We start from the raw sequence: 57,671 nt of genomic DNA on the forward strand, positions 1-57,671 counted from the left end.
CCTTCGGCTTGCCGTTAAACGACTTGGTAGCCAACTGCTGGGCACTGCTGACTTTATGGCAATTCAGCGTGAGAAAGTGGCGCTGTCCAGCTAGTCACTTGCGAGTTTCAGGGTTTGCTGGGGGCGAATCGCGGAAAAGTCCTCCGGAATCAGGCCGGGGACTGCTAAGCTGTGGGGCGAGCTCGCGCGTCAGCGAGCCGCTGATTTCTTCGTAATCATTGCGATTTCCATGTTTGTCGATCGGGTTAAAGTTGAGCTGCAGGCCGGCCGCGGGGGCGACGGGTGCATGAGTTTTCGCCGGGAAAAGTACGTGGCCCGCGGAGGTCCTGACGGGGGGGACGGGGGCGACGGGGGGAGCATCATCCTCCAGGCTCGCGAGGGGGTGAACAGCCTTGCGGACTTCGTCGGCCGCCAGTTCTGGCGAGCTCCCAAGGGAATGCCCGGGAGCGGGTCGGGCCGCCACGGCCGCAACGCAAAGGACATGGTCCTGTACGTTCCGCCAGGCACGACGGTGATCGATCCGGAAGGCAATTTCACGATTAAGGATCTGATCGAAGACGGCGATTCGGTGCTCCTGGCGCGCGGCGGCAAAGGGGGCTACGGCAACACCCACTTTAAATCGGCGACCAACCGGGCTCCGCGGCAACGCACGCTCGGCGGTGAAGGTGAAGTGCGGACGGTCGTTCTGGAGCTCAAATCGATCGCCGACGTGGGGCTGATCGGTAAACCGAACGCCGGCAAAAGTACCCTCCTCAGCCGGCTCAGCCGAGCCCATCCCGAGATCGCCGATTATCCGTTCACGACCAAGTACCCGAACCTTGGCCAAGTCCACATCAACGCCGACCAATCGTTCGTGCTCGCCGACATTCCGGGACTGATCGAGGGAGCCAGCGACGGCGTGGGGCTCGGCCACGAGTTCTTGCGCCACGTCGAGCGGGCCGGAATCCTGGTCCACTTGGTCGAGCCGTTCCCGGCGGACCAATCCGACGCCCTCGAGAACTACCGCACGATCCGCCACGAGCTGAAGACCTACGCCGAAGAGCTGGCCAATCGGCCGGAAATCGTGGTGATGACCAAGGCCGAGCTGCCCGATGCGGACGAAGTGCACCAGCGGCTCGCGGAGGAAGTCGGCGGGCCGGTGCACCGGATTAGCGCTGTCACCGGAGAAGGCGTCGATGGGCTGCTGCGGGCGATCTGGGAACGCTTGAGCGAAGTCCGCCGTGAAGCGGCTGCCAGCTCCGTCCAGCCAGTCGAGCTGAGCGAAGCGGCGACCGCCGAAGTCTCCCGCACGACGCCTCCGCCCAAAGCCAAAAAGCCAGCACGGCTGCCACCCCATTTGGCGGGCCCCACCGCGGCGCTCTCGGATGAGAACCCGCCGTCGCAGTACACTCCGGCCCCCGAGGAACCGTCGGCGTGAGGCAGCGGTGGACAATTTTGGTCGATGTCGGCAACTCGGCGGTCAAAGTGGCCGTCGTCCCCACGCAGAGCTCGCCCGGCGGACACGATTCGGCCGATGAATTTGCGCCGGCCAGCGGGCATGCCTCGGCCGGCGGGCTTGCCTCGGTCGGCGGGCATGCCTCGGTCGGCGGTGCGGCGGGGCGACCGCTGCGGTTTCTTCGCCACGATCTGCGAGACGCTTCTTGGCCAGCCGCTCTGGTTGAGCAGAGCTGGAAGTGGTTCGGGCTCGAGCCGTCCGCTGAGTCACTCGGCGAAGCTTTTACGGAGCCGCGGCAGTGGATCGTAGCCAGTGTCAATGGACCGGCTACCCGAGCGCTCCGCCAGTGCGTCGCCCGCGAGGCGGCCGGAGACGGGTGGTATGAACTGACGCACCGCGATCTGGCGATGCGAGCCGAGCTGCGAAATCCAGCCGCCGTGGGGATCGATCGCCTGCTCGGTGCTTCCGCAGCATGGCGGGCCGCAGGAACCGATGCGGAGAGCGATCGCGCGGTCATCTCGATCGACGCCGGGTCGGCCGTGACGATCGATCTGGTCCGCGGGGGCGTCTTCCTTGGAGGTGCGATTCTGCCGGGGCTGCGGTTGCAGCTGTCGAGCCTCACCCAGGGGACCGACTTGCTTCCGGCGGTCACCTGCGAGGGAGCCAAGTCGCTCGAAATTCCAGGACGAGATACTGTCTCCGCCATGCGAACTGGGGTTATGCTGGGACTCTCCGGAGGGATTGATCGATTGATCGACCAGTACAGCGAGGGCTGTGCGTCGCCCCCGCACGTCTACCTCACAGGCGGCGATGCGGCGACGCTCGAACCCTTGCTGCGGCATGCGGTGATCCGCCGAGATGACCTGGTTCTGTCGGCGATCGCGGACGCGGCGCGAGCACCCGAGATACTCAAGAATCCAGAGACGCTGAGGGGGGAGGTCTGCTGATGTCTCACGATCGGCTTGCCGGTTTGCTGCCCGCTGGCAACCCGCTGGCTCCCTTCGATGCGGCCGCACTGCTCGACGCGGCGCCGCAGTCGGCCGAGCTAGATACGATCCCCGAAGTTCCCGTCGGGACGCCGCTGGACGGCGACGCTGCGACTGGGCAAGCGGCTCTGGTGGACGAGCGCCCCGAGGAGGACCTGGAACTCCTTCCGGACGACGACGAACTGCAGCCGGTGGGCGAGCTACAGCCGGTGGGCGAGCTACAGCCGGCGGGCGCAGCGGGGGCCGTGGCAATGACCGCCCTGCCCGAATTCTCCGAATCGCAAGCCGGTCCACGAAGGCATGCTGCGGGCAGCGGTTCTGCAATGCGGGGGCGGCGGCGACGCTCCCGCAACGCGCCGCTGCTGTTGGGGATGGCTGCGGTCGTCTGTCTGGCGATCGGCGTCTGCGTCTACCTGCTCGTCTCGGGAGTGGGGATCTCGCAGCATGGCGAACTGGTGGCAACGCGGACCGAGCCCGATGGGTCGGCAGTGGCAACACCGGACGAGCCGGCCGAAAACAACCCGGCTCCGAATCGTCCAGCTCCCCCCAATCCCGCCCCGGCCGACAGTCCGGCACCGGCGGCACCGCAGCGCGATCCGGTGATGGGAGGCCTGCTGCCCCCGCCCGAATCCCGAGCCGCTGAGCCCGCAGCGAGTCAGCCCCCAGCCACTCAGCCAGCAGCCACTCAGCCCGCTCCAGCGGAGCCCGACGCTGCTGAGTCGCCCGAGCCACCCGCGCCCGAGCCAGCCGCGCCCGAGCCAGTCGCGGCGAGTGAACCGCCTGCTCCCGAGGAGCCCGCGATGGCCGCTGCCGCTCTCGAGCCGGCGCTCGAGGCGCTCCGCCGTGGTCGCTACGACGAGATGCTCGCCGCCGCCGAGCGGGCGCAGAGTGCGGCGATGACGCCTGATCAACGGAGGCTGGCGGCTGGTGTGCATCTGCTGGCGGAGCTGGCGGATTACTACGCCGAGGGGATTCGTCGCGGCGCAGCGGGTTTGGGAGCCGCCGAGACGTTTGAGATCGTCCCGGACGTGACGGTGATCGTGGTCGAATCGAGCCGCGACGAGCTGGTGCTGAAAATTAACGGGCGGGTCAAGAGTTATTCGTTCGAGTCGATGCCGCTGGTGTTGGCGCACCGCTTGACGCGCTTTTCCCTGCCGGCGGATGATCCGGTTGCGAAAGCCGCTGCGGGCGCGTACCAGGCGGTTTGGCCGCAAGCGACCCACGCCCACCGCCGGCAAGCGTTCGAGTGGTGGCGAGGTCTCGATGGAGAGGCAGCGGGTGCTGACTTCACGCAACTCGAGCCGACGGTCCGCCAGATTTTCGCGATGCCCGAGTCCTGATCTTTCCGTTGCCTTCCACGTCTATCCGAACGAACCGCTGTGATTGTGAATCCCGAGGATGTCGCCGAGGCGCTTGAAATAACCGAGCGACTGGTTCGCTTCGCCTCACCGAGCCATGTCTCCAACACGCCCGTGACCGATTGGCTCGAGCAGCAGCTCAAGCAGGCCGGCTTCCAGTGCGAGCGGATTGAACGAACCGATGCGGCAGGGGTCGCCAAGTCGAACCTCGTTGCCCGCCGGGGACCTGCGGGGAGCGACGCGGCGGTGGGAGGCGGGCTGGCGTACTTTGCCCATACCGACGTGGTTCCCGCGGATGTTTGGGAAGGGCCCGGCGGGGCTTTCGAGCCGGTCGTCCAGGACGGTCGTCTGTATGGCCGCGGGTCGTGTGACATGAAAGGCTCACTCGCCGCGATGGTGGCCGCCGCTCACAGCATCAACCCGGCATCCCAGACCCATCCGCTGTGGATCGTTTGCACGGCGGACGAGGAAGTCGGCTTCCATGGAGCCCGGCAGGTGGCGCGGGAGTCGAAGCTGTTTCGCCAGATGGTTGCCGAGCAACCGGTGGGAATCATCGGGGAACCGACCGAGCTGGACGTCGTGCACGCCCACAAAGGGATTGAAGGCTGCAAGCTGACCAGCCGCGGAAGGGCCGCCCACAGCAGTACCCGCGAGGGGCGGAACGCGAACCTCGCGATGGTTCCGCTGCTCGACGAACTGCTGGCGATTCATCGTGAGACGGAGCGGGACTCGAGGTGGCACGACGAGCGGTTCGACCCGCCCACGGTGACCTGGACGTTCGGCGTCTCCGACTTTACCCACGCGATCAATGTGACGCCGGCGGTCAGCCGCGCGTGGGTCAGCTTCCGGACGATGCCCGAGATCGACGGCCACGAGTTGCTCGAGCGGGTCCGCCGCAAAGCGGTCGAGCTGGGGATCGAGTTCGAGCCGCTCGACGGTGGCGGAACGTTGTGGGTGGACGCCGATCATCCGTGGGTGCAGTCGATGTGCGAGATGGCCGGCCGTCCCGCGGCGCGGACCGTCAGCTACTGTACCGATGGCGGATTGTTTACCGAGCTCGAAGCCTTGGTCGTCTGCGGCCCCGGCTCGATCGCCCAGGCCCATACCACCGACGAATTCATCGAGCTCGACCAATTGGCTGCCGGCGTGGAGCTGTACCGCAAGCTGATCAAAAGCCGCTGCTGCTGAGCCCGATCGTGTCTTGATTGTGACGACCCGCTGGTGGAGACTGGAGTCCGTGCTGCTCTCCACGGCGATCGAGCGACTATGTCCGCGAACCGAATTCCCCTGTTGCTCATTCCAATGCTGCTGGTCAGCCAGTGGTTGGGGTTCGCGTTCGCCCACCAGCACGACTCCGGCGACGGTTCCGGCCGCCGCCATATTCACCTTGGCCTGTCGCACCATCACCACCACCCTCACCCAGCGAGCCGTTGGGGGCACGAGCGCGACGATTCGCCTGAACATGGGCATCACGAGCCTGGGCATTCCCAGGATGGGCATTCCCACGAGGGCCCCCTTCCCCATGTAGAGACCCACTCTCACGGGCATTCTCACGGGCATTCTCACGGGCATTCTCACGGGCATTCTCACGGGCATTCTCATGGGCCGCACGGGGAGATTTTCTGGGACAGCGTTCCCTATCTCGCTTCGAACGCGACGAGCGTCCTGAGCGAGGGGCGTCACAGCCGGCAGTGCTTGGGGCTGTGGAAACTCGATGTGCTGCCGATGGGGCCGAGCCGTAGCGTGGCTGGACTCGGCGGTCGCGGAATCGCTGGAGCGAGCGATCGATCGAGCCAATTTCTTGACACAGCCGGTTGTCCGCTGTTTCTGCGGACCCTCTCGATCCGGATTTAGACCGCCGCGGATCGCGCATCTCTTGCGTCGACGGCATCGCCGCCGGCGGCACCCTTCTTCGCCACGCGGCGCTATGAGCCGACGGCGCTATGAGCCGACGGCGCTATGAGCCGACGGCGCTAGCCGCGGGTTCCGCGAGGAACGAGCGGGGAGAGTGATGCGCGACTTGGAACCTTTCGCGCGGGCATTCTTCGTTGGCCCTCCCCGGGCCTGAGAGCCCGACCCTCCCGGGGGGAGGGTGATGGCGAAAAGTGGCTTCCTGACAGAGCCGAGCATCCGCTTCTCCAGTCTCTTGTGGTTTAGGGCCAGGAATGTGACAAACCGCGTCAAATACGCCCTCGGTGGAGCGGTGCTTCTGCTCGCCCTCGTCGGAATTGCCGTATGGGCCACCGGCCAGGCCTCCGCAGTTCGCTTCGCTTGGTGGACGAAAGATCTTTCGGCGGTCAGTGGCGGCGGCGGAGCGGCCGACGAACCGACGGCAGGCGAGGTCGCAACGGAGCCGAAGACGCTCCGGCTCAGCAAACAGTCACGGCGAAATCTGGACTTAATTTCCAAGCCGGTGCGAGTCCAAGATTATTGGCGAACGCTTCAGATACCGGGGATGGTGGTCGACCGCCCCGGCCAGACCGATCGCGGCGTCACTGCGCCGCTCGAGGGAGTCGTCGAGAAGATTCACGCCACTGGCGGCGACACGGTCCATTCCGGCGAAGTCCTGTTCACGCTGCGGTTGTTCAGTGAGAGCCTTCAGGAAACGCAGGCGGCGCTTTTTCAGGCGACCCGCGAGGTTCAGCTGCTCAACGAGCAACTGTCGAGACTTGAGACCGCCGCCCGCGCGGGGGCGCTCGCCGAAGCGAGGATGATTGAGTTTCGCAGTCAGCTGCGTCGCCAGGAAACACAGATCCAAAGTTATCAGCATGCGCTGGAGGTGCGCGGCTTCACGGCGGCCCAGATCGCCAACGCGGCCGAAGGTCATTTTCTCTCGACCATCGAAGTCGTCGTGCCTTCCGCGGCCACGGCCAGTCCGGCCGGGCTGGAAGTTCAGGAGCTCAAGGTCGGGCTGGGGGAACAGGTCCAAGCGGGGCAGCAACTTGCAACGCTGGCCGACCATCACGCGTTGTATATCGAAGGGTACGCCTTCAAGAACGAAGCCTCGCTTCTCTCGCGTGCAGCGGCGGAAGGCTGGGAGGTCGAAGTGGAATTCACGGACGACGCCTTCGAAGGTTGGCCTCCGCTCGACCAGAAACTCTTGATTCGCCATCTCTCCAACTCGATCGACCCGGAGACACGGACGCTGGGGGTTTATATCCCGCTCGCCAATCAATCACGCAGTTATCAGAAAAACGGCCAAACCTTTTTGAGCTGGCGGTTTCGGCCTGGGCAGCGGGTTCGCATCTTTGTTCCTGTGGAAAAGTTTTCCCAGGTGTTGGTCGTTCCCTCCGAGGCGGTGGTCCGCGAAGGTCCCGAGGCATTTGTCTTTCGCCAGAACGGCGACCTGTTCGATCGGATCAGCGTTCATGTGTTGCACGAGGATCGTCGTCACGTCGTGCTCGCTCACGACGGCAGCGTGACCCCCGGCTTGTTTCTTGCCCAAAACGCGGCGGCTTCCCTGAACCGCGTGCTTCAGACGCAGTCGGCTAGCGGCATGCCTGCGAACGTGCATGTGCATGCCGACGGCACCGTTCACGCTGCTCACTGAACTCCCCAGCCTGACTTCTGAGACCGACCGGCGATGCTCAATCGAATCATCTATTTTTCGCTCCAGTACCGGATGCTAGTCGTCGTCCTCGCGGTCGGCATGTTGTTCTATGGATCGTATCTAGCAACCACCCTTCCGATCGACGTCTTTCCAGATCTCGATCGACCGCGGGTGATCATCATCACGGAAGCTCCAGGGCTTGCGACCGAAGAAGTCGAAACCCTGGTTACCCAGCCCATCGAAGTTTCGTTGCTCGGAGCCAGTGGCGTTCAGGATGTTCGCAGCCAGACGACGTCGGGTCTGAACGTAATCTATGTCGAATTCGATTGGACCACCGACATCCGCGCCGCGCGTCAAACAGTTCAGGAGCGACTCGCGACGCTCGGAGAAACTCTGCCGCCGGGAATTCGCCCTCAGATGACGCCTCAGTCGTCGATCATGGGACAGATCGTGATTGCCGGAATGTACCGCCGAGCTGGACCTTCCGGCGGTCGATTGGTTGCATTCGAGGGAACACCGTGGCTGCTGGAAATCCTCCCTTCGGACGCGGCGTCCCCAGAGCTGCGACTCTGGGATCCGGCCGCGGGCGATCAGCCAGCCTCATGGCAGGCGGTCGAGGTTGAGGACGTTCGCTGGGAACTGTCCGCTGCCGAACTGTCCGCTGCCGTGGAGTCCGAGGCGGCCGCCGAACCTAGTCAAGTAACCGTCGTGGTCGAGGGCCGAAGCTATCGGGCAACTGTTCCAACGGTCCTGCAGCAACAGATGGAACTGCGGACGATTGCCGACTGGGTTATTCGGCCTCGGCTATTGAAGATTCCCGGAATCGCTGAAGTGTTCGTCCAGGGAGGCGAACAAAAGCAGTATCAGGTGTTGGTCGATCCAGCGGCGCTCGTGGAGTACGACGTGAGCTTGCAGCAGGTCGAACGTGCGCTCGCCGAGAGCAATATCAACAGCAGTGGTGGGTTCGCGATCAGCGGCGAGTCTGAGCGGCCGATCCGGATTCTCGGACGCCTCGGTCCCGAGTCGCGGCTCGTTTTACAAGACCTCCAAAACGTCCCGATCAAAACCAATCTTCGCCGCTCCGTACTGCTCGGCCAGGTGGCAAACATCGTCGAAGGAGCGGAGGTCAAGCGGGGTGATGGCAGTGTGAATGGTCGACCCGGCGTGGTGTTCACTCTGGCAAAGCAGCCTCACGTGGACACGCGGGAAGTGAGCGACCGGATCGAACAGGCCTTCGAAGAAGCGGAGGCAGCGTTGCCGGCTGATATCGCGATCCAGTCCGATCTGTTTCGGCTGAAGAATTTCATCGACCGCGGCATCTTTAACGTGGGCGAGGCGCTGGTCATTGGCGCCGTGTTGGTGCTGATCATTCTGTTCTTGTTCTTGCTGAATCTTCGCACCACTTTCATCACACTCACGGCGATTCCTCTCTCGCTCGTCATCACCACGCTCGTGTTTCGGTGGATCGATTATCTGTCCGATTCCTCATTGTCGATCAATGTGATGACGCTCGGCGGAATCGCCGTGGCGATGGGGGAGTTGGTCGATGACGCGATCGTCGATGTGGAGAATATTTTCCGGCGGCTGAAAGAAAATCATGCCAGCGGAAACCCGAAGTCATCGCTGCAAGTCGTGTATGAGGCCAGCAAAGAGATTCGCAGCGCGATCGTGTTCGGGACCGCTGTCGTGATTCTTGTGTTCCTGCCACTGTTCGCGCTCTCTGGAGTCGAGGGGCGACTGTTCGCGCCCCTGGCGGTGGCCTACATCGTTTCGATTCTCGCCTCGCTGCTCGTCTCGCTGACCGTCACGCCAGTCCTCTCGTATTACCTGCTTCCTCAGTCCAGAGCTGCCCACCGAGAACGCGACGGATGGTTGCTGAGAGCGTCGAAAGCGTTGGCCAGTCCGTTGATTCGCTTCAGTATCAACCGCGCGGGGCTGTTGCTGCTGCTGACCTGGATCGTCGTGGGCGTGGCCGGTTGGCGATTGTCGCAATTGGGACGCAACTTTCTTCCCGAATTCGACGAGGGGAGCGTTTTGGTCAACGTAACTCTGCCGCCGGGGTCCTCACTGCAGGCGTCAAATCAAGTTTCCGCGGCGATCGACGCCAAGTTTCGTCAGTATCAGCAGTCGGCCGAAAACCCGAATGGACCGATCCTCCATTTCGTTCGCCGCACCGGACGCGCCGAAATGGATGAGCACGCCGCGCCCGTCAATGCGGGTGAATACATCCTAAGCATTGATCCAGAGGCTGAGCAGCGACGCGATGAGATTCTAAAATTGCTGCTCACGGAGCTTCGGGATGAAGTTCCAGGGGTCGATATCGAGGTCGAGCAACCGTTGGCGCACCTCATCAGTCATATGCTTTCCGGCGTCTATGCTCAAATCGCGATCAAGATCTTTGGCGACGATCTTTACACCCTGCAACAAATTGCCGGAGAGGTCCAGGCGACCATCGACGAGATTCCGGGACTCACGCCGCCAGTGATCGAGCCGATGCGGCAAACGCCTGAACTGCACATTCGCTTGCGTGCCGACGAACTCGCCTTCCACGGAGTCACCCGCGGGTATGTGGCCGATGTCCTGCAAACGGCGCTGCAGGGCGAAGTGGTCTCGCAAGTGCTCGAGGGACAGCGGCGGTTTGATTTATTGGTGCGGCTGGAAGATCGCTACCGGACCGATTACGCCAACCTGGGGCAATTGCGGATCGATCTGCCGGGAGACCGTGGGCAGATCGAGCTGAGCGAGTTGGCCGATATTGGCGAAGGGATGGGAGCGAATGCGCTCAACCGAGAAAACGCCCGCCGCCGAATGGTGATCCGCTGCAATACGCAGGATCGCGATTTAGCCAGCGCGGTCGGCGAGATCCGCCAACGGGTCGAACAGCAGGTGGAGTTACCGGCGGGCTACTTCATTGAGTACGGAGGCCAGTTTGAAAGCCAACAGCGAGCGACGCAAAAAATTCTCGTGCTGGCTGCCGTGTCGGTCGTTGGCGTTTTCTTAGTTCTGATGCTGCTGTATCCCTCGGTGCGGATCGTGTTGCAGATCCTCAACGCCCTCCCCACGGCGTTTATCGGTGGTGTGTTTGCACTCGTGCTCACTGGCCAGTCGCTGACGGTTGCCAGCCTGGTCGGGTTCATCGCCCTTGGAGGAATTGCAGTCCGCAACGGAATCCTGCTGGTCACCCACTATTTCCATCTGATGCGAGAAGAAGGTGAGCCGTTCTCTCGGGAGATGGTCTTGCGAGGGTCGCTCGAGCGGCTGGCCCCTGTCCTGATGACCGCATTGACTGCCGGGATCGGTCTGCTGCCGCTGGTCCTCGGAGGCGAACAGCCGGGACGCGAAATCTTATACCCGGTAGCAACCGTGATCGTCGGTGGATTGCTGACCTCAACCTTCTGCGAATTTCTTTTGCACCCGGGAATCTTTTGGAAGTTTAGCGGAGAGGATGCCGCCCGGATGGCTCTGCCGGACGACGCCGCTGCGGAAACGATTGAACGTTAGGGACGTTTCTCTGTCAGTCGCCGTTGACTGATACCTACTTGGTGAATTGGAGAGAAAGATGAGAACGATGAGATTTGTGGCCACGTTTTCAATCCTGTTGGCACCCCTGTTTGCCCTTGGCTGTTCTTCCGAGCCGGCGGTCGAAGAGGCGGCTCGCGACGGGGCGGGGATGGAGAGCGGCGAGCCGCACGATCATCCGCTCGAGGGCGACGATGCGCACTCGCATGGCGCGGCGCCGCACGGAGGGACAATCGCCGACTGGGGAGGCGGTGCCTATCACGTCGAATTCACCGTCGACCACGATCAGCAACAGGCCGTCGTCTACGTGCTCGGCGACGACGCGAAATCGCCCGCGCCCGTCGCTGCGACCGAGGGCACGCTGCTGCTGAGCATCTCTGAGCCCGCCTTCCAAGTCGAACTGCAGGCGGATCCGCAGTCGGGCGATCCGGAGGGAGCCTCGTCCCGGTTCGTGGGCCAGCACGAAAACCTGGGCAAGGTCCAGGAGTTTGGCGGCACGATCAGCGGCGAAATCGATGGCACGCCCTACGTCGCCGAGTTTGAGGAGCACGCGAATGAGGACCATGCCCAGTAACGGCTGAGAAAACGGCCTGGTCCGATATACCCCACGGGGGTATAATTCGGGCAGGTGAACGGGTCCGCGGGAGCGAGGGTGACGATGCGGTGTGAGAGCAAGGCTCAGGTTCAGCGGCGGCTCAAGCGGGTCGCTGGGCAAGTGGCCGGGCTGCAGAAAATGGTCGACGAGGACCGTTACTGCATCGATGTCTTGACGCAGTTGTCTGCTGCCCGTGCGGCGCTCGACGCGATCGGCATCGTGCTGCTGACTGATCACATCGAGGGTTGCGTGGTGGGCCACGGCACCGGATCGGAGCACCCGTGTGCCACGAAGATGGAACCCGAGGAACTGGTCGAAGAAGTTCGCGTTTCGCTCAAACGGTTTCTGGCTTGAAAACGAACGGTTGTCTACATGAACCGCTGCTGCTGAGGCGGCGGGCGAAGGAGAAACAAAAATGGCGACGACGACGGAGCTCCGCATCACCGGAATGGTCTGCGATGCTTGTGCGGGGCATGTGAAGAGAGCGTTGCAGGGTGTCGAGGGAGTTCAAGCGGTCGCGGTCGATCGCGAGGCGGGTCGCGCCTCGGCGGAACACGCCGGAGTGGACCACCGCCAGTTGATTGCCGCAGTAGCCGAAGCGGGCTACGAAGCCGAAGTGGCGAGTGACACCGCATGAGCGATCCCTCCACGCTCGAGACCGCGCGCGCCGACCTGCCGTTGCTCGGCATGCACTGCGCCGCGTGTGCGAACCGGATCGAGAAGGCGCTGCAGAAATCTCCAGGCGTCAGCTCGGCGAACGTCAACTTCGCCACGACGCAGGCCACCGTGCGGTACTCGCCGCAGGTGACCGATCCGCTGGCGCTTCGGGAGGTTGTTCGCAAAGCGGGATATGATGCGATTGTCCACGAGGCTTCTCCCGCGGCCGCCGAAGGTGAGGGTGGAGCGGTCAGCAGAGGAGTGGCCGCGGCGGCGGAATTGCGTGAGGCGGAGGATGCGGCTCGGGCCGCGGACTACGAGCGGCAGCGGCGGCGGTTTTTTGTTGCGGCTGCGCTGACCTTGCCGGTGGCGGTGCTGGCCATGGGAGGGCATTTGATTCCGCCCCTAGCGCCGCTGCTGAACTTTTCCGGACGGGCCTGGGTGGAGCTAGGGCTGACGACGCCGGTGCTGTTCTGGGCGGGCCGAGAGTTTTTCACCGGCGCCTGGAGTGCTGCCCGCCACCGCGCCGCCGACATGAACACGCTGGTCGCAATCGGGACCCTTGCCGCCTATCTCTACAGCCTCGTTGTTACGATCGCACCGCAAGCCGTGGCGGCCGCGGCTCCCGGGGTCGAAGCGTCCGGCGTCGATCCCGCGGCGGCCGACCCGCACGCCGCCCACACGATTGGTTCGCCCATGGGGGTCTACTACGAAGTTGCGGCGTTCGTCGTGACTTTGATCCTGATGGGACGGCTGCTTGAAGCGCGAGCGCGGAGCAAGACGAGCGGCGCGATTCGGGCGCTGGTCGGGCTGCAGCCGCGAACGGCGCGCGTCGAGCGCGAGGGTGTGGAGCAGGACTTGCCGATCGAGGAGGTACGGGTCGGAGATCTGCTGCGAGTGCGGCCGGGAGAGAAAGTTCCGGTCGACGGCGAAGTGGTCGACGGCTCGAGCACGATCGACGAGAGCATGTTGACCGGCGAGCCGCTGCCGGTGGCCAAGACCGCGGGTGATACGGTGATCGGTGCGACGATCAACAAGACGGGATCCTTGCGGGTCCGTGCGACGCAGGTCGGCAGCGACACGGTGCTCCAGCAGATCGTCCGCCTCGTGCAGGAGGCGCAAGGTTCGAAAGCGCCGATTCAGCGGTTGGCCGATACCATCTCGGGTTACTTTGTCCCGGCCGTGCTGTGCATTGCGGTGGCCACATTCGTGCTGTGGTTCAACTTTGCCCCGCTCGAAAACCGGCTCCCCTTTGCCCTGCTGACGTTCGTCTCGGTGCTGATCATCGCTTGCCCGTGCGCGCTCGGATTGGCCACGCCGACAGCGATCATGGTTGGCACGGGGCGAGGCGCGCAAAGCGGGATCTTGATCAAGGGAGGTGAAGCGCTCGAGCAGGCGCATCGGCTGACCACGGTCGTGCTCGACAAAACTGGGACGATCACCCGGGGACAGCCCGAAGTGACCGACGTTGTGGTCGATGGTTTTGATGAGAGTGAGTTGTTGCGGCTGGCTGCTTCGGCCGAGCGCGGTTCGGAGCATCCGCTTGGCGAAGCGATCGTCCGAAGCGCCGAACAGCGGGCTCTGGTGCTGGTCGAGCCCCAAGAATTCGCCGCGGTCGCCGGCCACGGGATCGAGGCGCGAGTCGAGGGGCGACGGGTGCTGATCGGCAACGCGCGGCTGCTCCGCGAGCGCGGGCTCGATGCCAATGAAGCCCTCACCCAGCGGTTGGCGGACGAGGCGAAGACGCCAGTGTTTGTCGCCATCGACGATTTCCCAGCCGGAGTGATCGCCGTGGCCGATCCCGTGAAGGAAAGCTCGCGCGGCGCGATCGAGCAATTGCACCGCTCGGGACTGAAGGTCGCGATGCTGACCGGGGACAACCGCCGCACGGCTGAAGCGATCGCCGCGCAAGTCGGAATCGATCGTGTGCTGGCGGAGGTTTTGCCCGATGGCAAGAGCGAAGAGATTCGCAAGCTGCAGGCCGCCGGTGAAACCGTTGCGATGGTTGGCGACGGGATCAATGACGCTCCCGCCCTGGCTCAGGCCGATGTAGGGATCGCGATTGGCAGCGGCACCGACGTCGCGATCGAGGCGGCCGACATCACACTCGTCCGCGGCGACTTGCGGGGCGTGGCCGCCGCGATCGCGCTTTCGCAGGCGACGGTCCGCAACATCCGCCAGAACTTGTTCTTCGCCTTCATCTACAACGTGCTGGGGATCCCGATCGCAGCCGGGGTTCTCTACCCGCTGACCGGTTGGCTGTTGAGCCCAATCCTCGCCTCCGCGGCGATGGCCCTGTCGTCGGTCAGCGTCGTGACCAACGCGCTCCGCCTGCGCGGTTTCGCCGTGGCTCCCAGTCATGCTCAGGAGAGTTAGCAACGCATGGATACCGCCGAGATCATCGTCACCGTGGGCGGAGCGCTGCTGATCGCGCTGATCCTGTGGTTCTTCTTCGGGGGCAGGAGGTAACGTACGTCAGGCTTTCCTCTTCGGTCACCCTCCCGGGGGGAGGGTGGCTTTCGAGTCGGCCGCTGACGTACTACTGCTCGCCGACGACGAAGCGTTCTCCGAGCAGTTCGACGACGTCGCCGCGGTCGAGTTGCTTTCGCCTTCGCGTTTCGACTTCGCCGTTGACTTGCACTTCGCCGGCTTGGATCAGCACTTTGGCTTGTCCGCCGGTGCCGACGACGCCGCAGAACTTGAGGAAGTCGTCGAGCCGAATCGCCTCGGCGGGATCGGGTTGAGCATCCATCACTTCACCGTAAACTTCGCGACCAAGGGCCAGTGATCGCTGAGGTCGCGTTGCGGCTCAGGGATCTGCCAGTAGCGTTCCCAGTGTTCCTCCGGCTCATCGACGCCATCGCCGCGGATGGCCAACTGTCGCAGTCGCTCGATCGAGTGAAAAACCAGGTCGGGCTTTCGCGGGGTATCTTCCAGAAGCGAGCGGCTGACGAGGATTCGATCGAGGTGAGCGTCTTCACGGAGGTGGGTGGGCCGCTCGCTCTCCGGCAGGTGTTCTCCAAGGTCGACCAGGTCGTCCGCGGCGGTGGGCGTGCCACGGCCCGAGAGAATCGCGATATCGGAGTCGGCTGGTGGCGGGTAGTCGGTCGAGAGGCTGTTGGTGTCGCCGAGCACGATCACGTTCTCCCCCGCGGCGATCCGCTCGGCGAGCCAGGCATGCACCGATCGAGTTTGGTCGGTGCGGATCGCTTCGGCATCGCGTCCGGCGCGGAAGTGGAGCGTCAGGATCGTGACTCGTTCGACGCCGTCGCCGACCGGAACCTCGAACGTCGCTTCGGCGTGTTTGGTGACGTTGCCAAAGTCGCCGCGAGCCTCCATCGCTCGCGAGGGCTGGTGTCGCGAGAGCCGCGTCAGGAAGTTGTGCGGCTGGTAGAGGAAACCGACATCCTGTTCGGTGAAGTAGTCGCCTCCTTCGATGAATCCGATCTGATAGTCGAGCTGATGATTCCGCTCGAGCGAGCCGGTGAGGTAATACAGAACTCGTTGGCCTTCGACTTCCTGGACGGCCAACACGTCGGGACGAGCCGCAGCGATGCTTTTGGCGAATGCGTCGCGCCGCCAGTTCCAATCCGCGCGGCTCGGGGCGCTCTGCTCTCGGGCAAGCTCCGAAAAGTTGTCGCCGGTGTGGTTGTCGTAGAACCATTCCAGGTTCCACGTCATCACCGTCCATTCCTCGGCCGAACCGTCGCTTGCCGCAGTGTCCGAGTCCGCGGCAACATCAGACGAGACGCCATTAGCGGGCTGCGAGGGTGGGTTGCAGGCGAGCCCGGAGAACGCGCAGAGGAGGAAGGCCGTGAACGCTAGGGCACGTAGGGAGTTCACCCTCCCCCCGGGAGGGTCGCGAGGAACGAGCGGGGAGGGCCTCTGCGACTGGCACTGCTCAGCAACCGTGGTCGTCGGATGCGGCTTCCCCTCCCTTCGCTGTCGCTCGGACCTCCCCCCGGGAGGGTGAGGTGAGGTCGAATCAGAGATTGATGAACCCGCCGGCTGCACGCGGCTTCGACAACTCATTTCGCGGTTTCCCCTGGGACGAGCGTGCTGGAGCCGACGACTCTCGGGCGAGCGATCACGCGGTGAAAGTGCAGCTGGACTTCGCGGGCCACGACGCGGCGGACACCTTCGACCAGGCACGCCGGTTCGTTCTCCTCCTGGCCGATCCGAATCACCTCGGCGAGCGGCGTGCCGGGAGGCACCGCAAACGTCCGCTGGTTGATGATTTGATTGCCGGCGTCGAGCTCGGGAATGATGAAGTGGCAAGTGGCTCCGAAGGTCAGCATCCGCGCGGCGTAGGCGTCGTGGTAGGGGCGGAAGCCGGGAAAACCGGGGAGCAGCCCGTGGTGCAGATTGATGATCCGACCGCCGGCGAATTGCCAGCAGGTGGCTGCTGGCAGCACGCGCATGTAGCGGGCCAAGATCACATAGTCGACATCGTACTGGTCGAGCAGCTCGATCATCTTCGCATCGTCGGCCACGCCGTTTTCATCCCCGATGCATTCGAACGGGATGCCGAACGATTGGGCCAGCGGTTGGCATTTCCTGCGGTTGCCGATGACCACGGCCGCTTCGGCTTGGATGTGGTTGTCGGCGATCGCTTGGAGGAGGGCCCGCGGAGTCGATTCGAGAAAGGTCGTGCAGATCGCCAGCCGCGGTCGCGCCGCCCGCAGCTCCGGACTCCAGATCCGAATCGCCAGTCCGGTATGGGCAGCGATCTGCGGCATCGCTTGCTGCAACCGCTGCAGCTGGGCGGAATCGATTTCGAACCGACAGAGCATTGCGAACAATTGCTCCTCGTCGTGGTCGTACATCTGGATCTCTTCGATCCGGGCTCCCTGGGCGGTCAGGTAATGAATGATCGGGTCGGCCAATCCGACGTTATCTGGCCCGAGGGCAGTGATCACGACATCCATGGTTTGCAGTCGAATAGGGGCGGCAGGCGAGGAACGGGTGGCGGCGGAAATCGGTCGCTGGTTAAAGTACTCTAACCCTTTGAACTCGACTCGTCCCCAGGGCTAGGCCCCATGCCACCACTGTTGTCCAGCAAGCCGCGACGCGATGAAGTTCCGGCCGGGAGCAACCTCTGCGAATACTGCACGGCCAAGTGCTGCCACTACTTCGCCCTGCCGATCGACCAGCCGACCGAACGTCGCGATTTCGACTTTATCCGCTGGTACTTGTTGCACGATCGAGCCAGCGTGTTCGTCGACGACGAGGTCTGGTACTTACTCGTCCACACGACCTGCAAGCATCTCCAAGACGATCACCGCTGTGGGATCTATGAGACGCGACCGCAGATCTGTCGCGAGTACACCACCGATGGCTGCGAATACGACGACGATTGGTGCTACGAGAAGTATTTTGAGACGCCCGAGCAGATCCACGAGTACGTCGAGGCAACGTTCGGTCCCGAAGACGGAGGCTCGCTCCGCTCCCGCAAGCCCACCGGTCTGCCGATCGCGTGAAGTTTCCCGGTCCCCTCTCCCTGACCCTGGGCTGATGAAAATGCCCAGTTCTGGGCGAAGTGGAGAGGGTACAGGGTCAGAAACTGCTACGGCTGGCGACAGCGAGGCATTCTGCTCAAGTCTTCCCGCCCCGCAGGGGCCTAAACAATCCAGCCCAGGGCACAGCGCCGCGGCAACGCCGCAGAGCGACGCCCTGGGTCACGCGTGTCCCTCACACCCACAACAGCCCTGAAAGGGCGAAACACACCTCCGCGCCACGCGTCCGAGCCTGTGTCGCCCCTTCAGGGCTTCACGCACTGGTGCGCTCCGATACCCAGGGCGGCGCTCTGCGGCTTCGCCGCGACGCTCTGCCCTGGGCTGTTCTGTTTGAGCCCTTCGGGCTGAGGGTAAAGTGCCGCGCAGAATCGTCTAGCTTCCGAAACATTTTCATCAGCCCACCCTAGCCTTCCTATCCCTCTCCCCCGCGGCTTGGCTGCGAACGAAAGTTCCGCAGCCAAGCCGCGGGGGAGAGGGGACCGGAAAACTGCACGACCTCCGGGGGGAGGGTGAGGGGGCGTTCCTGCGCAACTTTCGCGGAGCGAAAGGCGACTATCAATTTGAGTTGAGGAGATCGGCTCCCTCGTTGGTGACCGCGTTAAGCCGTTTGGAGACGGGGTGCATCTGCAGCATGCCCTCGTCGACCGCGGCGGTGGCTTGGTGAAGCAGCTCGGGGTCGCGAAAGCTCGGATCGAGCCAGCGGTCGATGAAGTCGTCGCGGAGGATGACCGGCATGCGGTCGTGAATCTGAGCCGCAAAGCGGTTGGCCGCGGTGGTCAAGATCGTACAGCTGTAGAGCGGCTGGCCCCCAGCGTCCGCCTTATCGTTCCGCTCCCAAAGACCGGCCAGTGCCAGCAGGCTTCCGTCGCTGGCATTGATCTCATACGGCTGCTTTCCCTCGGCCGTCTTTTGCCATTCGTAGTAGCCATCGGCCGGGATCAGGCAGCGGCGGCTCTTCCAGGCTGCTCGAAAGGAGGGTTTCTCAGCCGCTGTTTCGCTCCGCGCATTGATCATCCGGTTGCCGATCTTTACGTCGTCCGCCCACGAGGGAACCAGTCCCCAGCGGAACAAGGAGAGCTGCCGCGGCTGGCCTACCTCCGGCTGCAGGACGCACAGAATCGACTGCGTCGGAGCGATGTTGTACCGCGGTTGCCATGGGGGAAGGGATGTGCGGTCGATGCCTGGCAGAAACCGCTGGGCGATCTCCGCCACCGACGTCCGAAGATTAAACCGACCGCACATGGTTCATGGGCTCACGGTGTTCTGGGCTTACGGTGTTCTGGGCTTACGGTGTTCTGGGCTTACGGTGTTCTGGGCTTACGGTGTTCTGGGCTTACGGGCGGGTGATCGTTTCGTCCAGATTCAACAGCACGCGGCTGACCAGCGTCCAGGCGGCGAGCGATTGAGGGTCCGCATCGGCAGGGACTCCCGTCAGTGGCGCCGCTTCGCCTGCGAGGATTTTCTGGGCGTCGAGCTCGCCAGCGGCCAATCGCTCGCGTTGGCCCGCGAGCAACTCGTGCAGCACTTCCAGCTCACTTTCATCCGGAGTCCGGCCGACGCACAGCCGCATCGCGTACCGCAGCCGTTCTCGGTCGCTCGCCTCGCCGCATTCGCGGAGCAGCCGTGCGGCGAGCGCACGAGCCGCTTCGTTAATCGTTGGTTCATTGAGCAGCGCGAGGGCTTGCAGCGGCGTGTTGCTCTCCGGGCGGCGGACGCAGGAGGCTTCGCCATTGGGAGCATCGAAGACCTGCAGCGTCGGATACGGCAGCGAGCGGTAGCGGTGGGTGTACAGGCCCCGCCGATAACGCTCGCCCCCCTGCGACTCGTACCAGTTCTTGGGGCCGTAGCTGACCGGCGGCTGGAGCATCCAGTCGGGCAGCGGCGGATAGGTCGGCCGGCCGCCGATCCGTCGGTCGATCAATCCGCTGCTCGCCAGGGCGATGTCGCGAATCGTCTCGGCCGCCACGCGTTGCCTCGCTCGTCGGCTGACGAGCCGGGCGGTCGGATCCGCTTCCCGAAGCTCGGCGTCGAGCGTCGACCGTTGGCGGTACGCGGCGCTCATCACGATCTCGCGGTGGATGCGCTTTTGGCTCCAGTTCCCTTCGACCAGTTCAACCGCTAGCCAATCGAGCAGCTCGGGGTGGCTCGGCGGAGCGCTTTGGGTGCCGAGATCCTCGGGCGTTTCCACCAGTCCCACGCCAAAGTACGACTGCCAGATGCGATTGACGATGGCCCGCGAGGTCGTCGGTGCTTTGGGGGAAGTGAGCCAGCGCGCCAGCGTCAGCCGGCTGCCATCGGCCTCTTCGGGCAACGGGTTGAGCACCTCCGGCACCCCAGGCTCCACTTCGCGAACCGGACTCAAGAAGTCCCCCCGCTTGAGGACAAACGTCTCGCGAGGCTCTCGTTGTGGCATCAACACGAGCTGGGAGGCCGGTTCGGGATGTTCCTTCCACAGTTGTGCGAAGCGCTCGTTGGTCGCGGACCATTCGGGGCGCGTTTTCCGCCACGCCGAGAACAGCGCATCCCACTCCTCGGCCGATCGCTCGGGCGGCGCCACCTGCTGGCTCGCGCGAGCCGCGTGGGGAAGCGGATCGGCCTGCGGAGCGTCGGCCGAAGTGACGGCGAAGCGAAAACGGCCGAGGTTGTGGCTTTGGTTGTCGTCGCTGTTCCAGCCGCCGTGGCGCTGGGTCAGCGTGATCTCGAGCTCGACCCCTTCGGGACCGCCTTGAATCGGCTCGCGAGGGACGAAGACCGCCTGCCGCGGTTGGTTGCGGCGTCCGGGACCGAGGTCGGTGCCCCAGGCGGTCAGCGGGTCACCGTCGATGGCGAACGCCACCGGCCCGGTGATCCGCTTGGCGTCGGTGCGATCGCTGAAGACCGAGTCGAGCGGAGCTTCGGGGGGATCGATGTCGGCCGAGGCCGATTGCCACTGGACGTCGTACGGCTTGGCCGCTTCCTCGCCCTCGCCTGCGGCCGTGCCGCGAGGAGTGACGCGGACTTGGATTTCGCTCAGCGCGGCGGTGCCGAAGACCGAGCGGCCGGGGCCGAAATGGGGCAGGTTGGGATCGAGCAGTAATTCGAGCCGCAGCCCGCGAATTGGCAACTGGTCGGGCGAGAGCCGCATCGTGAACGTCGGGGCGAACTTGGTCGGGGCGTAACCTTGAGCCAACAACGACCCGTCGCCGCGGTCGATGAACTTCTGGCCTCCCGAAGTGTTCTCGTGCCACTCGACCGCAGCGGTCCGCCAACCGTCAGCCGGGGGCAGCGTCGCTTCCCAGTCCACGATCCGCTCGCGCCAATCGGGCGCCTCGGCCTTCAGCTCCGCTTCGAGGGCGGCGATCTCGTCGAGGACGGCGTCCCGCTGCTGCTGTTGCGGCGGGGTGTAGACGGGGATGTTGGCGTCGTGGTCGTTGTTCAGATACGCCATCAGCTGGAAGTATTCTTCCTGGCTGATCGGGTCGAATTTGTGATTGTGGCACTGGGCGCAGGCGATCGTCAGCCCGAGCACGGCTTTGCCGAGGGCGTCCATGCGATCGAACATCGCTTCCATCCGGAACTGTTCCGGGTCGGCGCCACCTTCCTCGTTGACCATCGAGTGGCGAACGAAGCCCGTGGCCACGCGGCTCTGCTGATCCGCCTCGGGGATCTGATCGCCGGCCAACTGATGGATCAGAAACTCATCGTAGGGAAGGTCTTCGTTGAGGGCGGCGATCACCCAATCGCGATAGAACCAGACCTGCCGCTGTTTGTCCTTCTCGTAGCCGTCGCTGTCGGCGTACCGCGCCGCGTCGAGCCAGGGCGTCGCCCACCGCTCGCCAAACGCGGGGGCGGCGAGCAGCGAGTCGACCAGCCGCTCGTAAGCATCGGGGCGGTCGTCCGCCAGAAAGCGGTCGATCTCTTCGGGGGTGGGAGGCAGCCCGGTAAGGTCGAGGTACAGCCGTCGGCAGAGCGTCACGCGGTCGGCTTCGGGCGAAGGCGAGAGGCCGGCGGCGGCGAGTCGCGCCAGGACAAAACGATCGATCTCGCCCACGCACCAGTCCGCACCGAGGCTCCGCTCGCTGCCCTCTGGTTGGGCTAGTGGAGCTGGTTGGGCTGGTGGAGTCGGTCGCTGGGGAGCCTGAAAGGCCCAGTGGGCGGTCTTGTCGACCCCTTCGTTCGCGAGCGCCTCAGGCCACGTGGCTCCGCTGGCGATCCAGCGGCGAAGGATCTCGACCTCCGCTGCCGAGACGCCGTCGCCTTCGGGCGGCATCCGTTCGTAGGGATCATCGGTCACGATTCGCCGCAGCAGTTCGCTCTCCTCCTCGGACCCTGGGACAATCCCCACCGCTCCCGACTCGCCTCCGCCGGTCGCGATGCTGCGAACGTCGACTCGATAGCCGCTGGTTTGCTTCTCGCCGTCGTGGCACTCGTAGCAGTGGCGGCGCAGGATCGGCTGCACGTCGCGGGCGAACTCGACTCGGTCGGCCTCGTCCGCTGCAGTTGCTCGGCGGACCGCCAGCGGAAGCGTCGCTGCCACTGCCGCAGCGAGGCCGATCCGCCTCAGGAGGCTCGCGGTTGATGGAATGCAGCGTCGAAGGTTCCCCATAAGAAACGTCGCAATCGAGTGGAGGGCGAGTGTGGGTGGCGAGTGTGGGTGGCCCGCAACGGAGGGCCGGCGGGAGACTCTCGGTCTCTTACTGTCATAGGGTAACTGGTCGCCGCATTCAACGATTCGCCAGCGGGCGGAGCTTCAGTTCGGGATTGGGACGAGGGTTGCGGCGGCCCGTGCCGAGCACCACCAGGCCGGTCACTGTCAGCAGCAGTCCGAGCCCCAGCGGGACCGTCACTTCCTCGCCGAACAGCAGCACACCGGCCGCCGCCGCCATGGCTGCCTGCGAGGCGTTGATCAAGTTCACCGCGACGACGGGGATCGCTCGCAGGGCGAGCGAAATCAGGAAGAAGGCCAGCACGTTGAAGAGTCCGGCCAGCGTCATCACCAGCCACTGCTCGAGCGACACGGCGGCCAGTTCGCTGGCGGGGAGCCGTTGGGCAGCGAACAGGCTCAGCAGGATCGAGCCGGTGGTGCCGGAAGTCAGCATGGCCAGCGGCACGGTCAGCCCTCGCCGCAGCGATTTCCGCATCGTGACTCCGAAAAAAGCGTAACCGACTCCCGAAGCGCAAGTCGCTAGCACGCCCAGCGCCACGCCGCTGCTGCTGGCTCCTTGGCGGACCGCTGCTTGGTCGCTGCCGAGCGAGAGGACGACGGCCGCGGCGATCAGGATCAGGATCGCCAGCACGGTCCGCCGCGTGACCGGTTCACCGAGCAGCCAATGCCCGAGAACCGCCGAGCCGATAATCAGCGCCCCGAGGTTCAGCGGCACGGCCAAGGCCAGGCCGATGTGCCCCAGGGCAAACTGGAATCCCAAGCTGCCGATCAGCTGACCGGACAAGCCGCCTAGGATCAACTGCGGAAAGCTCTGCCAGCTCGTGGCGATCCGTTGGCCGCGGAGGCTCATCGCGGCGAGCAGCGGACCGCAGACCAGCACCGTTGGCCACGCTTTGACGGCCGAGACGAGCACCGGATCGCTGCCGCTGGAGGCTTTGAGGGCGACGTTGGTCGCGGTGTAGAGGACCGCGGCAGCCAATCCGCAGGCGGCTCCAGCGAGCGGGCTCAGCGGAGCGGCATGAGCGGGGTTTCCGTGATCGCTCATGCCGTCTTAACTATTCCCGGAGGGACGCTTCGAAACTCGTGGAGACACTACTATGACTCGGCTGTTCGCGGGAACTCAATGGGACCGGCCGCCGACCTGCGAGGTGTGCGGCGAGCTCGAAGAGCAATGCCGCTGCCCTCCTCCGCCTCGGCAGTACGCCGACCCCGCCACGCAGACCGCGCGGATCGCCGTCGAAAAACGCAAAGGGGGCAAGCGGGTGACGGTCGTGCGCGGGCTCGCCGCAGCGGAAAACAACCTGCCCGAACTGCTCACCCAACTGAAGAACCATTGCGGTGCCGGGGGGACGGTCAAGGAGGACGAGCTAGAAATCCAGGGCGATCAGGCCGCCGCCGTCCGCCGAATCCTCGAGCAGCTGGGGTATAAGGTGAAGGGGTAGAGGCGTCCTGCCCTTACGTCACCACGCAAGCGGGAGGGTGCAGCGTCGCCGCTCTCAGCAGGATCGCAACGGCCCTCTTCCGGTTGCCCTGGAAGCATTGGCCGGGAACGGTAAACTCAGGGGCCCTTTCCCTCTCTCCTTCAAGTTGCTCAAGGAACACCCGTGATGCGTTGCCGCCCCGTTTGGCTCCTGTGGCTGATTCTGATTTCCGCCGCGAGCCCCGTCGCGGCTCATCCGGGACACGGCACCCCGGGCAGCGAATCTTCGCCCTCGCATTATCTGACCGAGCCGTTCCACCTGCTGTTCCTGGTCGTCCCGCTGGTGCTGGTGCTCGCCGCGACGGCCTGGGTCGCTCGCAAAGCGTTCCGCCGCGCGTAAAGCGGGCGTGCCCGCGGCTAGCCCGGATATCGCATCAGCCGCCGGGCGCTAGCCCCCGGTTCCCGAAAACGCCGTGAAAACCGGACGCTAGCGCGTGGCGGCTGATGCGATCGAAGCATGAACGCTGACCCGGCTACGCGGGGCCGAGTCCCATCATGCGTCGCCAGGCGCTGACTTGGCCCATGTGCAGCATCAAGTGGCCGCCGGCGTAGAAGCCGTGCATCGATCCGAGGGTCGAGAAGCGGCTCTGCATCGCGGTGTTCGGGTTGGGCCCGGCGAAAGCCTCGTCCGATGCTTCTCGCAGCGCTTGCTCGGCCAGTCGGTAGCCGTCGAAGAACTTGGCGACGATCTGGTCCATGCTCGGGTAGATCTTCCCTTCCGGATCGTCGACGCATTTGCTCTTGGCCGAGAACAGCTCGATCCACGAATCGCTGATCTGCAGGCTGCTGCTGTCGCCGCCGAGTTCGTTGATGATTCGCGGGGCGTAGAGGCTGAGATGGCCGTAGGCCCAAGCGGGATGGTTGGATTCGATCATTCGACCATCGACGCGGGCGAACTGGCTGAACTCACTCGGGCTGACGCCTGCGATCAATTTTCGCGCGGTGCCGACACCGAGCTTGAGCGAGTCTGCAATCATATCGCCGATCATGGAGGTACCTGATATCCGAGGATGGTGAAGCGAAGGGCGAAGCTCAGTCTAAAGAATCACCCTCCCCCCGGGAGGGTAACGTTGCAGGGCTGACCGATTGTCGGGTTTTCTGACTGAGCTTGATACCCGGCGGCTAGGCGGCTGTGACTTCGATGACGACGCCTTTGAAGGCGGGCGTTTTGCTTTGCGGGTCGGAGTGCCGGGAGACGAGGACGTTCGCCTCAGGGTAGTACATTAGCGCATTGCCCGGGCGAATGTCGGCAAAGCCGCGGGCGAGGACGCCGACCATTTCGCCCGTGGCGCTGCGGACCCTAACCGGTTGGTCGTGCGAGAGGCCGAGCCGCCGCAGGTCGTCGGGGTGCATCAGCACCACATCGCGGCGATCTTGGTTGCGGTACAAATCCCCCTCTTCGTAGACCACGGTGTTGAACTGGCCTTCGCTGCGGACGGTCATCAGCCGCAACTCGCCCGTCCCCTCCCCGCGGAGCGCAGGCAAGGCGTGCACATGGAGGACGCCGCGGCCATCGTCGGTCCCGAATTTTGGAGTGTGGAACGTCCGCCCCTCGATTTGGAACTCCTCCTTCGTCTGGTCGAGCTCCGCAATTTTGCCATACCCGGGGACGACCGTCGCAATCCACTGGCGAATCGTCGACGTCTGCCGCATCGCTTGCCAATCGATCGCGTCGCGGTTGCCCACCAGGCGGCTGCCGACCTCGGCAATCACATCGACTTCGCTCCGCGGACCGGGCAGCCGGCGGGGACCTCCGTCGCTGAGCCGGACGAAGTTGAACATCGACTCCTGCGTCGTGCTCTGCGGCTCTTCATCGCGAGCCAGCACGGGAAGGATGATCGTATGCTCGGCGAGCCCGTGGGCGTGGCCCGTGTTGAGCGTCGTATTGAGCATCACGTTCATCTCGAGGCGACGCATCGCGGCATCGGCAAACGTGGCGTCGGGATTGCTGCCGAACAGATTCCCACCCAAGCAAAAGCCGGCTTTGATCTCGCCGGCGTAGGCCCCTTCCATGCAGGCCATCGTGTCGCGTCCGGCGGTGCGAGGCAGGTGCAGCCCGTAGTGATTCTCGAGCGACTCGAACAATTGTTGTTTGAGCTGCGGGGTGACCCCGACCGATCCAATCCCCTGCACGTTGCTGTGGCCGCGGATCGGCATCAGCCCGCATCCGGGGCGTCCGATTTTGGCTCGGGCCATCGCCAGGTTCGCGATCGCTTGCACGTTCTCGACTCCGTGGGCGTGATGGGTGATCCCCATCGTCCACGAAAAGACCACTTTGTCGGCCGCCGCATAGATCGCGGCGATCCGCCGGATCTCGGCCTGCTCGACTCCCGATTTGGCTTCGACCTCCTCCCACTGCACCGCATCGACCGCCGAGAGCCATTCTTCGCTCCCGCGGCAGTGCTCGGTGAGGAATGGCAGATCGATGTCGCCGGTCTCACGGAGCGCTTTGGCGATTCCCCAGAGCAGTGCCAAGTCGCCGCCGATGTGGGGCATCACATAGTCCGAGGCGATTTTCGTCCCGAACAGCAGCGACCGCGGATCGCTCGGCACCCGAAACTTGACCAGCCCCGTCTCGCGGACCGGATTGATCACCACCACGCGGCCGCCGCGGCGGCGGACATGCATCAGGCTGGTCATCAACCGCGGATGGTTGCTGGCCGGATTGCCGCCGATCAGAAACACCAAGTCGGCATGTTCGAGGTCGTCCAGCTGGATCGTCGCGGTTCCGCTGCCGACCGACGATTGCAGCCCGACTCCGCTGGCCTGGTGGCAGTAGTAGCTGCAGTTGTTGACGTTGTTCGTGCCATACATGCGGGCCAGCAGCTGCAGTAGAAAGCCCGCTTCATTGCTGCTCCGCCCCGAGAAATACCAGAAGGTTTCGTCGGGGGTGAGGCTCGAGAATTTCGCCCCGATCCGCCGAAAGGCTTCTTCCCAGCTGATCGGCTGGTAGTGGGTGTTCCCTTGGCGATACTCGACCGGCTGAATCAAGCGACCGCAATGCTCGAGTTCCCGCGGAGTCATCCGCGCCAAGTCGGCCACCGAATTTTCCGCCCAAAACGTGGGAGGAATCGCCGGCTGCATATCAGCGACCATCGCCTGGAAGCTCTTTTTGCAGACCTCGGGAAAAGAGCCCTGCTCGTTGACCATGCCTCCTTTTTGGCCGCCCATTCCGAGCGCGCAAGTCTTGCAAGCGTTTTTCGAACGCATCGCTCGGTACAGCTTGAACAGACCTCCGGCCTCATACCCTTTTTTGAAGGTGTACCAGATCGCCCGCACCCCACCGCCGCTTCGCACTCGCAAGATGGTTTTCTCCGACAGTTGGGTTGAGGGCTTTCGAGGGTTTCTTGAGCCGTAGGCGCTAGCCTCGGGTCGATTCCGGATCGCGTTGCGGGAAACGTTTCGCCGCTACGGCGTTCAGGCAAGGGTTCAAACCGTTCGGCAGCGCGACGGAACCCGCGGCTAGCGCCGTCGGCTCAACAGGAACAGTGCGTTAAATCAGCCGCCACGCTTCTTGCGTCCGGTTCTCATTGTGTTTTCGGAAACCGGGGGCTAGCGCCCGGCGGCTGATGAATCATCCGGGCTAGCGCGTGGCGGCTGATCTGGGAACCTACTTTAAGCTGAAATTCTTGCTGCCCGAGAAGAACTCGATCGGGTTATCGTAGACGACCTTTTTGATCAGCGCATCGCTGTGGCCGCGGCGGCGGAGTTCGAAAATCAGGTCGGGAACGGCGGTTGGTTTGCTCGGTCCCCAGTCGCCCGCCGAGTTCGCCATTAGTCGCTCTGGACCGAATTGTTCGATCATATCGGCGGCTCGCTGCGGCGTGCATTTCGTCAGCGGGTAGAGCGTCATGCCCGCCCAGTAGCCGGCATCGAGGACTTCGCGAATCGTGTGTTCCTCGACGTGGTCGACCAGCACCCGCGAGCGATCGATCCTCGCGTCGCCGCCGAGCATGTCGAGGATCATCCGCGTTCCTTGGTACTTGTCGGCCAGGTGCGGCGTGTGGATCAGGATCAGCTGTTCGTGCTCGGCCGCCACGTCGAGATGTTCGAGGAACACGGTTGCTTCGTTGCGGGTGTTTTTGTTGAGCCCGATCTCGCCGATGCCCAGCACGTTGGGGGCTTTGAGGAACTCGGGGATCATCTGGATGACTTCCCGCGAGAGGCTGACGTTCTCTGCTTCTTTGGCATTGATGCAGAGCCAGGTGAAGTGGCGGATCCCGTAGTCGGCGGCGCGCCGCGGTTCGACCTCGGTCAGCTGGCGAAAGTAGTCGCGAAAGCCATCGGCGGTGCCCCGGTCAAAGCCGGCCCAGAAGGCGGGTTCGCTGACCGCCACGCAGCCCATCCTCGAAAGCATCGCGTAGTCGTCGGTGACTCGCGAAACCATGTGGATGTGGGGATCGATGTAGTCCATGGGTGTGCTCGTCCTGATGCGCGTTGGTTCTTGGCCCCGGCTCTAGATGTCCAGCGACTTGCGCCACTCGGCCTCGTAGGGTCGCGAGAAAAGGTGCTGGATCTGCTCGGCTCGGTTGCCGCCGTCGCTCTCGCCCGCCGGCGAGCGGAGCAGAATTTGTAGCCCTGCGCGAATCTGTTGCATCCGGGCATCCTCCGCCGCGGTGCCGTCACCGCGATCGATGCGGTCGAGCGTCGCGGCAATCTCCAACAATCGCGCTCGGACTTCGAGGTAGTGTCGGTCCAGCAATTCGGCGGCATTCATCGGGCTGGGCATCGAATCGGATCGAGGCGGAATTGGGGGGGCGGGAGCGGGGCGGGAACCGGGCGGCGGCGAAGCGGAGCCAAACGGCCGCTCCGCGAACTCGCCGCTCCAGTATAGCCGTTCGCGCCAGTCGTCGTGCTCCCGACCAGCACTCCGTACTCAGTACTCAGTTTGGATTCCGGTTGTAAGGTTTTTGCGGGAGGTGCACTGTCAAGGTCTGCGGGTCGGGGGTTTTGAGCTAGGTTTGTGAGAGTGTGTCGAGTGGGAGTTCGATAACGAATGCGGAGAAAATTCGCTGCTGACGGATCGGCGGCGGGCTCACCGCGGCTGGGGCATCGACACGCTTGCGCCCGGTCAATTCGTGAAATGGCGGCTGTGTGATGAACACGGGAATGAACCTCACGTTCGATCTTCTGGCGACGACCCGCAATGAAGCGGCGGTCGGGGTGCTGACTTCGTCGCTGGCCGCGGAAGATCCGCGGATTCGCTGCCGCGGGCTCGAGGCGCTGCTCCGCCGCCGCAGCCAGCGAGGCGCGCTGCAGGTGCTCGAGGTGTGGGAGAATCTGACCGACGCCGAGTTGCAGACCGTGCAGGCGCATCCGGCGGCGATGCAGCCCGTGGTGGCCGAGGTGCTCGCCGGGCCGGCGGATCATCCGCTGTGGAACGCTGCGGTCGATGCGCTGCGGATGTTGAGCCTCGCCGAACTGCTCCCGGGTCTGATCGAGCGGACCGAAGCGAGCGGTGAGCGTCAGATTCGCGGTCCGCTGATGGCGGCGACGATCGAGCTCTGTTCCACGCTCGGGGTCGCCGCGCGGCGGGGACGCGAGGTCGCCGGTCTGCGACTGCCGGTGATCCGGCGGCTGGCCGAGGCGGTGCGGCGGTTCGAATTCCATCGCTGCGAGGGGCTGTGCGTGGCATTCCTCGCCGCGTCGCGGTGGAGCGACTGCGAGCTCAGTCTGCTCCTTGGTGAAGGTTCGCGGACCGCCCGCTCCTTGGGGCCGCCGCTTGCGCACAGCACGCTTCCGGCCGTCGTGCAGCTGCTGGCCGGATTCGTCTGTCGGCGGGAGTTGCCCGAAGTCGTTCGCGAGGCGATCCGCAGTCGCAGCGACGAAGCGTTTCGCGAGCAGTTGCTGCAATGCATTTCTGCCTCGCCTTCGACGACCACTCGGCGGAACCTGCGGGCGCTGGGGCCGCTGGCTTGTTTGGCCGATTGGCGGACGGTGGCGGGGCGGACGCGTCCGGCGCATCACGCGGCGCTGGTGCATGCCCACTCGGTGACTTGCACCGATCCGCTACAGCAGCTGGCGGTGACGCTCGATGTGCTGGTGCAGGCGAATCGAGACGCCGATGCGGCGGTCGCGCACGCGCTGATGAAGTTGCCGCGACTGGAGGAAGCCGAGTTCCTGCGGGGACTCACCGCGGCGCTTGCCACCGAGGCTCCAGCGAAGCCGAGCGACCCGCTCGCGCGGCTCGTGTGGCGCGTCCTGCAGGTGCTCGATCATCCCAATCCGGCGGTCGTCGCGGGGCTTCGCTCGCTGCTCTGGCCGCTGCACCTGGAGCGGTTGCTCGAGCGGGGCGAGGGGCTGCGGGACTTGGCGTCGGAGCAACTCGGTGCCTTGATCCGTCGCATCAATCCGACTGCGGCCGAACAGATCGCCGACGAGCTGCGGCACCCGGTGCTGGCCCGTCGGCTCCGGGCGATCGAGACGGTTCGGGCGTGCGGCGTCTACGAGTCGCTCGAGCCGCTGCTGTTGAACATGGTTGAGCACGATCATCGCGAAGCGCAAGTCCGGGTGGTCGAGTCGCTCGGGGCCGAGACCTCGGTGGCTTCGCTGGAGTTGCTTCGGCGGTTGGACGAGGGGCCCGAGGGGACGCTCCGCGATGCGGCCCGCCGCGCCTTGGCAGAGCGACAACCATCAGCGGGGCGGCAAGCTTCAGCGGAGGCATCCTGAGTGATGGCGGGTGAACCGGTGCCGTTCGAGATGCACATCCGGCTGGCTGCGCTGCTGCAGCAGGGGCAACCGCTGGACCGAGGGCGGACGCTTGCCGCCGCCCCGGAGTGGGGTCCGGCCGCACCGTACGCGGTGTTTACGGTCGTGCCGATTCTGTGCGTTGCCGCGGCTGTCGCGGTGCATCGATATCGGCTCCGCCGCGGGGCGGCCGGTGGCGGACCGCACGGGCTGTTCGTCGAGCTGTGCCGCCAGCACGCGATCGACGCGGCCGGCCAGCGGCTGCTCAAACGCATCGCGGCCGGCGCGAAGCTTTCGCAGCCGGCCGAGATGTTCGTGCTTCCGGATCGGTTCGACGCGGCCCAGGCCGCGGTCGCCCGTCTTCGACCTCGAGAAGGGGAGAAGCTGTCGCAAATTCGGCAGCAGTTGTTCGGCGAGGAAGCCGAACCGCTGTCCGAGGCGACTACTTCTTTTTCTTCTTGCCCTTTTCCTCGGTCTCTTCCTTCTTCACCTTCTTCTTCTTCTTGAGCGAGATCTTGACGACCCGCACCTTGGGCATGCCGATCACGTCGCTTTCGTCGCTCCACCGGTCGAGCGACTTGAGCCGCGCGATCCGCTCGGCGCGGGTCAGAACGTTGCGGGCTTTGATGGCCCCGGCCTGGACCTTCAAGCTCTTGTCCATTGTCATGGCAAGGGTCTCCGTAAGTATTGAATCGTTGAGTCGGTTGGGGGCAGCGTCAGCGCAGGGTGCTCTGCGAATCCCGAAAATTACTAAGAAATCGCTCCGACGGCAACGGGATCGGCCACAGATTTCTCCCGCAGAGTTCCCGCTCCTTTTCTAGTCTTCCCAGATCTCGGCCAAGATGGCATTCTATGTTTGAGACAGATTGCCTGCGGTTCCGCATGATCCGGAGCGGCCGGTGATCGATGGTCCGAGGACCGGTCGGTACTCCTCCAATGTTCGACTAAACGCATGACAGAAATCCAGCGGGATCTGGTGCTCCATCTGCTTCGCCAAGGCGATTGGCGGGAAGCGGTCGACGCCTACGCCGAAGAAGCGGGAGTCACGCGTCGCGAGGCCGAGGACGGCGTCGCGCAGCTCGCCGAGCTGCACGCGATCCGCCGTCGTTCCTATGGTTGGCTGACCTTCGCCGCAGTCGCCTCGGCCGCCTCGCTGGCCCTGCTCTGGCTGATCAACGGGCCGTTTTGAGGGGTACAGGGTTAGAAACCGCTACGGCTGGCGACAGCGGGGCATTCTGCTCAAGTCTTCCCGCCCCGCAGGGGCCCAAACAATCCAGCCCAGGGCATAGCGCCGCGGCGAAGCCGCAGAGCGACGCCCTGGGTCACGCGCGTCCCGCACACCCAACAGCCCTGAAAGGGCGAAACACACCTCCGCGTCACGCGCCCGAGCCTGTGTCGCCCCTTCAGGGCTTCTCGCACTGGTGCGCTTCGATACCCAGGGCGGCGCTTTGCGGCTTCGCCGCGACGCTCTGCCCTGGGCTGTTCTGTCTGAGCCCTTCGGGCTGAAGGTGAGGTGCCGGGCAAAACCGGCTGGCCTCCGAAATCATTTTCAACAGCCCACACCAGCCCTCTCCCTCAAAGGTAATGCGACGCTTACCGCCACTTGGTGTCGCCGCCGGGGCTCCAGCGAGCTGCCGGGCCGGCCGGAGCGGACTGAGTCGCTCCCTGCTCGGGCTGAGGCTGCGATACCGAATAGGGCGAGGCGGCTCCGGCTGGCGCCAGTTCGACCGGCTCGGCGGGCTGGGGACGTCCTTCAGCGAGCCGCGCTGCCGCTGGGCCGCTTGGGGAGAGCCCGCTTGGAGGGGGAGTCGTAAGCGAGGCTGGTGCGGCCGGGGTGCCTCCGGCTTGGACTTCCTGGCGACGGCGGAGGTACCAGCCCCCTTCCCCGGCGGAGCCTTGCAGCGAAGCGACCGAGGCGACCGGCCCGCCCGCTCCCTGGCTCCCCGCTCCCTGGCCACTCATTCCGTTGCCACTCCTTCCGTTACCGGCGGGCGTTTGAAGCCCCGCGTTGCGGATCATCGAGGGAGGCGTCGCCGGTCCTTGTGTGGCTGCGGCGACCGCGGTGGCCGGAGCCGAACCGCCGTGCTTGGTATAGCGGTCGACCGGCCCCGAGCCATCGGCGACCCAGTTCAGCCAGTACTCCTGCAGCTCCCCGAGGCTCTCGTAGCCGTAATGTTGTTCCACGACTGCCGTCCAGCTCCCGCGCTCCATGTAGTCCTCGATGAACTTGATGAACTCGCGGTGTCCGTTCTGTTCGATCAGGAATCGGCTGACCGAGTAGCCTTGGGCATACAGCGGTAGCATGTCGCTCGGATAATCCTTGAGCAAGAACATGCGGTTCATCGGCAGCCCGCGGCGGGTCGAGAGGAATTCGCGGAGTTTGGCGTCGTGTTTGGCACGTTCCTCGGGATGTTCGACGGTCGTCGAGACTCCTTCGTCGGCCCATCGCGGCAAGGGGCGTCCAAAGTGGGTGGCCAGCACGGCGTGGGTCACTTCGTGCGGAAGGACGCTGTCGAGGATTCGCTGGGGCGTTCCGACGACTTCCATCTGGAAATCACCGACGTGCCCGGGATAGCGGTTGTAGGTCGTGACGCCTTGCGCCGGGTAGTTTCCCGCGACGACTTTGAGCGTGCAGGGCGAAGACCACTGCGGGAGGTCGCGACCGAGCCACTGCTGCGCCAGCTCGCTGCGAAACCGTTCGGCCTCCTGCCCGACTTGCTGAGCCAGCTCGGGCGTGGCGGCTTGAATGATGAAATTCGCCGTCCGAGCACTCCGCCCGCCTCCGGGGCCCATCGCCGAGGCGGAGCCCATCGCCGAGGCGGGAAAGGCGGCCGCTGCGGGAACGGCCGCCAGTGCTGCGAGGAAGAAGAAGAAAGAGAAGCAACTGAGGGTCGACCACCGAGCATCCATGCTCCGGCACTCCAAACTTGGTGAGATCGGTTGGGGACTGGCCGAAGTTTAAGAGGTCGAGTCCACTGCGCGAACAGCGCTTTTCCCCTACTTTATCACAGCACCCCTAAAATTCTCGCTTTCCTGACCATCGGCGGCTCGCAGTTTCGGTTGCGACACTTGTAGAGAGACGCCTAGTCAAAGATCGCAATCGCGGTGCCACACAATCGCTTGCACACTCCGTGCGATGGCTTCGCTGCCAGGGTCGACTCGGCGCTTCAGTTCGGCGGCGCAACGAGCGTAGGCCGAATCGCTCAGCAGCGATTGGAGTTCGGCGTGCAGCCGTGCAGCGGTCAGCCGCCGCATGGGTAGCGAGCGGCCGCTGCCGAGGCGCTCGATCCGCTGGGCGTTGTCGAACTGGTCGAAGGCCATCGGGCAGACGAGCTGCGGGATTCCAGCAGCCAGCGCTTGGCTGGTCGTTCCAATCCCGCCGTGGTGCACGATTCCTGCACACCGCGGCAGCAACGCTCCGAGCGGCAGGTAACCGGCGACGCGAATCGATGGCTCAGCCGAACTCCTCCGTGCCAACCCCGCGATTCGCTCGGGCTCGCTCGTGAGCAGAAGGCCGGGGCGAGCGAGCCGGCGGCAGGCTTCGGCGGCGGCGGCAAAAAACGCTTCGCCGCAACGGTGGGCTGTCCCGGCGGTGAACACGATCGGAGGCTCGGCGAACGGGCCGAGCGTCTGGTCGATGACGTCCGCTTCGCTCGGGTCGATGACGTCCGCTTCGCTCGGGTTGGGGGGGATCGCTGCGGGGCCGTCGTAGAGGGGAAATCCGACTGCGCGGAAGGAGCGTGGCCAGGCTTCGGCGGGCGGAGCGAACCAGTCGGGGTACATCCCGAGTACTCGGTCGGGAGAGAGCCACCAGCGGTCGAGCGGGCGGTCGACCGGGGGGAGCCCGAGCGAGGTGCGAAAGCGGTTCAGCGGCGGAGTCAGCCAGCGATCGATGAGCAGCCGGTCGACCATCCAGTAGCCGGTTCGCACAGCCGCCGCCGGTCGCCGCGGCTCGAACCACCATGAAGTCATCCGCGGCGGATCGAGCGGCGTGCGGAGGATCGCCGGGGCCAAGTGCACGCTGACCAGCGGCAGTTCGGGGTGCCGGTCTCGGTAAATCCGCGAAGCCATGTCGAGCGGATGAGCGACCAACACCGTCGGTCCGGGGCGGCGGCGGCCGCCGGGGCGAGCGGTTGCGTCGATGCTCCGGTAATGCGTCTCGAGCGTTGCCGGGATCATCTCGCCGAGCAGCGCCCGCGGGCCACCGATGGGATGCCACAGCTCGGGGCTGTCCGTCAATCGCTCGAAATCCGCCCTCGACAGCAAGCTGAGGGGGCGGAGACCCAGCCGCTCAGCCAAGCCCACGTAGGGCTCGGCCAAACCAATCACCACCTCGTAACCCGCCTGCCGCAAACCGCGGCCGATCGCCAGCATCGGATTCACATCGCCGCGACTGCCGGGTGCCGAAAGGATCGCCAAAGGACGCTGCGGGTCGATCTCCGGCAAAGACACGTCAAGCTCGCGGGACAGAATCACGACACCTTCCCCCCGGGACTCTCCAAGTCACCCTCCCCCCGGGAGGGTCGCGAGGAACGAGCGGGGAGGGGTCCCGCAGCGGTGAGTTCCACTTGGGGCTGACGTTAGGGATTGCTCTCCCTCCCCTCGCTGACGCTCGACCCTCCCGGGGGGAGGGTAATGACAGGTCGTGCGACTGGTGTAGAGACCAAGACCCGGGGGGAGGGTGTCTTGGGTTAGCGGGGGACGGAGCGGTCGATCTCGTACTCGCTGATTTTGCGGTAGGCAGTGGCGCGGCTGACACCGAGCAGCTTGGCCGCTTCGGGAATGCTCCCGCCGGTCCGTTCGAGCGCTTCGCGGATCAGCCGTTGTTCCCAGTGGTCGAGCCGCAGCGAGTCGATCGCGGCGACCCCCGCGTCCCGCAGCCCCAGGTCGTCCGGGCGGATCTCGTCGCCGTCGGCCATCACAATCGCGCTATCGATCACGTTGCGGAGTTGGCGGACGTTGCCCGGCCAGTGGTAGTCGAGCAAGCGGCGGCGGGCGGCTGGGGAGAGGCACGCGTGGGGGCGGCCGTGGCGGAGTCGGAAGTGGGTCAGGAAGTGGTCGACGAGCAGTTCGACGTCTTCGCCGCGGTCGCGGAGTGGCGGGACGTGCAGCTCGAACACGCTCAGGCGGTAGTACAGGTCTTCGCGGAATTGCTTTTCCCGAACGAACTCCGCCAAGTCGCGGTTGGTCGCCGCAACCACCCGCACATCGACTCGAACCTGCTCGGTCGCTCCCACCGGCAGGAAGGGATGGCCTTCGAGGATCCGCAGCAGTTTGGCTTGCCCTTCGAGCGTCAGTTCGCCGATCTCGTCGAGGAACAGGGTTCCGGTGTGGGCTTGCTGGAACCAGCCGATGTGATCGTTGTCGGCGCCGGTGAAGGCTCCCTTGCGGTGTCCGAACAGCTGGCTCTCGATCAGATCGCGAGGGATCGCCGCGCAGTTGACGCTCAGCATCGGCCGAGAGTGGCGGGGGCTGGCGCGATGGACGGCGCGAGCGACCAATTCTTTACCCGTGCCGCTTTCGCCGCGAATCAGCACGCAGCCGTTGGCCCGTCCGATCCGCGCGATCCGCTCGGAGAGCCGCTTCATCGACGGGCTGTTGCCGATCAGCTCGTCGGCGTCGGCATTGCGATCGACCAACCGTCGCCGCTCGACGCGGAGGGTTTGGCTTTCGCGGGTCGCGTTGAGCGCCGCGCCGATCAGCCGCCCGGCAGCGACGCACAGTTCGAAGGCAGCCGGTTCGAAGCGACCGCTGGAGCGGACCAGCATCATCGCTCCGACGACTTCCTCGGCGGCGAACAGCGGGATCAGAATCGCGTCGGAGCCGGCCGGCATCGGGGCCTCCTCCTCGGCGGAGTCCTGGCTGAACCAAATCGCCTCGCCACCGCCGACGACCCGGGCCACCAGGACGCGATTTGGGGGGGTGATCGACTCGGCTTCACGTGGGATGACGTAGTCGGGCGTCAGTTTGCCGCTGCCGGTGAGGCGGAAAAAGCCGACCGCGTCGGATGCCGTGCGATCGCGGAGCAGCGTGCCGGTCGTTTCGAGCACCTCTTCTGGGTCGCCGCTTCGCAGCAGTTGGATGCTGAGCTGGTAGAGGTCGAGCAAATTGCCCGCCTGGGCCGCCTCGCGGAGCGGATCGGTGGGCATCAAGTCGCGGCCGACCATTTCGGTCAGCGGCCGGTCGAGCATCACCGTCTGCGTGGTCAGCCCTTCGTCGAAATAATCCTCCGACGGCTCGAGAAATTGCAGTTCGGTCGCTCCGACTCGCACGCGGGATTGATCGATCAGCATCGCGTGGTCGGTCTTCTGGCCGTTGACCAGCATCCCGTTGCGGCTTTTCGTGTCCCGGATCTGCCAACATCCCTCCTCGAAGTAGAGGACTGCGTGAAACCGCGAGCTGACCGGATCGGTCAGCATGATTTCACAATTCGAGCCGCGGCCGATGTGCATCGGTCGATCGGGATCGAGGGGAAATTGACGTCCGGACTCGGGCCCCGAACGCACGGCAAGATAGGCGACCATGTTCTAGCGTTTTTCGAATCAGTACGGATCTTCGTGGGCTCGCGGTGCGGCAAGGCCTCGCACACTAGCTCTGCCCTCGCAGTTTAGCTTTGATCACCTTGAGCCGTTCGGCAAGTTCCGCCTCGAAGCCGCGGTCGGTGGGGCGGTAATACGACCGTTCGCCGCCCCAGTGGGACTGGGCTTCCAGGTAATCCTGCGTGGCGACCCCGTCCGGCTCGTTGTGGGCGTAGTGGTAGCCCTCACCGTGGCCTAGTTCCGAGGCGCCATTGTAGTGGCTGTCGCGGAGGTGAATCGGGACTGGGAGCCGCACATTGTCGCGGACGTCCCGGATCGCCTCGCCGATCGCCACGGTGGCCGCATTGCTTTTGGGTGCAAGGGCCAAATACGCGACAGCTTGGCTCAGCGTCAACTGACACTCGGGCAATCCGACAAATTCGCAGGCCTGCATGGCGGCGACCGCGACCGAGAGGGCCTGCGGATCGGCGTTCCCGATGTCCTCGCTGGCCAGGATCACCAGCCGTCGGCAGATGAAGCGAATATCCTCCCCACCTTCGAGCATCCGGGCCAGCCAGTAAAGCCCGGCGTCGACGTCGCTGCCGCGGATGCTTTTGATTAGCGCGCTGGTCACGTCGTAGTGATCGTCGCCGCTTCCATCGTAGCCAAGTTGCTTCTTTTGCATCGACTCCCGGACCGCGGCGGTATCGAGGCGGACGCGCTGGTCGGCCGTCGACGGGCGACCGCTGAGGACGGCGATCTCGAGCACCGACAGGGCTCGCCGGGCGTCCCCTTCGGACTCCCGCGCCAGCCATCGCAGCGCCTCCTCGTCCGCCTCCACGCGGTACCGCCCCAGCCCGCGCTGGCGATCCTCCAGAGCCCGCCGCAAAAGCTCGACCAGCTCCGCTTCGCTCAGGGCATGCAGCTGAAAGAGTTGACTGCGGCTGAGCAGCGCGCCGTTGACGGCAAAGTACGGATTGCTGGTCGTGGCGCCGACGAGCGATACAATGCCCGCTTCGACGTCCGGCAGTAGCGCGTCTTGTTGCGAGCGGTTGAAGCGGTGGATTTCGTCGATGAACAGCAGCGGGCGAGGGCCTCCCGAAGCGACTTCATCCCGAGCCCACGCCAGTACTTCGCGAAGTTCCTTGACGCCGCTGGTGACCGCGCTCAACTGACGGAACGTGCCGCCGGTCTCGATCGCCAGCAGATGGGCCAGCGTCGTTTTACCTGTCCCCGGGGGGCCGAAAAAAATCACTGAGCCGAGTTTCCCGGCATCGATCATCCGGCGGAGCAGTTTTCCCGGCCCGAGCAAATGCTGCTGACCGACGTATTCGGCGAGTCGCCGGGGCCGCATCCGGGCCGCCAGCGGTTCGTTGTTTCGCAGGTGCTCCGCTTCGGAGTCAGCAAACAGACTCATGGTCAACGACTCAAGGTTGAGGGGCTCAGGGTCAACGGGAGGAGGGAAGGGAATTGGATTGGGCGAACTGGGGCGAGGCGCACCGTCGAGGTCCTCCGTGCAACTTAAGAAGAAAATGGTTTGGCTGATACTCCTCGTCGCCTTCCTCCCCCTGCTGTGGGTCGTGCTGTCGATCGACGACTGGAGCCGCGATTTCGTGACCAACCGCGCGCAGACCGAGGCCACGGGAGCCGATCCCACGCTGCGTCCGCTCCGCAGCTCCCACTCTCCAGCGGTCCAAGCCGAACGGATCGCCGCTTGGGTCGAAAGCCAGCCGCACTGGAGCGTGGGAGCCGAGAGTAGTTCCGAGGGCATCATCTCGATCGACCTGGTGCGCCGCACCCGCTGGCTTCGGTTTCGCGACGACATTCAAGTCACGCTGACGCCCACGACCGACGGAGGTTCGCTGCTCGAAGCGACCAGCCAGTCGCGGATCGGCAAGGGCGACCTCGGCCAAAATCCCCGCAACTTGAGAGAACTGCTCACCGCCCTGGCCGACTGACGCCTTTATCATCAGCCGCCGGGCGCTGGCCCCCGGTTTCTAAAAAACGCCGTGACAACCGGACGCTAGCGCGTGGCGGCTGATAACAAAAATCCGCGAAAGTAGATCGCATTGAGCGCTGGCCCCCGGTTTGCGAAAACGCCGTGAGAACGGACGCTAGCGTGTTGCTGATCTCGATTTTCAACTCCTGAATGAGGGCGATGCTCCGATGCGAGCTTTCGAAGCGACCCAGATCTACTTTGAACGTGCCGCTGAAAAGCTGGAGCTCGATCCGGGGATCAGCCAGATGCTGGAGATGCCCAAGCGGGAAGTGCAGGTGCAGGTCACCGTCGAGCGGGACAACGGCGAGCTGGTGAACTACGTCGGGTTCCGGGTCCAGCACGACAACAGCCGCGGACCGATGAAGGGGGGGCTGCGCTACCACCCTGAAGTCAACCTCGACGAAGTCCGTGCGCTGGCGAGCCTGATGACCTGGAAAACGGCGGTCGTCGATCTTCCTTATGGAGGAGCCAAAGGGGGCATTGGCGTCGACCCGAACGAGCTCAGTGTCCGCGAACTGGAGCGGCTGACTCGGGCCTTCGTCGACCAGATCCACGATATCGTCGGCCCCGATACCGACATCCCCGCTCCCGACATGGGGACCGACTATCGCGTGATGGGCTGGTTCCGCAACCAGTGGGAGAAGTACCACGGCTTTCACCCCGCGGTGATCACTGGCAAGCCGGTCGAGGAGTACGGGGCGAAAGGTCGCGAGGAAGCGACCGGCCGCGGCGTGGGCTTGCTGACGGTCAAGCTCTGCAAACGGATTGCGAGAAAACCGCCCGAAACGCGAGTCGCCATTCAAGGCTTTGGGAACGTCGGCTCGCATGCCGCCAAATTCTTGCACGAGGCGGAGTTTCCCGTGGTGGCCGTCAGCGACGTGAGCGGAACTTACTACGACGCCGATGGGCTGAACATTCCCGATCTGTTCCGCCACAAGCTGCATCATCCCCGCGGACTGCTCGAAGGCTACTCGCACTGCGAAGTTCTGCCGATGCAAGCGCTGCTTTCCCTTCCCGGCGTCGACGTCCTAATCCCAGCAGCGCTCGGAGGAGTCATCCGCGAGGACAATGTCGACGAGATCCAGGCCTCGGTGATCGTCGAGGGTGCCAACGGACCGGTCTGGCCCGACGCGGATCTGGAGCTCGAGCGACGGGGAATCACGGTGCTGCCCGATATCCTGGCCAACGCGGGCGGGGTCACGGTCAGCTACTTTGAATGGGTGCAGAATCGCCAGCACTATCGCTGGAGTCTCGACCGCGTCCGCCAGGAGCTCGATCGGACGATGAGCGACGCTTTTGAGAATGTCTGGCAGACGGCGCAGCAGTTCGACGTCAGCCTGCGGACCGCCGCCTTCATGATCGGCATCAACCGCGTCCGCCGAGCCAACGAGCTGGCCGGCTGGCACCGCTCGGGAGGCTGACGGAGTACGGAGTACTGAGTTGCGGAGTTCGCATTGCAGCGGTGCGAGGGGATTTGCCGCCGGCGGGCAATTTTCTGGAGCTTTGGGAAAACGTTTTCCTGAGCTCCTTCATCCGGGAAAACCTAGGCTTGCAGCGAAGCCCGTTGAAGTTTCCCGAGGGACCCCCTGCGACGATGAACGCCGAGACCAACTGCGAACGACTGCAGCAAATCGCCGAGGCAGCGGCTGCCGCCCAACCCGCGACCGAACCGGACGGCGAAGCGGCCGTGCTCGACGCGTTGGCGGCGATTCACGACGAAGTCTTCGCCGCACTCCATCGGAATCCGCCGCAGAGCCTGAGCGATCTCCAGGCCATGCTCGCCGCCCCCCGCCCCGTCACCGTCGTCCGCCGCTCTCGCTAATGTCCGAATCCGAGTCCCGTTCGCCCGGCGGTTTTGGCAAAGCCAACCGTTATGATCGCGCCGCTCCGGTGCCCCGCTCCCACACCTCGGCGGCTGCTCCCGATGGGAAGACTGTCGAGAGCGGCTTGCCCGGCGGCACTCGCGAAGCGGTCCGCGACGTCAGCCTCGAGGCCCTCCTGTTCCGGCTCGACGAAGCCCTGGCAGCGATCCGTTCGCTCGACGAAGTGGCTGGCGAGGAGCCGGGAGCCAGCGGTATCGCGGCGGAAGACCCGCTCGACGAGTGCGACGGCGACGGCTGAGCGAGCCGCAGTACTCAGTACTTCCTCGTACTCGTACTCAGCACAGCGGTACTCGTACTCGTACTCGGAGTCTCGCGACTAAGGACTGCACTCTCGAACGACGTGGACTGATCCCTCCCGACCGATCGAGTACCGCTGCGCTGAGTACGAGTACCGCTGCGCTGAGTACGAGTAGGATTTCGAGCTACGCCCGCGAGAAAATCAGCTGGTGGTCGTGCAGATAGCGGACGACCTGTGCGGCCATTTGTTGCGGGGTGTGACCTCGCGAACCGTCGAGCCGTAGCTCGGGGTTTTCGGGAGGCTCGTACGGGTCGCTGATCCCGGTGAAGTGCGGGATCTCTCCGGCGCGGGCTTTTTTGTACAAGCCTTTGGGGTCGCGCCGTTCGCATTCTTCGAGCGGCGTGTCGACGAAGACTTCGACAAAGTCGCCCGCTCGCCCGGCCGCTTCGACGCGTTGCCGGACCCGGTCGCGGTCGCGGCGATAGGGGCTGACGAAGGCGGTCAAGGTGATCAGCCCGGCCGAGGCGAACAGTTCGCCGACGGCTCCGATGCGGCGGATATTTTCCTCCCGATCCTCGGCGGCAAACCCCAATCCAAACCGCTGGGCGAACGCCGCACCGTGCTCTTCGGTCAAGCGGTCCGGGCCAGCGCACAAGCCGTGGCGGATGTTGTCGCCGTCGAGCAAAAACGTCACCGCTCCGGCGTCGGCCAGCAGCGCATCGACCGCATTGGCCACCGTGCTCTTGCCGCAGCCGCTCAGGCCGGTGAACCAGACGACGCATCCCCGCTGCCCCAGTCGCTGCTCACGCTGTTGGCGAGAAACCGCGTGCGCGTGCCAGACTACTTCCGGGTTCGTCGGGGACGGCTTCCTGGGCGGTTCGGACATCGGGCGGGGGTTCCTTCGGGGGCGTTTGTGGCGGGAATGTTTGTCTTCAATACTCGTACTCGTACTCGTACTCGAATCTGGCGCGAACGAACCGAGTACGAGTACGAGTACGAGTACGATGATTGGTAGCGTGAGGGTCAATCCCCTGCACTACTCAGCCCTTCGCCGAGGTGATCAAATCGCTGCTCAGGTGGGTCACTGCATTGAACCACTCGAGCCGCCATTGGCCGCGCCCATGCTCGGCGTCGGCGTGGTAGGTGAGATGGGTCACTCCGGCGTTGCAGATCGGTCCGAGGTGGCCGAGGTCGACGCTGGTCCCGAGCAGCTCGATCATCAACAAGCGTTGGAACTCGGCATGGATGATCGCGGCGACGCGGTGCGGGCGGTCGCCGAACTGCTGCTCCAGTTTGCGGCGAACTGCGGCGGCCCGAGCGATCGTTTGCTCGTCGCTCTCCCGCGGCATCGCTCCCCACCAGCCGGCCGAAGTGATCGAGTCCTCGACGATCGCCTCGGGAATCAGTTCCAAGATGCCTTCGCGCCCAAGCCCCGCGGCGCCGGCATAGTTCTCGTCGTTCCAGCCTCGGTAGCACCCGCCCCGTTCATAGATGTCGCACCACACCTGCACCGCCCGACGACTCTGGGTCGCGATCGGCTGGGCGGTCTGCAGAGCGCGGCGAAAGGGGCTGGTCAGGAGCAAATCGAATTCAAAGTTTGCCAGCCACGCGGCCAATTGCTCCGCTTGGCGGACGCCGCGGGGGGTGATCGCCGGATCCTCCACCCGTTCGTGTTCGGCGCGGGCGTTGTTCTCACTCTCGGCGTGGCGAATCAAATACAGATGCACGGTGACTCTAGCAGGGCGGAAGCGGCAAAGCGGGGTTGGGGCGGAAGCGGATCGGGGGCAGCGTCAACTCGGCCGTCGCAAGCGGGCCAGCAGATAATCGATCATTACCCACTCGACGACGACCAGCAGCACCGGGCCGACGAACATTACGAACTGGGTGACCCGCGGCTCGCTCAGAAAGTCGGGACCGGTCGGGGCCAGCATCGCGTAGGCCGCCTGCACCAAGCCGCCGTTGATGAACAGCAACAGACAGGTCAGCGCCGTCGAAGCGATAACGAACAGGCAACCGAGCCCCATGCCGGTCGCTTCGCGTCGCCGGAGCGGGCCCCGCGCGGCGCGTGCCGGACTCGCCAGCGGAGGCTCGCTCAGTGTCGTCTGGTTCAAAGAGGACCATCCAATTCAGCGGCGCGGATACCCACCAGCCGCCACGCGCTAGCGTCCGGTTCTCGAAAACGTCGCAGAAACCGGACGCTAGCGCGTGGCGGCTGATTTGACACAAGGCTCCATCCTACGTTCCTGCAGCGGAGCCGGGCAGTAGGGCCCAGCTCCCCGCTCCCCCAGCCGCCCGCTCCCCCAGCCCCTCGCTTCCCCCGCTCCCCGCCGTGGCGTCAGACCAGCGGCGTCAGACCAGCGGCAGCAGTTGGCTCAGGAGCAGAGTCATCAGCAGCCCGGAGACCGACAGCACCAGCAGCAACAGCGTCCAGCTCCGCAGCGCCTCCCCTTCGGTCAATCCGCCCATCTTGGCAAAAACCCAGAAACCGCTGTCGTTCATCCAGCTGCCACAGAGCGAACCGGCGCCGATCGCGATTCCCAGGTAGACCGGGTGATAGTCGTAGGAAACCCCCGCGGCGATCGCTCCGATCATGCCCGACGCGATGATCATCGCCACCGTGCTGCTGCCTTGGGCGATCTTCAGCACCGACGCGATCCCGAACGCGAGCAGCAGCAGACTGATGCCGCCGGCCGAAGCGTCTTCGAACAGCGTTTGGATCGTCTCGCCGATCCCCGCGTCGCGAAGCATCGTTCCAAAGGCGCCGCCGGCGGCGGTGATCAAGATAATGACGCCCCCGCTCATCAACGACTCTTCCACGTCTCGGGCGGTCTCGGTCAGCGACAGCGAGCGAACCCATTTGAGCGTCGCGATCGCGACCAGCGCCGCCAGGAGCAGGGCGAAGTTCGGATTGCTCCACAAGCTCAGCCGCTGGGACCAGAGCCGCATCGAGGAATCCCACTGGTGCGGCTCGACCAGCTCGGGAAACGCCTCTTCGAGCAACAAGCGGTTCATCCGCCGCCGTTCGACCGGCTTCATCCGCACCGGGTCGCTGGCGAGCAACTGCTGGGCGGTATCGGAAAGCGGCACGCCCAGGAAGGCTTGCTCGTCGTACAAATCCTGAGCGAGCAAGACGGTGTTGAAGGCCTCGACCAGCACCGCTTGCTGCGCTTCGTCGAGCGGCTCTTCGGAAGCCATCAATTCACGGCCGGCCGGCGTCAGGCTGGCGCTTTGGAGGAAGCGAGCGGCCGGGCCGCTGGGATTCTCCGCGGCGGCGTCGCGAAGTTCATCGCGGAACCGAGTCATGTCGGGGATCTGGTCGCGGGTCAGCTGAGCCCGGTCCTCGCGATCGGCCAGCGTCGTCAAGAGCGTACCGGAACCGATCAACAGGACTGGGATGATGACCGGAAGCAGGGCGACGCCGAGCGACGGAAGCCGCTCGACGGGCAACGGTTCGTGCTTGTTCTCCCCCGCCACGAGCGGCCGCATCGGGACCGGCATGACCGAGTCGAGAAACACGGAGAAGGCGAGTCCCGCGATCGCCGAAGGGATCGCGACCAAGCACCCCACCAGCATCATCATCCCCACGTCGACGCCCAGATTCGCGCTGACCAGCAGCGGTCCCGGCGTCGGAGGGACCAGCGTGTGCGTGATGCAGCCGCCGGTGGCGATCGCCATCAAGTAACGCAGGTAATGGCGTCCGGTGCGGAGGTGCAGGCTGCGGGCGAGCGGCACGAGCAAGTAGAACACGGTGTCGAAAAAGACGGGCACGCCGAGGATGAAACCGCTGCCCATCAAGCCCGCCGAGGCTTTTCGCTCTCCGGTGATGTTCACCGCCGTGCGGACGATCCGGTCGGCCGCCCCGCTGTCGAGCATGCATTTGCCAATGATCGCCGCCATCGCGATCACGATTCCCACCCCGCCGGCCGCCGTTCCAAACGCCGACACCACCGCCTCCATCCGCGCCCCCGGACTGCCGCCAACGAGCAAGCTGACGATCACCGCCGCGATCACCATCGCCAAAAACGCATTCACCTTGAAGCCGATGATCAGCCCCAGGACCGAGACGATCCCGACGGCCAGCACCAGGAGCGGATAGGTGTCGAGCGGTGTCTCGCCACCCGCCGCGGTTTCCTGCCCAGTGGCTTCCGCGCCGGGCGAGGCTTGCGCGAAACCGGGCGTGGGATCGAGTGCCGCGAGTCCAGCAACGAAGGCCAGCAGGAGCAGGAGGATTCGGAACACGGGTCGTTCACTCGCCGGTAGAGGTAGGCTACGGAGGGAGGGGGAGCCCGCAGAGAATCGCACACCCGACACCGCCATTCAAGCGCGGCGGCTGATGGATTCAGCGGCTTAGCCGCAAACCAACGCGGCGGTGGCCAGCGTGGCGGTGAGGATCAGCGCGTAGCCGACGAGCGTTGCGGCCAGGGCCAGCGAGTCGCGGCGGCGACGGCTGGCCAGCCAACGGACCTCATTCTGCATCCGCTGGATTTGCATCAGAATGCCCGCCGCAAAGGCCTGACGGTCCGGTATCGGAGGGGCCGGTGTCGGAGGGGCCGCCGTCGGAGGACGCTGGGAAGAAGTCGGAGCGAAGAAACAGCCGCGGATTCGCCACTGGCCGGGGGTCGCGGGGAGGCAGCCGGCGAGCAGCCGAGACAGCCGCTGGCGGCGACCTCGGAAGGCAGCGACCAGTGCGTGCAGCCGACGGTTTCCCGCCTGAGCCGCGCGATCGCTCGGCACGCTGTGGTCGCTGTGTTCGCTGTGGTCGTTGGGCGCATCGAGCTCGCCGCGCCGCAGGACCCGTCGAGCGAGTGCCGGAAAGAGCCCGTCGCAGAGCCACGCCGCCGCCTGGTCGGTCGCTCGCTGGGCCGCATCGCCATCGCCCTCGGGAGGCAGGGGGAGGACGCAGCCTAAGGTTCCAAAGAGCTGGTCTTCGGCGAGCCGGTCGAGCAGCTCGTCGCCTCCTTCGCTCGCGGCGAGCCCAGAGAAGACGATCTGGACCGAAACCTCCGTTTCCAGCGACCGCAAGGCGATCTGCAAATCCTGCTGGATGCAGCTCGCTCCTTCGGCGGTTGCCTCGTCGCTGCCGAGCACCTCGAGCGGGATCAACACCACCACACCGTTGATTGGGCAGTAGGGCTCGCGGGCTGCGGAGATCAGCCGGCAGAGCTGAGCGAAGCGTTCCCCCGCAGCCGCAGCGGTCGAGCGAGTTGCGACGGCTGTCTCTGGTGCGAGCAGCGCGTCGGCCTCGGCAAGTTGGTGCTCGAGTTCGTCGAGCTGGGTTTCGATCGAGCGGGCCATCTCCGAGAGCCGCGGGGCAGCTGGGCTGCTCGTCTGCGGACGGACGAGCGTGGCCGTTCCGCCATTCCGCTCGGCGGCTGCCGCCACGGCAACGGGCGACGCGGGTCCCGAGGATGGGGAACCTGCCGATGGAGGTGCAGCCGATGGAGGTGCAGCCGATGCAGGTGGCGAGAGCGGGTCCGAGCTGCTTGCCGTGGTCAGGCTGGTAGCCGCTGAAGTGAGTTCGCTGATTGGGCCAGCGGAGATTTGTTGGGAGTCAAGATAATCGCCGAACAGCGAATTTTTCCCGCAGCAGACGAACAGCCCTTCCTGGTTGCCGTAGACCGCGAGCGGCGGATCATCGCGGCCCGCTGGCAGAGGCAGCGACGCGTCGAGCGGGAGCACCGAGCAGAATTCGGCCAGCCCGCCACTCGGTCGGCCGAGCGTTAAGAACAGCGGCGTGCGCTGCAGCTCAATTCCGGCCGCGCGGATCTGCTCCAAAACCGTTTGCCAAGCGGCATCGACGTTCGGGGCGGCATCGAGGTTCGGGCTCACGGTTTCAGCGGTCACGACAGCATCCACGTCCGGGCGGCCCAAAAGGAGAGCGTCGGCAGCAACAGGGCGGTGGCGATCCAGCCCACGGCCAGCATCGACCGTAGCGCGCGGCGACCGTACAGCGGGGGTACCTCGGGGGGCGGAGCGAGCCGCGAGTCGCAGGGCAGGTCGAGTTTGGGGACGCGGGAGACGGCGGTCCGCATCCGCTCCATCCAGTTCCGCAGCGCCGCGGCCTGATCGTCCGGCTCGCCCTTGAGCCGGCGGCCGGTGAATCCGTGGGCGACACACAAGAAAAAGATCTCGAGGGCTTCGTACCGCTCGAGCGTCTCGGCCAGCTTCGCCTGCTGCCAGAACATCCAATCGCGGTCGTCGCTGGCGAACAATTCTTGCTCGAGCTCCCGCCCTTTCCAGAGCCGCGAAACGCGGGGATCGGTCGTCATTAGGTGATCGATCCAGCAGACCAGCGGATAGGCGGAGCCGAGAAAGCCGCGATCGTCGCTGCTGACTTCCGCGGCTGCCACCCGTGCGAGCAACTCCTTCAGTTCGGTGCGGACCGCTTCGACTTCGGCCGCCGTGGCGCTGCGGAGGGCATCCCGCAATTCCCAGCTGCGGCTGAAGACGAGCTCGACGACCTCGGCTGTCATGGGGGGCATCACAGAAAATCGCTGATTCGGGAGAGGACCAACCGCGCGGACCTCCGCGCCTTACCCAAACCCTAGCTCACAAAACGCGGGGGGGAGCGGGCGAATTGGGAGTACTGAGTACTGCGGTCCCACCTCTCTGTTCGTACTCGTACTCAGCGAAGCGGTACTCGTACTCGTACTCGAAGTCACGGACCAACGCACTGGACCCGCAAGCGGATCGAGTACCGCTGCGCTGAGTACGAGTACGAGTACGAGTACGAGTACGAGTACGAGCTGGGGCCCCGCTCCCTGAATCCGGGTGCCGCGGCTAGGATAAAAACCCTCCTTAACTCCCCTCCCGATTTTCCCGACAAGCGAGCGACGACAGGGCCATGGCTGAGATGCGTACCGAGCGTGATTCGATGGGCGACGTGCAAGTTCCGTCCGACGCATACTACGGGGCGCAGACCCAGCGGGCGGTGGAGAATTTTCCCGTCTCCGGTTTGCGTCTGCCGCCGGCGATGATCCGGGCGATGGGGCGGGTCAAATACGCTTGCGGCAAGGCCAACCACGACTTGGGGAAATTGACCGGCAGCGGCAAGAATCCGCTCAGCGATGCGCAAGTCGAAGCGATGCTCGCCGCGGCTCGCGAAGTCGCCGCCGGCCAGTGGGCTGACCAGTTCCCGATCGACGTCTATCAGACCGGGTCGGGAACCAGCAGCAACATGAATCTGAACGAGGTGATCAGCAATCGGGCGATCGAGATCGCTGGCGGCGACCGGTTCGCAGAGGACAAGCCGATCCATCCGAACGATCACGTCAACATGGGGCAGAGCACCAACGACACGTTCCCCACGGCGATCCATGTCGCGGTCGGGGTGGAGATTCAGGAACATCTGCTCCCGGCGCTGCGGCGGTTGCACGAAACGCTTGCCGCCAAGGCGGCCGAGTGGGACCAGATCATCAAGATCGGCCGCACGCACTTGATGGACGCGACGCCGCTGCGGCTCGGTCAAGAGTTCGGCGGTTTTGCGCGGCAGATCGAGCTGTCGATCGCGCGGGCCGAGCAAGCCCGGGACGCCGTGCTCGAGCTGCCCGTGGGAGGGACGGCCGTCGGCAGCGGAATCAATACGCATCCGGAGTTCGGTCGCCGCGTGGCGGAGAACTTGGCCGCCGAGACGGGCGTGCCCTTTGTCGAAGCGGTCAATCACTTCGAAGGCAACGCCAACCGCGACGGCTTGGTCGACGCCCATGGATCGCTGAAGTGCGTCGCTCAGACGCTGTTCAACGTCGCCAACAACATCCGCTGGCTCGGCAGCGGCCCGCGGTGCGGATTCTTTGAAGTCCAGCTCCCCAGCCGTCAGCCGGGGAGCAGCATCATGCCGGGCAAGGTCAACCCGGTGATGTGCGAATCGCTGATGCAGGTCGCCGCCCGGGTCGTCGGCAACGACAGCGGAATGACGCTGGCCGGAGCCGCCGGGGGGAATTTTCAGCTGAACATCATGATGCCCGTGATGGCCCACATGGTGCTCGAGTCGATCCAGTTGCTGGCCGATGGGACGCAGGCCTTCGTGACCTTCTGTGCCGAAGGGCTCGAGGCGAATCCCGAAGCGTGCCAAGCGGCGGTCGAGCAGAGCCTCTCGATGGTGACCAGCCTCAACCCGCTGATCGGCTACGAGATGGCTTCGAAGCTAGCCAAGGAAGCGTTCGCCAGCGGCAAGACGATCCGCGAGCTGTGCCGCGAGCAAGGCGTGCTCTCCGAAGAAGCCCTCCAAGAGGCGCTCGACCCGATGAGCATGACCGAACCGCAGGGGTGAGGGTCGTACGTCAGGCTAGTCCCGGAGGGACGGCATCGAATAGCCAGGGGCGTGAGCCCCTGGAAATCGAACCCGATAACGCACAACAGCCCCAGCGGGGCGGCATAGATCCGACGCGGATTGCTATGACGCCCCGCTGGGGCTGTTATTGGAATCTTGGGGCACGGGGGTCCAGGGGCTCACGCCCCTGGCTATTTTCTGTCGCCGCTCCGCGGCTGGTGCGCTTGGCGCCCCTTGCTTCCCTAATACTCGTGCTTTTCGCCGGCGGCGTCTTCGGCTTGGGTGAAGCTGCTTTTGACGACTTGGCGGACCCGCCGCTCCCGCACTTCTTGCTCGAGGCGAGCGATCGCTTCGGCCGTGGGCATGCTTCCCAGATCGCCGTCGATCCGGTCGCGCAGCGCCACCTGCCCCGCTTCGGCTTCCTTGGGGCCGACGACGACCATGTAGGGGACGAGCTCGAGCTGGGCGTCGCGGATCTTCGCTTGCACCTTGCTGTTGCGGAGGTCGGTCGAGACGCGTAGCCCGGCCGCCTCGAACTGCTGGGCGGTGGCCAGAGCGTACTCGGTGGTCTTCTCCGAGAGCGGCAGCACGCGGACTTGCTCGGGGGCCAGCCACAACGGGAAAGCTCCCGCAAAGTGCTCGATCAGCATCCCGGTGAACCGCTCCAAGGAGCCAAAGGGGGCGCGGTGGATCATCACTGGGCGATGGCCGCGGTTGTCGGCGCCGGTGTACTCGAGCTTAAAACGATCGGGCAGGTTGTAGTCGAGCTGGACGGTGCCGAGCTGCCACGAGCGGCCGATGCAGTCGCGGACCATGAAGTCGGCTTTGGGGCCGTAGAAAGCTGCTTCGCCCGGCTGTTCGTTATACTGCAGTCCCGAATCTTCCAGCACGCCGCGGAGCGCTCCTTCGGCACGGTTCCAGTTCTCGGGGCTGCCCACGTACTTGTCGCTCTTCGGATCGCGCAGCGAGAGTTGCACGCGGTAGTCGTCAAAGCCGACCGATTCGAGCACGAACTTGGTCAACTCGATCGTGGCCCGGAACTCGTGCTCGACTTGGTCGTCGGTGCAGAAGATGTGGGCGTCGTCCTGCGTCAGCCCGCGGACACGGAGCATCCCGTTCAGCTCGCCCGTCTGCTCGTGGCGGTAGACCGTCCCGAACTCGAACAACCGCAGCGGTAGTTGGCGATAGGAGCGGGGCTGGGCGGCGAAGATCTGGCAGTGGTGGGGGCAGTTCATCGGCTTGACGAGATACCGCTCGTGGACCGTCTGCCACTGGTGCAGCACGGCCCGCCGATCTTCCGCCGAGGCGGACGGTTTGTAATCGGGGAGCGAGACGCCGAGCACTTCGGCGGCGGCCATCAGCTTGTCTTCGCCGTCGCGGTCGAGCGTCCCTTCCTCCAACCGCCGGCTCCAAGCGTCGAGCAGGCCTCCCGCTTCGGAACCGAACAGCGGCGGAAACTGGCTGTCGCGGTAGTAGGGAAAGTGGCCGCTGGTTTCGTACAGTTCGACACGGCCGAGGTGCGGGCTGTAAACCGGGTCATAACCCCGCCGCAGCAATTCACCGCGGAGGAAATCCTCGAGCATCACGCGGACGCGGGCGCCCTTGGGCAGCCACAGCGGCAGCCCCGGGCCGACTTCCTGGTTGATCGCGAACAGCCCGTGCTTCTTGCCGAGCACGCGGTGGTCGCGGCGGCGAGCTTCCTCGAGTTGCTCGAGGTAGGCGGCGAGGTCTTTCTTGTCGAAGAACGCGGTCCCGTACAGTCGCTGGAGCTGCCGCCCCGAAGCGTCTCCCTTCCAGTACGCGCCGGCGACGCTCAGCAGCTTGATCGCCTTGATCCGCCCCGCGTCGGGAATGTGCGGCCCGCGGCAGAGATCGACGAACTCGCCCTGACGGTAGAAGCTGACCGATGCCTGATCGCCGAGCCCGGTTTGGATGTGCTCGACCTTCAGATCCTGCCCCATCTCCTGGCACAGCTTGAGGGCTTCGTCGCGGTCGAGCGAAAAGCGTTCGAACGGCTCTTTCTCTTTGATGATCTTGGCCATCTCGGCTTCGATCTTTGGAAAGTCGTCTTCGCTGATCTTTTCGGGCAGATCGAAGTCGTAGTAGAAGCCGCCCGAAGTGGTAGGGCCGAACGCGAGCGAGACGCCTTGGTACAGCCGCATCACGGCCCGCGCCATCACGTGCGCCGCCGAGTGCCGGAGGACGTCCAGGGCCGACGCATCGCGGCTGGTCAGTAACTTCAGCGGCAGCGGGCCGTCCGCCGCGCCGCCGCCACCACTGCCATCGCCGCCGGCCACTTCACCCAAGGGCCGAGAGGCGTCGACAATCCGCCCGCCAAGCTCGGCAGCGATCACATTGCGAGCCAATCCCGGGCTGATCGCCGTGGCGATGTCCATCGAGGTCGTGGTCGCCGCGTGAGTTTGAACCGTCCCGTCGGGCAGTTGAACAGCGACATCAGCCATGGGAACTTCATCTTTCCTTGCAAAGGGTTCGGCAGCATCCGGATTGCATCAGAATGCCGCTGCCGTGTGCCAACCGTCAAGGTCAGGAGAGAAGCGAGAGGCGAGAGGCGAGAGGCGGATGCCTTGCTCGTACTCGTACTCAGCGAAGCGGTACTCGTACTCGTACTCGATTCCGTCCAGTACTCACGGTCGACTGTCTTCACGAGTACGAGTACGCCTGAAGCATCCACCTCTAGCTTCTAGCCACTCTAAATATCCCTCGCGAGGACGACGAACTGGTAGGGCTCCATGACCATCTCCTGGGCCGCCGTGATCGTCTTGCCGGCGACTTGGTCGACGACGGTCCGCCGCAATCCGAGCAGCCGCAAGCGACGCCCTTCGAGCGTTTGGGGCGACTCGGTGAAGTTCGCCAAGACCATCACGCCGTGGTCTTCGAAGTCGCGAAAGTAGCCGAAGACGTGGTCGTTGCCGGTGTCGATGAACTCGGTGTCTCCGCCGCGGAAGGCGATGTTCTGGCACCGCAGCTGGATCAGCCGCAATAGACCCTGGTAGACGCGGCCGACCGGATCGCTCGCGTCGCGGCGGAGCTTGGCCCGCTCCCAATCGAATTTGCTGCGGTGGACCCACCGCGAATCGCCCGCCTTGATCGGATTGGTGGCGAACGAGCGATCGTTGAGCGTGGCGATTTCGTCGCCGAGATAGATCAGCGGAATCCCGCCGATCGTCATGATCACGCCGTGGATCAGCAGGATTCGGCCGACGGCCAGCGAGACCAGCTCCGGATCATCCTTCTCGAGCGCCTCCTCGAGCCCGGCCAGCGAGGCGGTCGTTCCGCTGACCCGCCCGTCGCCGGTCCGCGGATCGATTTGGAACGGCAAACCGCGGGAGAAACTTCCCTCGAAATTGCCCGTGTAAAAGTTGGTCAGGAAGCGGCGGTGGTCTCGACGATCGAAACCGACCGCTTCGATGTCCTCGTCCGAGATCGCCCAGCCGATGTCGTCATGGCACCGCACGTAGTTCAGCCAGGCACAATCTTTGGGAATCGAGAATCGCCGCAGCATCGCGTGCCGCAGCAAACGGACCTCGCGCGTCGCCAACGCGTTCCAGAGCAGCGCCATCAGTTGCGGGTTGTACGACAGCTGGCACTCGTCCGGGCGGATGTACTTGCGGACCTCGTCGGGGTGCACGATCGCTTCGGACTTGAACACCATCCCCGGAGCGGCAATCTGAATCGCGGCGTTGAAGGCCTGGATGATCCAGTGGGCTTGGGGCAAGTTTTGGCAGTCGGTCCCCAGCTGCTTCCAGATGAAGGCGACCGCGTCGAGCCGCAGGATTTCGACGCCCTGGTTGGCCAAAAAGAGCATCTCGCGGAGCATCTGGACGAACACCTCCGGGTTCTCGTAATTGAGATCCCACTGGTAGTTGTAAAATGTCGTCCAAACCCACTTGTTGATCCGGCTGCGATAGGTGAATGCGCCGGGATGCTCGTCCGGAAAAACTTCCCCCATCTGCCGCTCGAAAGCGTCGGGCATCGCCCGGTCGGGGAACATCCGGTAGAAATCCTGGTACTCTTCCTCGCCAGCCAGGGCTCGGCGAGCCCACTCGTGCTCGTCCGAGGTGTGGTTGAAAATAAAGTCCAAGACGAGCGAGATCCCGTGGTGGCGAAGCTCGGTCGCCAGTTCGCGGAGCTGGTCCATCGTCCCCAAGTCGGGATTCGTCTCGCGGTAGCTGCTGACCGCGTAACCGCCGTCGTTATCCCCTTCCGGGGTTTTGAAGATTGGCATCAAGTGCAGGTAGGTGATCCCCAGCTCGGTCAGGTAGGGAATCTTCTCGCGGACGCCGTCGATCCCGCAACCGGGAGCCGCTTCGCTGAACAGGTCGACGTAGCACATCGCCCCGACCATCCGCTGGCTCTGGTACCAGTGCGGGTCGGTCTCGCGAAGCGCGTCGAGCGCCTTGAGTTCGGCCGGCCGCGCCATCCACATCTCGGCCGCCGCCGAGAGCGCGCCTTCGAGGTGGTAGAAGAAGTCGTAGTGGTCCGAGTAGAGATCGAACAAGCGGCCGAACAGCCGCGGGAAGTGTTCGTGAACTCGCCGCGTGAACTGCTCCCACTCCACCGGGTCGCTTTCCGCAGCAAACCGCGCTTCGAGACGCGGCAACAAACGCCGCAGAGCTTTTTGTTCTCGGGTGGGGAGTTTTCCCGACGTGCGCATGGCATTCTTTGTCGCAGACAAAACGCGACTTCTTCATGGAGGAAACAACGTGCTGAGCCCGGCTCGCTTTGCAAATCAGCCGCCACTTTTCTAGCGTCCGGTTCCCGCGGCAATGTCGGCAACCGGCGGCTAGCGCGGGGCGGCTGATTGTAAAACCGGGCGGAAAGACATGGCTCGCCAAAGTCTAGGTCATAGAGCGGTCGCGGACAGAGGAGCAAATCGAGCGCCGCCGATCGGAGCCTGATTGCACGCCCCGCTCAGAAGGCTTCGGTATGATCCGCCGGCACGGCTCGCTCTGCAGGCGGCAACTCCGCTGGCGGCAACTCCGCAGGTGGCAACTCCGCAGGTGGCAACTCCGCTGGTGGCGGCCCAACCGCTGGCAAGTCGACCGGCGGCAACTCGATCGGCGGCATGCGGGTCGGCGGCGCGAGATAGCCCTGGGAGCCGGGATAGCCCTGGGAGCCGGGATAGCTGCGGGAGCCGGGATAGCTGCGGGGCGCAGTGGTGTCGCCGGCGAGGCACCGAGTCGCTTCGCGCCGCAGATCCTCGATCAAGCGTTGCCGCTGGGAGTCGCCCGCGGTGTCGGCGGCCAGCATCCGAGCCGTCTTGAGCAACTGTTCGGCCAGCAGGAACCGGCTGGCGTCCTCAGCGACTCGATTGCCAGCCGGAGTTGGACCGCCGGGACTCTCCCCGGACCGACTGCCTCGGGAACGACTGCCACTGGAACGACTGCCACTGGGGCCGCGCTCGGCTTGCGGATCGAGCGCTGATCCCTCGAGCACGCTTCCCCGGCTGCGGAGCACCTCCAGCACGCCGTCGAGGATCGGATCGCCGGTCGCTTCGATTTCGCCGCCTCCTTCGAGCGCTTCGCGAATCTTGTCACCCGCTCCGCCTTGCTCGCTGTTTGCCGACGGGGCATCCACGGAACGGGGATCCTTCCGATTGAGCTTTTCTGGGGGGATCCGCAGCGTCGGCGGGTCGGTGGGCTTGCCAGGCAGCGGCTGCGGATCCTCGCCCTCCTGCACCGCGGCCCCCTGCACCGCGCCGCCCTGCACCGCGACCGCGCCGCCCAGGATCGGGAGCACGAGCAGGACGGGGGCCACCAGCAGGGCGGTCGCCCAAGCCGGCCGCCCAGAATGACGAGTGGGATGCCCAGCAGTACGAGCGGAGCGGGTCGAGCGGATCGCCATCGAGCAATTCTCCAGCCGAGTGACGGAGCGGAATCGGGAGTCAGAGCGAGAGTCACCGTGCGAAGCGAGCGGTCCCAAGGTTTGCGGTTCCGCCAGTCACAGCTTCAATTGTCGCGGAATGCCGCGGCCTCTGTCAGTAGCGGTTACCGGCACACTCAGCCGCAGCTGGGAGCCGGGACGCTAGGGAGCGGAAGCGGGTGAAATGGGAAGAAAGCTGATTGCCGACAGAGCTGGCCGCTGCTAGGGTTTACATGCCCCTCGATTTGACTGTTTTCGCTGACCCCACGTCGCGAGCAGTCGTTCTTTTGGAGGGGACTCTTTCCATAGCTGCGAAACCCCCCCGCGAGGTCCCTCGGATGGCTGCCAACAAGGATTCGATGCGGTCGACGGTGCGCGCTCGGCTGCGCTCGGCAAAGCGTCGCCAGCGGACCCGCCAGTCCCGATTTGAAACGCTCGAGGGTCGTCTGCTGCTAGCGGTCGACTGGCGGAATCCGGTCGACTCGCTCGACGTCAACCAAGACGGGAGTGTGACTCCGCTCGACGCCCTGGTTGTGATCAACGATTTGAATCGTCATGGATCGCGTGATTTATCGGGACCCTATGTCGCACCCCTCCCGCGGCTCGACAGCAATGGCAGTGGAAGGAGCGATCCGCTCGACGTGCTGCTGATCATCAACGCCTTGAACCGAGGCCGCAGCAACCCCTTGCAGCTCAGCGAAGATGACCGCTTTGCGCGCGAATCGAGCGTGATCATCACTCTCGGTGGCGACACGGGGGTTCGCACGTATCGGTTTCAGCTGAATGTGCAATTGGACGCGAGCGACACAGAGACAGCTCTGGAGGACCTCTTTGCCGTTTACCTCGTTGATCCGCACGACCGGACGCAGACCTTGCTCGATGGAGGCACGCCCGGGACGCCGCTCTTTTCGCTTCGTGGCGAGCAAGCCGAGTTCACGCCGGGCCGCGTCCGTTTCGACGGCTCGATCGTGGAGCTCGATCTCTCCGGCGTGACGCAGACCGATACCGGCCAACTCATCTTTCAATCGCTCAGCCCCGACAGCGATTCAGGAACTCGCTTCACGGTCCGTCCGCTGTCGAATGAACTCGATCCGGCGGCCTCGCCGAGCCCCGTCCTCCGCCGCTCGGCTGTCGCACTGGAGGCGGGCGGTGAGTTGTCTATCGCGGGACTCAGCGTTACCGAGCAGGTCGAGGTGCAGCTCGAAAACGTCGGTTACCTTCCGGCCGAGCACGTGCTCCGCGGCGAGCTGCGGTTGAACAACCACGGCGAGCCCCTCGGAGGGGCGATCGCTGTCGCGTTCCCCGGTCTGCCCGCGGGAGTCACGCTGCGCAACGCGTCGGGGCAAACGGCCGCGGGCGCTCCGTACCTCAACCTCGCTCCAGCGCTGCTTGGCAGCGGCCTCGGTCGGGGCGGATGGAGCGCGCCGGTCTCGTTCGAGTTCGACAATCCCGATGGGCTCCGATTCCCGCTTCGACCGGTGGTCCTTTCCAGCGGCCCGAATCGACCTCCGGTCTGGAATCCCGTGAGCGACTTGAGCGTTGTTGTCGGGTCGCCGCTGACGGTCCCACTGCAAGCAATCGATCCCGATGGCGACCGCATCCACTATTCCATCCGCAGCGCCACACCGCTTCCCGGAGGATTGCTCGACGGGACCGGCCAGCTCCGCTTGGATCCCGCTCCCAGTGAAGTGGGAACGTATGTGTTCGAAGTGGTGGCCAGCGATGGGCTTCAGCAGGTGGCGCAAGCCGTCACGCTTCATGTGCAGTCCGATCCCTTGGAGACGACGCGGATCAGCGGCCGTGTGCTGGACGTCGACCAGACACCGCTCGCCGGGATGCTGGTCGAGTTGGGTGCGGTACAAGGGCTGACCCAGTCCGACGGTTCCTTCACCCTTGATCTCGGGACCGGAGGGCTCGTCAGTGAGACCCTCAAAATCCGCGGCGATACCTACCCTGGCTCGGCTGTTTACCCCTTCATCGCCGAAAAGCTCCCCTTGATGTTGAACCGAGAGGTTTTCCGCGGTGCCAACAATGTCATCGACCGGCCGATCTATTTGCCAAAACTAGACATCGCCAATGGACAACCGATCGACCCACTGCAAGACACGATCGTAACGACCCCCGCCCTGCCTGGCGTGTCGGTTGCCGTCGAGCGCGGGACCTTGATGAACCAACAGGGCACGCCCTTTCAAGGAGTGCTGAGCATTACCCGGGTGCCAGCGAACCTTACACCGGCAGCCCTGCCAGAGAATCTCTTTTCGGATCTCATCGTTACCATCCAGCCAGGAGAAATGGTCTTCACTCAGCCGGCCCCGCTAACCTTTCCCAATACGGCGGGCTGGGCTCCAGGGACACCGATGGACCTTTGGTCGATCAACCCGGTGACCGGCGAATTTGAAAAGGTCGGCCTGATGGAGGTGAGCGCCGATGGCACGCTCATCGAAACCATCTCG

Annotated in this window: 46 protein-coding genes (1 of these 46 running past the window's edge); 21 read left to right on the forward strand and 25 right to left on the reverse strand. The window is 64.8% G+C overall.

Annotation, left to right across the window (positions count from 1 at the left end; translation table 11 throughout):
• The first annotated feature begins 229 nt into the window (after positions 1–229).
• The 10 genes from obgE (at position 230) to GNK13_RS13030 (ending at position 14,476) form a co-directional block, all read left to right on the forward strand.
• Complete coding sequence (gene obgE, locus GNK13_RS12985; RefSeq protein ID WP_164102961.1) at positions 230–1,417, forward strand: GTPase ObgE; 1,188 nt, start codon at positions 230–232, stop codon at positions 1,415–1,417.
• On the forward strand, positions 1,414–2,382 hold the full coding sequence (locus GNK13_RS12990) for a type III pantothenate kinase (RefSeq protein ID WP_164102962.1): 969 nt from the start codon (positions 1,414–1,416) through the stop codon (positions 2,380–2,382). Before obgE ends, GNK13_RS12990 begins: the two co-directional genes overlap by 4 nt.
• Positions 2,382–3,761, forward strand: coding sequence for a hypothetical protein (locus tag GNK13_RS12995; protein ID WP_164102963.1), 1,380 nt, complete (start codon positions 2,382–2,384; stop codon positions 3,759–3,761). The genes GNK13_RS12990 and GNK13_RS12995 overlap by 1 nt, the downstream gene beginning before the upstream one ends.
• 39 nt (positions 3,762–3,800) lie before the next feature.
• Complete coding sequence (locus tag GNK13_RS13000) at positions 3,801–4,967, forward strand: M20 family metallopeptidase (RefSeq protein ID WP_235935118.1); 1,167 nt, start codon at positions 3,801–3,803, stop codon at positions 4,965–4,967.
• Positions 4,968–5,946: 979 nt separating this feature from the next.
• The gene (locus tag GNK13_RS13005) at positions 5,947–7,329 is read left to right on the forward strand and encodes an efflux RND transporter periplasmic adaptor subunit (RefSeq protein ID WP_164102964.1); all 1,383 of its coding nucleotides are present in this window, start codon (positions 5,947–5,949) and stop codon (positions 7,327–7,329) included.
• A gap of 33 nt (positions 7,330–7,362) precedes the next feature.
• Entirely contained in the window at positions 7,363–10,830 is a 3,468-nt protein-coding gene (locus tag GNK13_RS13010) for an efflux RND transporter permease subunit (protein WP_164102965.1), read from the forward strand.
• Positions 10,831–10,897: 67 nt separating this feature from the next.
• The gene (locus GNK13_RS13015) at positions 10,898–11,422 is read left to right on the forward strand and encodes a hypothetical protein (RefSeq protein WP_164102966.1); all 525 of its coding nucleotides are present in this window, start codon (positions 10,898–10,900) and stop codon (positions 11,420–11,422) included.
• Between the two features lie 84 nt (positions 11,423–11,506).
• Positions 11,507–11,797 (forward strand): metal-sensitive transcriptional regulator, encoded by a 291-nt coding sequence (locus GNK13_RS13020; protein ID WP_164102967.1) that lies wholly within the window; start codon positions 11,507–11,509, stop codon positions 11,795–11,797.
• Between the two features lie 61 nt (positions 11,798–11,858).
• On the forward strand, positions 11,859–12,080 hold the full coding sequence (locus GNK13_RS13025; RefSeq protein ID WP_164102968.1) for a heavy-metal-associated domain-containing protein: 222 nt from the start codon (positions 11,859–11,861) through the stop codon (positions 12,078–12,080).
• Positions 12,077–14,476, forward strand: coding sequence for a heavy metal translocating P-type ATPase (locus GNK13_RS13030; RefSeq protein WP_164102969.1), 2,400 nt, complete (start codon positions 12,077–12,079; stop codon positions 14,474–14,476). The genes GNK13_RS13025 and GNK13_RS13030 overlap by 4 nt, the downstream gene beginning before the upstream one ends.
• A 163-nt stretch (positions 14,477–14,639) precedes the next feature.
• On the opposite strand, the gene GNK13_RS13035 is transcribed toward GNK13_RS13030, so the two are convergent.
• From GNK13_RS13035 to GNK13_RS13045, 3 genes are all read right to left on the reverse strand, one after another.
• Complete coding sequence (locus GNK13_RS13035; RefSeq protein ID WP_164102970.1) at positions 14,640–14,852, reverse strand: RNA-binding S4 domain-containing protein; 213 nt, start codon at positions 14,850–14,852, stop codon at positions 14,640–14,642.
• The gene (locus GNK13_RS13040) at positions 14,852–15,781 is read right to left on the reverse strand and encodes an endonuclease/exonuclease/phosphatase family protein (RefSeq protein ID WP_164102971.1); all 930 of its coding nucleotides are present in this window, start codon (positions 15,779–15,781) and stop codon (positions 14,852–14,854) included. The genes GNK13_RS13035 and GNK13_RS13040 overlap by 1 nt, the downstream gene beginning before the upstream one ends.
• Before the next feature lie 347 nt (positions 15,782–16,128).
• Positions 16,129–17,028 (reverse strand): formyltetrahydrofolate deformylase, encoded by a 900-nt coding sequence (locus tag GNK13_RS13045; protein ID WP_164102972.1) that lies wholly within the window; start codon positions 17,026–17,028, stop codon positions 16,129–16,131.
• A gap of 111 nt (positions 17,029–17,139) precedes the next feature.
• Here GNK13_RS13045 and GNK13_RS13050 point away from each other — a divergent pair, with 111 nt between their 5' ends.
• Entirely contained in the window at positions 17,140–17,580 is a 441-nt protein-coding gene (locus tag GNK13_RS13050; protein ID WP_164102973.1) for a YkgJ family cysteine cluster protein, read from the forward strand.
• A 591-nt stretch (positions 17,581–18,171) separates the two neighbouring features.
• Here GNK13_RS13050 and GNK13_RS13055 read toward each other — a convergent pair.
• The 3 genes from GNK13_RS13055 to GNK13_RS13065 all read right to left on the reverse strand — a co-directional run bounded on the left by GNK13_RS13055 (position 18,172) and on the right by GNK13_RS13065 (position 23,306).
• Positions 18,172–18,858: an SOS response-associated peptidase gene (locus GNK13_RS13055; protein WP_164102974.1), complete on the reverse strand. Its 687-nt coding sequence runs from the start codon at positions 18,856–18,858 to the stop codon at positions 18,172–18,174.
• 91 nt (positions 18,859–18,949) lie between these two features.
• A complete protein-coding gene (locus GNK13_RS13060; protein WP_235935120.1) occupies positions 18,950–22,132 on the reverse strand; it encodes a PSD1 and planctomycete cytochrome C domain-containing protein in 3,183 nt (1,060 codons plus the stop codon).
• Positions 22,133–22,319: 187 nt separating this feature from the next.
• Positions 22,320–23,306, reverse strand: a complete 987-nt coding sequence (locus GNK13_RS13065) for an EamA family transporter (protein WP_164102976.1) — start codon at positions 23,304–23,306, stop codon at positions 22,320–22,322.
• A gap of 52 nt (positions 23,307–23,358) precedes the next feature.
• Here GNK13_RS13065 and GNK13_RS13070 point away from each other — a divergent pair, with 52 nt between their 5' ends.
• Positions 23,359–23,703: a translation initiation factor gene (locus GNK13_RS13070; protein ID WP_164102977.1), complete on the forward strand. Its 345-nt coding sequence runs from the start codon at positions 23,359–23,361 to the stop codon at positions 23,701–23,703.
• 165 nt (positions 23,704–23,868) lie between these two features.
• Positions 23,869–24,081 (forward strand): hypothetical protein, encoded by a 213-nt coding sequence (locus tag GNK13_RS13075; protein WP_164102978.1) that lies wholly within the window; start codon positions 23,869–23,871, stop codon positions 24,079–24,081.
• A 133-nt stretch (positions 24,082–24,214) separates the two neighbouring features.
• Here GNK13_RS13075 and GNK13_RS13080 read toward each other — a convergent pair whose 3' ends face one another.
• The 4 genes from GNK13_RS13080 to GNK13_RS13095 all read right to left on the reverse strand — a co-directional run bounded on the left by GNK13_RS13080 (position 24,215) and on the right by GNK13_RS13095 (position 28,470).
• Positions 24,215–24,730, reverse strand: coding sequence for a DinB family protein (locus GNK13_RS13080; protein WP_164102979.1), 516 nt, complete (start codon positions 24,728–24,730; stop codon positions 24,215–24,217).
• Between the two features lie 133 nt (positions 24,731–24,863).
• Positions 24,864–27,044 (reverse strand): FdhF/YdeP family oxidoreductase, encoded by a 2,181-nt coding sequence (locus GNK13_RS13085; RefSeq protein WP_164102980.1) that lies wholly within the window; start codon positions 27,042–27,044, stop codon positions 24,864–24,866.
• A 307-nt stretch (positions 27,045–27,351) separates the two neighbouring features.
• Positions 27,352–28,155 carry a TatD family hydrolase gene (locus GNK13_RS13090; protein ID WP_164102981.1) on the reverse strand — a complete coding sequence of 268 codons (804 nt, stop codon included), beginning with the start codon at positions 28,153–28,155 and terminating at the stop codon, positions 27,352–27,354.
• A 42-nt stretch (positions 28,156–28,197) separates the two neighbouring features.
• Positions 28,198–28,470 (reverse strand): hypothetical protein, encoded by a 273-nt coding sequence (locus tag GNK13_RS13095; protein WP_235935122.1) that lies wholly within the window; start codon positions 28,468–28,470, stop codon positions 28,198–28,200.
• A 380-nt stretch (positions 28,471–28,850) separates the two neighbouring features.
• On the opposite strand from GNK13_RS13095, the gene GNK13_RS13100 reads away from it, so the two are divergent.
• Complete coding sequence (locus GNK13_RS13100; protein WP_164102982.1) at positions 28,851–30,410, forward strand: hypothetical protein; 1,560 nt, start codon at positions 28,851–28,853, stop codon at positions 30,408–30,410.
• On the opposite strand, the gene GNK13_RS13105 is transcribed toward GNK13_RS13100, so the two are convergent.
• Positions 30,393–30,821, reverse strand: coding sequence for a hypothetical protein (locus GNK13_RS13105; RefSeq protein WP_164102983.1), 429 nt, complete (start codon positions 30,819–30,821; stop codon positions 30,393–30,395). The genes GNK13_RS13100 and GNK13_RS13105 overlap by 18 nt on opposite strands.
• Positions 30,822–30,870: 49 nt before the next feature.
• Complete coding sequence (locus GNK13_RS13110; protein WP_164102984.1) at positions 30,871–31,095, reverse strand: small basic protein; 225 nt, start codon at positions 31,093–31,095, stop codon at positions 30,871–30,873.
• A 285-nt stretch (positions 31,096–31,380) separates the two neighbouring features.
• On the opposite strand from GNK13_RS13110, the gene GNK13_RS13115 reads away from it, so the two are divergent.
• A complete protein-coding gene (locus GNK13_RS13115) occupies positions 31,381–31,617 on the forward strand; it encodes a hypothetical protein (RefSeq protein ID WP_164102985.1) in 237 nt (78 codons plus the stop codon).
• A 404-nt stretch (positions 31,618–32,021) separates the two neighbouring features.
• Here GNK13_RS13115 and GNK13_RS13120 read toward each other — a convergent pair whose 3' ends face one another.
• The 4 genes from GNK13_RS13120 to GNK13_RS13135 form a co-directional block, all read right to left on the reverse strand.
• A complete protein-coding gene (locus GNK13_RS13120; protein WP_235935124.1) occupies positions 32,022–33,338 on the reverse strand; it encodes a hypothetical protein in 1,317 nt (438 codons plus the stop codon).
• A 177-nt stretch (positions 33,339–33,515) separates the two neighbouring features.
• Positions 33,516–34,880, reverse strand: coding sequence for a glycosyltransferase (locus GNK13_RS13125; RefSeq protein WP_164102986.1), 1,365 nt, complete (start codon positions 34,878–34,880; stop codon positions 33,516–33,518).
• A gap of 239 nt (positions 34,881–35,119) precedes the next feature.
• Positions 35,120–36,952, reverse strand: coding sequence for a sigma 54-interacting transcriptional regulator (locus tag GNK13_RS13130; protein ID WP_164102987.1), 1,833 nt, complete (start codon positions 36,950–36,952; stop codon positions 35,120–35,122).
• Between the two features lie 64 nt (positions 36,953–37,016).
• Positions 37,017–38,363 carry a replication-associated recombination protein A gene (locus tag GNK13_RS13135; protein ID WP_164102988.1) on the reverse strand — a complete coding sequence of 449 codons (1,347 nt, stop codon included), beginning with the start codon at positions 38,361–38,363 and terminating at the stop codon, positions 37,017–37,019.
• A gap of 115 nt (positions 38,364–38,478) precedes the next feature.
• On the opposite strand from GNK13_RS13135, the gene GNK13_RS13140 reads away from it, so the two are divergent.
• The 4 genes from GNK13_RS13140 to GNK13_RS13155 all read left to right on the forward strand — a co-directional run bounded on the left by GNK13_RS13140 (position 38,479) and on the right by GNK13_RS13155 (position 41,066).
• Positions 38,479–38,904: a DUF1499 domain-containing protein gene (locus GNK13_RS13140; RefSeq protein WP_203545363.1), complete on the forward strand. Its 426-nt coding sequence runs from the start codon at positions 38,479–38,481 to the stop codon at positions 38,902–38,904.
• 208 nt (positions 38,905–39,112) lie between these two features.
• The gene (locus GNK13_RS13145; RefSeq protein WP_164102990.1) at positions 39,113–40,366 is read left to right on the forward strand and encodes a Glu/Leu/Phe/Val family dehydrogenase; all 1,254 of its coding nucleotides are present in this window, start codon (positions 39,113–39,115) and stop codon (positions 40,364–40,366) included.
• Between the two features lie 173 nt (positions 40,367–40,539).
• Positions 40,540–40,767 (forward strand): hypothetical protein, encoded by a 228-nt coding sequence (locus tag GNK13_RS13150; RefSeq protein ID WP_164102991.1) that lies wholly within the window; start codon positions 40,540–40,542, stop codon positions 40,765–40,767.
• Positions 40,767–41,066, forward strand: coding sequence for a hypothetical protein (locus tag GNK13_RS13155; RefSeq protein ID WP_164102992.1), 300 nt, complete (start codon positions 40,767–40,769; stop codon positions 41,064–41,066). The genes GNK13_RS13150 and GNK13_RS13155 overlap by 1 nt, the downstream gene beginning before the upstream one ends.
• Positions 41,067–41,250: 184 nt before the next feature.
• On the opposite strand, the gene cysC is transcribed toward GNK13_RS13155, so the two are convergent.
• The 6 genes from cysC to GNK13_RS13185 form a co-directional block, all read right to left on the reverse strand.
• Entirely contained in the window at positions 41,251–41,952 is a 702-nt protein-coding gene (gene cysC / locus GNK13_RS13160; protein ID WP_164102993.1) for an adenylyl-sulfate kinase, read from the reverse strand.
• Positions 41,953–42,106: 154 nt separating this feature from the next.
• Positions 42,107–42,793 (reverse strand): histidine phosphatase family protein, encoded by a 687-nt coding sequence (locus tag GNK13_RS13165; RefSeq protein ID WP_164102994.1) that lies wholly within the window; start codon positions 42,791–42,793, stop codon positions 42,107–42,109.
• Between the two features lie 63 nt (positions 42,794–42,856).
• Complete coding sequence (locus tag GNK13_RS13170; RefSeq protein WP_164102995.1) at positions 42,857–43,177, reverse strand: hypothetical protein; 321 nt, start codon at positions 43,175–43,177, stop codon at positions 42,857–42,859.
• A gap of 238 nt (positions 43,178–43,415) precedes the next feature.
• Positions 43,416–45,305, reverse strand: a complete 1,890-nt coding sequence (locus GNK13_RS13175; protein WP_390622513.1) for a GntP family permease — start codon at positions 45,303–45,305, stop codon at positions 43,416–43,418.
• Between the two features lie 108 nt (positions 45,306–45,413).
• Positions 45,414–46,910, reverse strand: a complete 1,497-nt coding sequence (locus GNK13_RS13180; RefSeq protein ID WP_164102997.1) for a type VI secretion protein IcmF/TssM N-terminal domain-containing protein — start codon at positions 46,908–46,910, stop codon at positions 45,414–45,416.
• The gene (locus GNK13_RS13185; RefSeq protein ID WP_164102998.1) at positions 46,907–47,548 is read right to left on the reverse strand and encodes a DotU family type IV/VI secretion system protein; all 642 of its coding nucleotides are present in this window, start codon (positions 47,546–47,548) and stop codon (positions 46,907–46,909) included. The genes GNK13_RS13180 and GNK13_RS13185 overlap by 4 nt, the downstream gene beginning before the upstream one ends.
• Before the next feature lie 362 nt (positions 47,549–47,910).
• Here GNK13_RS13185 and GNK13_RS13190 point away from each other — a divergent pair, with 362 nt between their 5' ends.
• Positions 47,911–49,335: a class II fumarate hydratase gene (locus GNK13_RS13190; RefSeq protein WP_164102999.1), complete on the forward strand. Its 1,425-nt coding sequence runs from the start codon at positions 47,911–47,913 to the stop codon at positions 49,333–49,335.
• A 242-nt stretch (positions 49,336–49,577) separates the two neighbouring features.
• Here GNK13_RS13190 and thrS read toward each other — a convergent pair whose 3' ends face one another.
• The 3 genes from thrS to GNK13_RS13205 form a co-directional block, all read right to left on the reverse strand.
• Positions 49,578–51,797, reverse strand: a complete 2,220-nt coding sequence (thrS, locus tag GNK13_RS13195; RefSeq protein WP_164103000.1) for a threonine--tRNA ligase — start codon at positions 51,795–51,797, stop codon at positions 49,578–49,580.
• A 248-nt stretch (positions 51,798–52,045) separates the two neighbouring features.
• Positions 52,046–54,010 carry an amylosucrase gene (locus GNK13_RS13200; RefSeq protein WP_164103001.1) on the reverse strand — a complete coding sequence of 655 codons (1,965 nt, stop codon included), beginning with the start codon at positions 54,008–54,010 and terminating at the stop codon, positions 52,046–52,048.
• A gap of 257 nt (positions 54,011–54,267) precedes the next feature.
• Complete coding sequence (locus GNK13_RS13205) at positions 54,268–55,200, reverse strand: hypothetical protein (protein WP_164103002.1); 933 nt, start codon at positions 55,198–55,200, stop codon at positions 54,268–54,270.
• A 356-nt stretch (positions 55,201–55,556) separates the two neighbouring features.
• Between GNK13_RS13205 and GNK13_RS13210 the strand changes: the two genes are divergently transcribed.
• Positions 55,557–57,671, forward strand: the 5' end (the start) of a protein-coding gene (locus GNK13_RS13210) for an RHS repeat-associated core domain-containing protein (RefSeq protein WP_164103003.1). The gene runs 7,917 nt beyond the window's last position; the window shows 2,115 of its 10,032 coding nt (coding positions 1–2,115); its start codon is at positions 55,557–55,559; its stop codon lies off the right edge, out of view.

Source organism: Candidatus Laterigemmans baculatus (assembly GCF_010367455.1).
Lineage (GTDB): Bacteria > Planctomycetota > Planctomycetia > Pirellulales > Pirellulaceae > Laterigemmans > Laterigemmans baculatus.

Coding starts and splice junctions, on each gene's coding strand:
- obgE (WP_164102961.1), top strand. CDS start 230: ATGTTTGTCGATCGGGTTAAAGTTGAGCTGCAGGCCGGCCGCGGGGGC.
- GNK13_RS12995 (WP_164102963.1), top strand. CDS start 2,382: ATGTCTCACGATCGGCTTGCCGGTTTGCTGCCCGCTGGCAACCCGCTG.
- GNK13_RS13010 (WP_164102965.1), top strand. CDS start 7,363: ATGCTCAATCGAATCATCTATTTTTCGCTCCAGTACCGGATGCTAGTC.
- GNK13_RS13015 (WP_164102966.1), top strand. CDS start 10,898: ATGAGATTTGTGGCCACGTTTTCAATCCTGTTGGCACCCCTGTTTGCC.
- GNK13_RS13020 (WP_164102967.1), top strand. CDS start 11,507: ATGCGGTGTGAGAGCAAGGCTCAGGTTCAGCGGCGGCTCAAGCGGGTC.
- GNK13_RS13025 (WP_164102968.1), top strand. CDS start 11,859: ATGGCGACGACGACGGAGCTCCGCATCACCGGAATGGTCTGCGATGCT.
- GNK13_RS13030 (WP_164102969.1), top strand. CDS start 12,077: ATGAGCGATCCCTCCACGCTCGAGACCGCGCGCGCCGACCTGCCGTTG.
- GNK13_RS13035 (WP_164102970.1), bottom strand. CDS start 14,852: ATGGATGCTCAACCCGATCCCGCCGAGGCGATTCGGCTCGACGACTTC.
- GNK13_RS13040 (WP_164102971.1), bottom strand. CDS start 15,781: ATGACGTGGAACCTGGAATGGTTCTACGACAACCACACCGGCGACAAC.
- GNK13_RS13045 (WP_164102972.1), bottom strand. CDS start 17,028: ATGGATGTCGTGATCACTGCCCTCGGGCCAGATAACGTCGGATTGGCC.
- GNK13_RS13050 (WP_164102973.1), top strand. CDS start 17,140: ATGCCACCACTGTTGTCCAGCAAGCCGCGACGCGATGAAGTTCCGGCC.
- GNK13_RS13055 (WP_164102974.1), bottom strand. CDS start 18,858: ATGTGCGGTCGGTTTAATCTTCGGACGTCGGTGGCGGAGATCGCCCAG.
- GNK13_RS13065 (WP_164102976.1), bottom strand. CDS start 23,306: ATGAGCGATCACGGAAACCCCGCTCATGCCGCTCCGCTGAGCCCGCTC.
- GNK13_RS13070 (WP_164102977.1), top strand. CDS start 23,359: ATGACTCGGCTGTTCGCGGGAACTCAATGGGACCGGCCGCCGACCTGC.
- GNK13_RS13075 (WP_164102978.1), top strand. CDS start 23,869: ATGCGTTGCCGCCCCGTTTGGCTCCTGTGGCTGATTCTGATTTCCGCC.
- GNK13_RS13080 (WP_164102979.1), bottom strand. CDS start 24,730: ATGATCGGCGATATGATTGCAGACTCGCTCAAGCTCGGTGTCGGCACC.
- GNK13_RS13090 (WP_164102981.1), bottom strand. CDS start 28,155: ATGGACTACATCGATCCCCACATCCACATGGTTTCGCGAGTCACCGAC.
- GNK13_RS13095 (WP_235935122.1), bottom strand. CDS start 28,470: ATGCCCAGCCCGATGAATGCCGCCGAATTGCTGGACCGACACTACCTC.
- GNK13_RS13100 (WP_164102982.1), top strand. CDS start 28,851: ATGAACCTCACGTTCGATCTTCTGGCGACGACCCGCAATGAAGCGGCG.
- GNK13_RS13110 (WP_164102984.1), bottom strand. CDS start 31,095: ATGACAATGGACAAGAGCTTGAAGGTCCAGGCCGGGGCCATCAAAGCC.
- GNK13_RS13115 (WP_164102985.1), top strand. CDS start 31,381: ATGACAGAAATCCAGCGGGATCTGGTGCTCCATCTGCTTCGCCAAGGC.
- GNK13_RS13120 (WP_235935124.1), bottom strand. CDS start 33,338: ATGGATGCTCGGTGGTCGACCCTCAGTTGCTTCTCTTTCTTCTTCTTC.
- GNK13_RS13130 (WP_164102987.1), bottom strand. CDS start 36,952: ATGGTCGCCTATCTTGCCGTGCGTTCGGGGCCCGAGTCCGGACGTCAA.
- GNK13_RS13135 (WP_164102988.1), bottom strand. CDS start 38,363: ATGAGTCTGTTTGCTGACTCCGAAGCGGAGCACCTGCGAAACAACGAA.
- GNK13_RS13140 (WP_203545363.1), top strand. CDS start 38,479: ATGGTTTGGCTGATACTCCTCGTCGCCTTCCTCCCCCTGCTGTGGGTC.
- GNK13_RS13145 (WP_164102990.1), top strand. CDS start 39,113: ATGCGAGCTTTCGAAGCGACCCAGATCTACTTTGAACGTGCCGCTGAA.
- GNK13_RS13150 (WP_164102991.1), top strand. CDS start 40,540: ATGAACGCCGAGACCAACTGCGAACGACTGCAGCAAATCGCCGAGGCA.
- GNK13_RS13155 (WP_164102992.1), top strand. CDS start 40,767: ATGTCCGAATCCGAGTCCCGTTCGCCCGGCGGTTTTGGCAAAGCCAAC.
- cysC (WP_164102993.1), bottom strand. CDS start 41,952: ATGTCCGAACCGCCCAGGAAGCCGTCCCCGACGAACCCGGAAGTAGTC.
- GNK13_RS13185 (WP_164102998.1), bottom strand. CDS start 47,548: ATGCCCCCCATGACAGCCGAGGTCGTCGAGCTCGTCTTCAGCCGCAGC.
- GNK13_RS13190 (WP_164102999.1), top strand. CDS start 47,911: ATGGCTGAGATGCGTACCGAGCGTGATTCGATGGGCGACGTGCAAGTT.
- thrS (WP_164103000.1), bottom strand. CDS start 51,797: ATGGCTGATGTCGCTGTTCAACTGCCCGACGGGACGGTTCAAACTCAC.
- GNK13_RS13200 (WP_164103001.1), bottom strand. CDS start 54,010: ATGCGCACGTCGGGAAAACTCCCCACCCGAGAACAAAAAGCTCTGCGG.
- GNK13_RS13205 (WP_164103002.1), bottom strand. CDS start 55,200: ATGGCGATCCGCTCGACCCGCTCCGCTCGTACTGCTGGGCATCCCACT.